We start from the raw sequence: 56,836 nt of genomic DNA on the forward strand, positions 1-56,836 counted from the left end.
TTTGAATCTTATGCCATCATACCTTCAGTGAGTGACGTTAACGTGGCCAATGAGTACCCATAACGAAGGGTATGGCCAATAAATATTGTTATTCTTCAATGAAGGCTTAATAAACTGATCTAGTATCTGTTTTAGGTGTGATGTCTTTGGTATTAGCACAACGCCACTAATAACATCCACCAAATACAGTACACTTCCAATGAAAAAACCCCTTTCATTTCATTTAATGCCTTGTATGCTTGATGACACTTGGGCCGTAAGTAAATTGCAACCTTACGTGATGCAGTATGTCTCTTTGAGGAAACATGATGTGGAGATAAGCAGCGAATGTATACCTTGAATGCTGTCAGAATTTTTACCTACAACTTCAGCCGAGCTCTGGACTTTTACAAGCATCAGCTAGGCCTGCCAGTTGAAAATGTAAATATGGAGGCACAATTCGCTGTTTTTAATACTGGCGAAACCAAACTGGTTCTTGAAACCATCTCGACGGATGGCCTGGATAAAAGCCAGTTTATTGGTCGCTTCACAGGTATTTCATTAATTGTCAAAGATATGCGTAAAACATTACGCCGTTTAAAGCGAAAGCACGTCAAGTTGTACAGCTCACCCGAAAAATTAGAAGATGGAATGAAACTAATCCACGTGTATGACCCTGACCAAAATATTTTGACTTTAGTTTCACCGCACTGATGTGGTTTATTTCACTGCATTCAAGCTAGCCAAAAAGATCCTTCACTCCAATGCTAAATAGCGAGTGAAACACACTAACGAAGTAGCCCTAAGTCACTTTCCACTTTAAGCTGCTTCGTCCTCTCACCCCTATATCCCTTATAGCAACCATTAACTTAATCTCTCAAGGTCATGGATAACTGCTGACAAAATAAACGTTCAGGGATTAATGCCAAATAGCCCATGCTTATTGACTGGTCAATAAGGTCAGCTTTACTTTGAGCATTAAATTTAGTTTTCAATTGATTGATATAAATTTCTATTGTCCGCATAGACAAACCCAATATTTGCGCAATTTCTTTTGCCGTTTTGCCTCTTATTAAGTAAAACAAACACTCAGACTGTCGTTCAGTTAACTTAACAGCCCCATAGGTTTTATCCAAAATATAACTTGATTGATTGACTAAACTGTCTCCCTGGGCTGCGCCCATTTGGATTCGTCCCAACAACGTACCAAGTTCTACAGTCGAAGCAGATGTAATATCGGCGCCGTGAAAAATAGTACCAATTATGCCGTCATTATCATCAAGTAAAGGTGTTTTAGTAAAAATATAGGCTTTCCACTCGCCACCAGCAAACGGATGAATATCTAGTATTCTTAGCTTTTTATTAGCCACTATTACTTGCTGATCCTGACGACGAAACTGTTCTGCACAATTAACTGTTTCACAAGGCATATCAAAGTCCGTTCGGCCAATGATATCAAGATGATGATTAAGACCAATCAGTCTCGCATAATCCTCATTGGCATACATAAAGTTAGACTCATCGTCCTTGCATCCCCAGGCACCGGGCAATTGATCAAAAAAACGCGCTAACTTAGAATCAACCTTTTGCATAACTTTACTCCTTTAATGTTTGCACATCGTGTTCCATTGATGGGTAATACCAGTCTATACCTAGCTCATTTGCCCACAAGCAGTCACCTAAGTCAAAATGCCACCACTCACAAGAAAAATTAACAAACCCGTATGATTTCATTAAACCAAACAATAGACGACGATTGTCGCGTATAGTTAGCCATTCTGACTCATTAAATAAAGTTTGGCTACGATCATAAGGCTGCTCAAAATAATCCGTAACGGCAAGTGGTGTCTGCTCATCAAACCCAGACCCAAAATTCAACTGATGCCCCGTACTTACGTCAAAGAGCGCTAAGTCAATAGCACCACCTGAGTTATGAGGAGGGATTGCGAAACGCGACGGCTCATCAGGATGAGCGACAAATTTCCTGACCTCGGCATTTAGCTCACTTTCAGTGAATGCAGGATAACGACATCGTATATCCTTTGAAATAGATTCAAAAAGTGAATGCTGCGTTGCAATAGAGCGAAACGCATCAAAAACGATTATACCCAGAGTATCTGGCAGAACAGTTAATAATGCCTGCAAACGTATTGCAACCACCTCTCGGCAATACATACGCTCAGCACAACCATAATGGCCTTCATGAAAGTAGCAGTTTGCTAACTTTAACCGTAATAATGGCTTCAGTTCAATTGCCTGATTGTGGTGTTGTAACTCACACAACTGATCACTAGATACCCTAGAATAATGATGCTCGATTGGCGTTCTTATCACTGTAGACAGCTTATCTTCCATAAAAGCTACTCTATTAATATCCTTAAAAAAAACAATCCTATATTATCGCCATTTAACCCTCATGAAAAACAAATGAAAGGCTCTATAGCGCTAATGTGAATGGTTTTTAAGCCAGGCCGTCAAGCAACGAAGTGCCATGAACTTATAGAAATAGGCGAAGAGGGTGGGGGGTAATGGCAATACTACCTATAATTGATTCACAAAGGGTATAACTAACCATTGAGTAGTACGTTTACTTGGCCGTGACACTACTGTCACGGCCACACATGTTTTTATCTAAAAAACATTAATAATTTCCTTGTAACCAAAAGTTATACAGAGAAGTTTACTCAAGATTAAATGTGGCTTTTGATGGAAAAGGATAACGTGCTTTTATCTCTTTTACTTTAGCAATCCACTGATGCTTCTTAGCATCAGCATTACCAGGGTTAACGATAAGGTCATAATCATATTCATTTTTTAAAGGGTCAGCTTCTTTTATATAGTCACTTCTTCGTTTAGCGCTCACACTATTTATCGTTTCATTATATTTATCATTATTATTTTTAATACGCCAAATTCCATTTTCTAAGATCAATTCATCATCGAAATCACATACTAATGGCTGCCATGTTGAGTTATGTTGGATGATATGTTTTATACCCGTTTCATCAATGAAGAATTTTTTATATTGAGATATACTTACTATGTCTTCGCCATTAAAGCGTAGAGTATATAGTTTATGATTTTGCAAATAAACGGGTATTTCAAGGCCATCACATTGGCCTTTAGCTATACCAACGATTAAATCTTTATCAGTAATTGCTTTCATTTTTTATGCTTCCCAACGGACTCTTGCAGATAAATAACCACTAGTACCCTTTGTCTGATTCCAGGAAACCATTTTCAAATATGCATTATATCGCGTATTTTCTATACCAATTTCTCCAAATGCATCTGGAACAATTCCATAGTCTGTTTTTACATTATTATCAGGATCATGCATTCCCACCACATAGCCTCGAGGAGTTCTAGACCAATTAATTCTCGTTTCTAAGCTCTTGCCATCCACAATATTTATAAATATACCATCAGTCATTAGATTAGCAGAATTTATTAAGCTTATAATTCCTTCTCTACCAATCTTACATACCAACATATCATCATACTGAGTATCAAATAACTTATCTATTTCATCCAACTTTTCAGGATTATACTTATTACCTTCCAAGTCATTTAATGAAAATCCGGTATCAGGGCTCCACCTTAAATGATAGGTTTTATTATTATCGATATTAAAAGTCCGTTGCGCTTCTGTATAATTTTCTGTAGGGAAGTCCTTATGTCCACGCCATCTAATCACTTGGCCTTTATCAATTGTTATTGTGCCATTCCCATTCTTGGTAACCGTTAAACGGTGATCTTTATTTAATACCTCTGGATAAATCGGTAATCTCGATAGCTCGGCTGATATTTGTTTTTGACTTGAACTATACTCTTCTTTCTTTAAATACTGCTTGTGAGGATTACTATCGTGTAAATGCTCATTAAACCTATCAGAAACAAAACCTTGTGATGCTAAAACTACAGATGGGTCAACCTTTAACTGAACATTTTCAGCGTTAGATACTTCAAAAAGTACTTTCAAATAAAGGCTGCTACCTGATCCCTGGGTAAGTTTTGGTTTATACGTTTTAGGATATCCACCAATAACGACTAAATCGCCTTCATCATCAACAATACCAAATTCTGTGATATACCAGCCACCAATATCTTCAGGAATAACGGCTTCAACAGCTAAATAATTTTCATTTTTACTGTCTGCGTAAATACGGTTGATATTCCCTTCCCAGCGTAGATTAACAAGCTGCGTATCATCTTCTGTAGGAAAAACCTCTTTGCCTTTTTTATCACCACCATCACCTACTTGTATTTTGGATAAATTTAGCGTTTTCCCAAGTACATGATAATTGACCACTTTAGCCTTACCTACCTGAGTCAGTAGGCTATAAAACTGTTGTTCCATATATGTTACCCAATCATCGTCTCAAATAGACATCACTCTGCCTTGCGTCTTGATGGGTCTTATTATCCCTGCTAATGACGCTGATGATCAGGTGAAATATTTCACAACTTTCACAGCAACCAATACTATTTAATGACAACAAACAGCTTATGCATTATTCAGTAAAATCTAAGCTTCCAAGCTTTATACTTTGTGGGTAAACTGTCGTGCGTTGTAATGGAATTCTGCACAAAGGAACTTGTCATGAGAGTATGCAAACAGCATCAGTCTATTATACATTTTATTTTCGTATCCGTATTTCTGATATTCACATTAATGAGTCAAGCTCACGCCCAAGGCAAAGTGATTGGTATTATCAGTGTTGATTGGGAGGGTAGAATATTAGATGAAAAAAATTTAGAAGCCATGGAAGCCTTTCGGGAAGATTATCCACATATTGGGCTACTCCACTTTCTAAATGCAGCATATTACACTAAGCCTAATGCTAATCCTTATGAAGTTACCAGGAAAATTAAGCGGGTACTGCGCAATAATGATGAGCATGGTCTACATATTCATGCCTGGCGCTCTCTTGTTGAATATGCAAATGTTACGTTCAGACGCTCTCCTAACTGGTCCTATTCAGGTCCAATATCACTTAATAGCTGTTATACCAGTGGTGACTGTGGTGCTAATGTACCCATCAGCGCTTATACAACTGACGAATTAAAAGATATTATCAGTGTCAGTAAACAAATCTTGATCAATAATGGTTTTAACCAACCTGTCAGTTTCCGTGCTGGTGGATGGATGGCAGAACCTAATGTAATCACTGCATTATCAGCCGAAGGCTTCTTATTTGACTCGTCCGCAACAGCGCCAGCATTACTAAAAGGAAGACGTTGGTCGGATCGATTATACAACTGGCTTAATGGCTTATGGACTACAATTACACCTGTATCACAACCCTATCTTATAGGCCCTGCATATTCCCCCCTATGGGAAATCCCCGATAATGGCATACTGGCTGACTATATTACAGGGCCAGAAATGTTAACTGTACTAAAACAAAATATTAAAAAGTGGCAACAAAATCCTCAACAAACTATTTATGTTTCCATCGGCTTTCATCAGGAAACTGCAGATAAGTATTTACACCGTATCCGTGATGCTGTTGATTTGTTCGAAGCATATACTGAAGAACAGCAAGTGCCTTTTGAGTGGATGCAGCTCCCACTCAATTCAGCCACTTTTTAAGTACCTCACTAACGTTGACTATTTAAATTAGAATTCGCTAGCGGTTCTTTTCAGAACAGGTTAGCGAATTTAATGATATTTTACTCAGTAAACATCAATTCAAAGCGTGCAATCACTTCGGAATCTTTTGTATGATGCTCACCTTTAATTTCACTGGACAGCTTCGCCATAAAGTCAATTAAATACTTTGCATTATGTATTGCTATTTTCCGACCTGTTGCGGTTTGCATTGTGTTAGGCAACTTCAATAGTTTCTGCTGAAAGTGATCAAGTGCATATTGACGATCATTGAGTTCACGAGTGTCTGCAAACAAATCACTCCCATCAAATAATGCCTGCCCCATTAACCCACCAACATAAAATACTCTTGCCAAACCAATAGCCCCTAAGGCTTCTATTCGATCAGCATCCTGAACAATCTTTGCTTCCAGCGTTGTTGGTTGTATTCCCGCGCTAAAACTATGGGCACAAATGGCATGTTCAACATCATCATAATAAGCCTTAGGAAAGTCACTAAAGTGTTCGGCTAAAATGGACAGCGTTTTTTGTGCAGCTAATGTCGATGATAAATGTCTATCAGGACTATTCTTAGGCAAATTAACAATATCATGGAAATAGCAAGCAGTAACAACTATCAGCTCGTTTCCCCCCTCTTCTTGCATAATTCCTTTCGCAGTATTCCATACCCGTTTTACATGGCTCAAATCATGTGATTTATCTTCAGCCTCATTTAATCGAGCTTGTAAATATTCAGTGAATCTATTTTCCCAATCTGTAATATTCAAGTGAGCTACCTGTTACTGATCTATCTTGAATTTGATCTCGTTACATTCAAAACATCAAAATGATGCTCAAATATTGTTCTGCATTTTTACATTAGCTATACTGTATATAATTACAGTATAGCTGACCTACCTATGACTATTGCACTCTGTGACGCTAATAACTTTTATGCCAGCTGTGAACGGGTATTCAGACCCGATTTAGCCAGTAAACCCATCGTTATCCTCAGTAATAATGATGGTTGTATTGTTGCTCGCTCAGCAGAAGCTAAAGCCTTAGGTATTGGTATGGGTATTCCTGTATTCAAAGCCCGCGATATCATTCAACAGCATCATGTTGCCGTATTCTCATCTAACTACAGTCTCTATGGGGCAATGTCTCAACGGCTGATGAGTATACTGGAAAGCTTCACACCTTATGTAGAGGTCTATTCTATCGATGAAGCCTTTCTGGACTTGACTAACCTCCATGAAAACTCCTCAAGTTCAATAGCTTATGGTCAGCAAATTCGCGCCACTTTAGCACAGTACTGTGGCCTCCCAATGAGTATTGGCATCGGCCCCACTAAAACCCTGGCAAAACTAGCCAACCATTATGCCAAACAACATCCTGAGTATAAGGGTGTGTATGAAGTCCAACCTGGCCAGGAAACCGTGCTACTCAAAGCAATGCCTTTGGGAGATGTATGGGGAGTTGGCCGTAAGTTAACCCATAAACTACAAACAATGGGCCTATCTACGGCTTATGACTTAGCATGCATTCCACCTAAAATGATTCGCAAACATTTCAATGTGCTGTTAGAACGCACTGTGAGAGAACTCAATGGTGAACCTTGTATTGGACTCATACATCAAGTCGCCAACAAGCAACAAATCATCTGTAGCCGATCATTCTCTAAGCGTGTTTTTAGTCTAGAAACCCTTCAGGAGGCTATCAGCAGCTATACGTCAAGAGCCGCCGAAAAGCTCCGTAGTCAAAGGTCTACAGCAAAAACTATTATGATTTTCATCAGAACCAGTCCTTTTGATCATCAAGGACAATATCGACACAGTGTATTTATACCATTACCTTATCCAACAATGGATTCTCGTTTACTAGTCCAAAGTGCATTAAAAGGTTTAAAAACAATTTATCGACCAGGGTTTGCTTATGCTAAAGCAGGTGTCATGCTTTGTGATTTAAGTGATACTTGCTTGGTTCAACATGATTTATTTTCAAAGCAATCCGATAGTACACGCGCATTACAACTCATGAACACCATTGATGCCATTAATAACCAATTTACCAATGGTCTTTTTTTAGCAAGCAATGGTATTCAACAAGCATGGCGTATGTCACGCTCACAGTTATCACCCAACTATTTAAATAACTGGAACCATATAAAACATGTATTGGTTAAATAAAAATACAGACCTAGAAAATATCAATTATTTCTCGGGTATGCTCATATAATTTAATAAATGTACCATCTACATTAATAGTAATCGCACCATCTCTTCCTAAAGGGACAACAACTCTTCCTCGAATATAGATTGAATCATCTAAAATATCACCTCTTGCAAGTTTTTTTTGCCATCCAGGTGGTAACGGCTTCCCACGGTTTACATTTTTTTGTAGCCCTGGAGGCAAACTATTATAGTTATCATGATGTTTGTCATTTTTAGCTAAGGCCAAACTAGTCATTAAATTTAAACAAACTGTTAGCAGTCCTATTAATAAATATTTCATCATGTATCACCTATAAACTATAGTCTTATAATGCTTTGTGATATTTCTTAACATTAAAGTGCTTTACAACTTTTTATTACCAAGTAATTACCTGTTAACGCCTTCATTAGAGCTAGCATCCGTCTAATAGTGAATCGTAAAAAAGTACAAAACCTGTTTGTACTAAGAATAGAATAAACTGCATGAGTCGTTCTGCCGATTACTTTCAATTAGCGGCCAACCAAGAAACATCTCTCATCATTTTTGCTACAAAGCTCAAGCTTTAGAGAGGCGAGTACAAGAAAAACATAACGCCATAGACTATCATTAACTATTCTGAAATATACAAATATATACAAAGACCATACTTTATAAGTAAATCCTTCATGATAGAATAAACGAATAACGTAATTTGCTTTTTACAGAGGTATAAGTATGTCAGGACAGGGTTCTGGCGGTAATGTCATAGCCGCATTGTGTAGCTTTTTCATCCCCGGCTTGGGTCAGCTAGTTCAGGGTCGTTTGTTAGCTGCCATTTTATTCTTCATTTTTACGGGTGGCGCTTATGGCTTATCATTTCTACTTATTCCTTTAGTTATTGCCATCCCATTACACATCTGGTGCATTATTGATGCAGCCACCTTCAAACCCTTAAGCTAATCAGAGTAGCAGATGCCAGGACGGCATCTACTTAACACGTTAGATAAGTTAAAGTAAGCTCTTACTCACGCCAATACTCAGGTCTATCAAGTGCATCAGCACATACAACCTTTGCTTCAAGTGAGTTTATAATTCCAGGTACTAATGACTGAACCATCCATGCATCAGCATGCTGTTCAGGTATTGGGTAAGGCGCTTGAAAGCCCTGACAACCTGCAGAGGAAAACCCATAACGTGGATAATAGTTTGGATGCCCTAACACAAATACGAGTTCAGTTTTTCTGTCCTTGAGTGTATCAAGTCCTTGTCTAATTAAATGTCCTCCAATACCTTGCTTTTGGTGGGAAGTAATTACCGCTAGAGGAGCAAGTAATACAGAAGACACTGCTTGATTTATGCCTGATAGATAGCATCTCGTAAATAAGATATGGCCTACGGCTAAATCATCAACAAAGGCTAAAAGTGACAAGCTTGGTTGAGCGCTTTGATCATTAAGCAAATTAACAACAAGCTCTGCTTCTTTATCATTACCAAAAGCAACCGTATGAATATGTATAATGTCTTCTATGTCTTCATTTTTTGACTCTCTAATATACATCTTATTAAAGTCCTTTGAACATTAACATAGAGCGATTATATTCTTAAATGATTAACGCTACTATCTGATACAATCATCAGCTAAGAACTAGCTCAAATGATAGATCAACTTAGTGAACATATTAACAATCAGGGTAAAAACAAATGACACTAACAAGGTCAAAAATCAGACAATACATTTTAGCAAAACCAGAAACTATAGAAGATTACCCTTTTGGGCCTGACGTAGCCGTTTTTAAAGTATTAGGAAAAATGTTCGCACTGCTTTCATCACAGGATGACATTATTAACCTTAATTTGAAATGCGACCCCATTGAAGCGATTCAACTACGAGATCTCTTTGAAGCCGTTAAACCTGGTTATCATATGAATAAGAAGCATTGGAATACAGTAATCATTGACGGATCACTGCCAAAAGGTGAAATAGAAAGAATGATTGATAACTCATACAGCTTAGTTGTCAAAGGGCTCAATAAAGCGACACGTACAAGCCTGGAACTCAGACATGGCAAAGCAGTCATTTATAAGACTTGATAATATCATATATCGTATACTGCGTTTAATAATGAGTGCCAATAGACAACAGCAACAGACAATACATTGTATTATCTACACCAAGTCCATAAAGTAATGTTAATACGCAGTAAAATATAATCTATCAGCACCATGAAAAAATACAGACGCTCAATCATTACCATTTGTATATTTGGCATATTTATTGGGTATCTGATCTTTGCCCATAAAGTTTCCTATTACATTAGCATATTATACGCTATTTTAAGTTTAGTTGCCTTTTTTATGTATAAGGTAGATAAATCTGCAGCAGAAAAAGGCAGCTGGCGAATCAGTGAAAATACTTTACAGCTACTTTCCATTCTTGGAGGTTGGCCAGGTGCAATGTTAGGTCAACAGGTATTTAATCATAAAACGAAAAAGAAGCCCTTTCAGGTTGTCTTTTGGTTTTCCATACTTCTTAATATAACTGTGCTAATTTTATTTTCAATTTATTCCCATCAAATTTTTCCTCTTTTTTAAGCTGTAGCAAAGCAAAATATATATCTGCCATAATAGCCGACTATTAATATGCTGTGATATACTGACCTAAGGCTAAAACATTAGGAAAATGAGTACACATATGCAGTTAAAGATTGCTGAGCTTGAAGACATTGATAGTACTTTAGCTCTTCATTATAAATACCAGATTGACTCTATTGAAGAACAGGACAAAGAAAGTGGATTTGTAACCACTGCATTCACAAAGGAACAGCTAACAAGTTTAGTAAAAGATGAACAAGGGTTATTTATTGCAAAAGATGGTGAAAATGTTATTGCTTATGTAATGGCGGCTTCTTGGAAGTTTTGGTCAAGCTGGCCTATGTTTGCTCATATGATTAAAGATTTACCCAATATAACATACCTTGGGCAAACACTTAGTACGGAAAATTCATATCAATACGGCCCTGTATGTGTCGATAAACACCTTCGAGGTAATGGCACTTTAGAAAAAATATTTCATTTCGCTAAAAAAGAAATGTCAAAGCGCTATCCAATACTTGTCACTTTTATTAATAAAATCAACACTCGATCTTTCGAAGCACACACTAGAAAACTGGGACTTGATGTTATTCAAGAGTTTAGCTATAACAACAACCACTATTACGAACTTGCCTGCCACACTCAGGAAAAGTGCTAAATGCACTTTCCCTAGCTTACCATAACAATCACTATATTTATTTTTTAGTTAATGTAGCAAACCATAGTTTAGATGCTATTGTTCCCTTCGACTCACTACTTTCTTTATTACAGAGCGCACCAATTAACTGGGGAGTATCATATTTTAAATTGACTTCGGTTTTAATCAGTATTCCATCTGAGTCTTTGTTTATTGTATGTAATGTAATACCTAATAATTTTTTATTATGATCTTCAGACTCAGTAAACAATTTCCCTGTAATAACCAACTTATTCCCATTTTTTGTTGTTGAATCAACATTAAAACTCTTGTCGGGATCAACATTAACAATAGTAATTAAGTGATTTTTCAATTTTTGATTAATTGCATTACTATCATCTAACAAAGCCTCTTCGCAAAGCTTTTCGCTACTCTCATTTATTTGATAAAACCTCAACACATCTGCCGATACAATCTGCGACAGCAAGGTAGCACTTATTAAAAATAATTTATATATTTTCATACTCTATCCATTTAACTTATATAAGTAAAGTTATATGCAATTGCCCTATTGCTATACTCAAGCAAGGAGTAATTATCCAATATATTTACTCTAAATTATGAAACCTGAATCAGGTAGTAAATACGCAAGATATGTAATTCATCATAACTGACTGCTTCACTACAAGCTTGATAAACAGGCTTTAATCGCTCAAACCCAAATTCTTTAAATAGTGAGAGCACTTGTTCTTTTTGCACTTTAGACAGCTCAGACAGTGTAAATAGCTCGTTATCCTGACGCAATTTACCTCCATCCATAATAAAGTGATATAGATGACTTAAAATGGTATTTCGAGTCACATTCAAGTCACTCTTTAACTGGTCAACTGTCTCTCCGTTATTATATCGTTCACTCACTAAAACATACTTACGAGTATCTATTTTACGTTTTTTTATTTTACTGAATTTTGATACATTTTTATGTTTTTCTTCAATATTATTTTTTGCACAGTAATGACTAATAATTTCTAAAAATGCTTCACCATACTTTTCAAACTTAGCATCACCAACCCCATGAATGGCTAACATACTTGTTTTATTTTGTGGATAATATATACACATTTCCTGAAGTGATTTATCAGAAAATATTGTGTATGGCGGCACATCCATTTTATCCGCTAATTCTTTTCGATATTGTCTTAATTGGCTAAACAGCAGTTGATCATAATTAAGCTCATCTAATAGCTTATTACTGCGATTAGCAGAAGACGTAAACCGTGCCCGTACAACTTTCTGTCCTCGCATAACCAGCCATGAGTTTGCGTTAAGCTTAAGGCCACCTAGTCGTAAGTCTTGAACAAGAACACCCTGCTGAATAAATTGTCTCGCAAGTAACATCCAGGTATCTTTGCTGTACTCTAACCCGATGTTGTAAGTCGATAACTGATGGTGGTTATTACTGATAACCTTAGCTGAATTCGAACCTCTAAGCACATCGACAATATAAGATGCACCAAAAATTTCACCTGTTCGCTTGACGCAAGATAAAAATTTTTGTGCAGCCACCGTGACATCAGTTTTAGGTGTTTTTTCAGAAAGACAGTTATCACATAGCTTACAATTATCAGTAGAGTAATCCTCACCAAAATAATTAATCAGTATTTCGCGTCTACAATTTTCCGTCTCAGCATACCCTATAATTGCTTGGAGGTGTGTAATAGCATGAGTTTGTTCATGCTCTGTCATCCGTTCAATAAAGTACCTGAGTTTTTGAATATCACTATAGCCAAATAACAACAAACATTGGGCTGGTAAACCATCTCGCCCAGCTCGCCCAATCTGCTGATAATACCCTTCTATGTTCTTGGGTAAATCATAATGCAAAATAAAGCGAATATTAGGCTTATTGATACCCATGCCAAATGCCACAGTAGCAACAATAATACTGACATCATCGCGAATAAACCTGTCCTGGTTTTTTGCCCGCTCTTCATCGCTAAGACCTGCGTGATAAGGCAAAACAGAGTGACCTTGATAGTGAAGATGGGCTGTTAGTTCATCAACTTGCCGTCGGGTTAAGCAGTAGATAATACCTGATTGTTGCTTAAAATTTTGCAGAAACTGTGATGTTTGTTGCAAAGGATTTTTTTTAGGTAACACTTGAAGAAATAGGTTCGTTCGATTGAAACTCGCAATGAACGTATTTTGATTATCTAAGTTCAGGTTATTGCATATATCTTTCTGAACCTGAGGCGTTGCTGTAGCAGTAAGTGCTACATAGACCGCATGAGGAAATATACTTCTTAACTGAAGGAGCTGACGATATTCAGGCCTAAACTCATGCCCCCACTCGGAAATACAGTGCGCTTCATCGATCGTAATACAGTCAATCTTAATCGTAGATAACAATGAGAGAATTTTTCTTTGTAAAAGCGTTTCTGGTGCTAAATAAATTAGCTTCACATCCTTACGCAGGATCATATCAATATTGTGCTGATACTCTTGAGCGCTCAAACTACTATTCAAAAAAACAGCACTCACACCCAGTTGTTTTAACTGCTCAACCTGGTCCTTCATCAAAGAAATCAAAGGAGATACAACAATCGTAATGCCAGAAAACAACAACGCAGGGATTTGATAACAAAGCGACTTACCTCCCCCTGTAGGCATGATAACAAGTGTGTCCTTACCAGATACGATATTGGTAATCACTTCCTGCTGTAATGGACGAAAGTTATCGTAACCAAATACATGCTTCAAAACATGTTGGGCTTGCTCAATCATAAGACTGTCAACAGAGATCCTTCATTACACACATTGCTACACAGGCTACGTAGAAGTTCTTCTCACAACATAGCATTTTCATTTGGCTATTATGCCACTCCTTACTAACCAAGCCAAAGTGATTATTTTTTATACACTTTCTGTTTTAGAACTAATGCTCGGGATATACCACTCTAGCCTTAGACTGAGAGTAATCAGTAATCCAACTAACGCTTCTGACTTATTTTAAAGTTTGACTTGACAAATTCTCTTCTTATCTATCTTCTATATTTGCAAATAAAGGATTTAACCAAAAAACGGAATAGCGACATGATTAAAAAACTAATCCCATTAGCATACTTAATCACTCAAGCGACATTCTCGATGGCATCAGATATTACCCGTATTGATAGCCAATTCTGTCCAAAAAACTATACCCATATCTCTTTGCAAGATGTAACCATTGAAAGAGAAAAGTATTGCCTTCTTCTTGATGATTGGGACATAGCTCGTTTGAATGAACATGCTTCATTATCAGGTCCTGGTTATGGCTGTAAAGTCATGAAAAATGACTCTCGACATTTAGGAACATCGTTATGTAAACAAATTGATCATGATGGGCCACAATCACCTATAGACAACATGTTGAAAGTCGCCTATGTAGAGGTAAATGATTATCCTGTTCGTGATGCAGGATGCTTCATCAAAGCTGACGATAAACCTTTGTTTGATATAGCAGTGATTTTTGCTGCCAATATTAACTACGATGGAAACAAAGCCTCACTGCATCTAAATCCACAGGTGACGGATCTGTTAGAAAACAATATTAACCAGGTCCGAGAACTTCAAGCGAAAGGAATCAAAGTTGTATTAGATGTACTTGGTAATCACCAAAATGCTGGTTGGTCTTGTTTCGCTAATATCCAGCAAGCTAGTGCATTTGCTGAGGTTCTCAAAAATGCTGTTGATAAGTATAAACTAGATGGGATTGATATTGATGATGAATACTCAAAGTGTAATCGTGAGTATGATGATTCCCTTATCAAAGTGACCAGCGCACTGCGTGAAGTTATGCCAAACAAAATTATTTCTAAAGCGCTTTTTCATGATCAACGCTATTTTAATGCGCAATGGCAAAATAAAAAACTTCATGAACAGCTGTCTTATGGTTGGGAAATGAGTTACTGGGCTTCTGGCTGTAATCGGATCGACGGCTATCTCAACTCAGGTATGTCAAAAGAAAAGCTTGGTATCGGAGTTTCTACTGTAATAACACCTACATCAACAGCTAAACAAATCTCAGCATGCTTAAAGTCTCGGCAACTTGGCGGAGGAATGATGGTTTTTAATGTTAATAGAAATTCTGAAACATTCTTACAAGCTATTTGGCCCGATGTAAAAACAGATCCACAATGCTTTAGTCAATAGTCTTCATACACCATTAATACCATTAGCTAATACATAACCCTGTTTAACAAATACCCTGAAGTAAAGGTTTAAAAAACGTATGAGTGATTGGAACACAGAAACAGCTGAGTGGTATGCCCACAAATATGGTGAATACCCTACAAATAAACTAGGTATTGAAGCTCTAAAACTACCAGATAATTCAATTGTGATTGATATCGGATGTGGCACCGGCTGTGCCTTAAGGCATGCCGCGAAACAAGTTACTCAAGGCATACTAATAGGCGTTGATCCAGTCCCTCGCATGATTGAGATTGCCCGCGAAAAAACGACGAGTGACTCAACGGCTAGTAACATTATATTTAAAGTAGGTAGCGCTGAAGACATACCGATTGAGAATAATTCAGCAGACTTTATATTGGCATTTGATTCTTTTGATCACTGGGAGAACCAACAGCAAGGCTTAAAAGAAATCCATCGAGTTCTTAAGCCTGATGGCCACTTTATTATTGTCAAAGATGGAGGTTTACCTAATAACACTGAAGCACGACAATCTTTCTTGGATATTTTAGAACACTCTACATTTAAAATAATTGAAGAGCAAACCATTGAGGATGATGAAGTATTGTTCACCCTGTGGATTTGTAAAAATGAATAATTAACCTCAAATAGTTAAACCATACTAAACATAAAAAGCCGATATATAGCTATCGGCTTTTTATGTTGGAAAAATCAGCATACTAACAGTTAAGAAAACGCTTACTCACACCAGTAGATCTTTGACTATAAAGTATACCCAAAAGCATTGTAAATAATAATAGTAAGAATGGAGACGGAGCACTTACAGCCACAATGAAGTGCATGGCATCAAATGTTATAATCTGTTCAGCTGCAGAAAGATCTGTAAAAGGAACATCAAAAAATACTTCATCTGGACCATTATACTCAAAAATGGATTCTGTTGCAGTTGACATATCTGTAAAATCACCTAATGAAATAGGTGAAATAACACCTGAGCCGAAATTCTGTACATCTAATGCACCTGTTGCCCCATCAAGCATTCTTGGTTTCAACAGCTACAATTAGGTAAAAACTTAAAACTATTCAATTGTTAAAAATATATATTGAGTGAGGAACAGTTAAATTACACAGCAACAGTTCTTAATTTCCTCACTTGACTTCAGTGTTTTTTTCAGATTTATATTCCGCTAAAAAATCAATATTTTGTTTATGCGCTGCCAAATGATAAACATCCATATTGATCTTTTTGTCTAAAGAAAGAAGTGCTTTTTCAGCTTCAACTGATTTATTCAAAGCAGCTAAGAGCAATACTGATGATAATTGCTGCGCCCTATCAACGCTTTTATCTACTTCTTTGATCATATTAATTGCTGCTTTTAGTGACTCCTTAGGAATTGTGGGCATTTGAAATATGTAACTTTTTTTAAATTTATTATTCTCAAGTGTGTATCGATAATGAGGGTATTGTTTCATACCCCATTTTTCACCAGCGGGCAATGGGAAGAATGTTTCAACACTAAGTCGTTCACCTTTCAAGGTAATATGTGTCGTTTGCTGTTTTGAAAACGAAAGTACCTTTTTTTTTGACTGAATGTCTACAACGTCATAATTAGAAGCTCGATACTCTTTAGAAGATACTTCATTACCTTTTCCACAAAATATATAAGCATTTACTTGTAAAAAAGGCTCCATTCCGGCTTTGTGTAAGTCTGATCCAGGACATGCTCCTGCTTCTGCACTCAATGCATAACAGTGCAATATAAAACCTATTACTATACCAAAAGATCTTAACATTGTGCTATTTCTGTACAATGTACAGCTCCCCAACATAATGATACTGCTCTTTAAACACTTAACTTGTTGTTAGAGTACAAACATAGTGAGAAGGTGCATTCTAAGGCCATTTTTTTAGATTTGCGCGACATGACTTCCATGTCTTTATTAGACCTAATCACTTAACCACATAACTTTATGAAACAATCAGCGTATCAATAGAAGTTTCATCACACTTGCCAGACCTCTCATCAACTACCTTAGTAGATATATACTAGGATGAAAATTGAGACGGCTTTACCCTAAGATGAGTCAATGTAATGGATACCAATACCCAAGAGATTCCAGAAACGTTATACCTATTAACTGAGGACACAACCCCTGACGATGTGGTCAAGCTTGTTGCTTCACACGCTCCTCAATCAACAATTCAAATTCTTCACGCACAAGACATAAACCAAGAATGGCTTGGACAGTGTCCTGCTCACACGCTATTAATCTTATATTTACCGGATAGTCTTTTAAAGCAAATCATTACTCAGGTAAACGGCAGCAACTGTACTATTAGCATCCTGCCTCATCCAGACTCACCAAATGCAGTGGTTGGCTACGGCTTATCAAGTAAAATGGCAGATGCTGTACATGATATCTTTAACCAAGATCCACATCTCATTGACTTATTAATATGTAATAGTGAGGTTGTACTCAACTCCGTTGAAATTGGCGACTTCTTAGGCCTCAAGCCTGTTAATATTGGAAGTGGTTCACTCTTTGATCGTCTAAAAGTTTTTTTTCAACAGTGGAGAAAGCTTTTAATTAAACAACCTTTCAAAGTGACACTGGTAACTCAAAAAGAAAAAACCATCTCCACTGCTGTATTAGCAATATCTATCGTTGAACATGCTCGTAATACGCGTTACATCCAAGAATTGATTGGTGAAACAAATATCAATGATGGTTTATTTCACACATTTCTTTTTTCACCGCGTAGTATACGAGAACTGATATTTGGCATGTTCTGTATAGCGATCAAACCCTCCAGTAAATTACCTGAATTTATTGGTCACATTAAAGCAGGTGCGCTCAATATTACTTGTGATTGTAACATTAATTACAGAATCGATAATCAAACAGCTCAAGCTGAGGCTCTACAACTGGGTATTATTCCTCGAGCCATCAACCTGATTCCTGGTAAGTACTTAACCATTGATAAATCAGCTGCAACCCAAAAAGAAAGTTATCGAGTTCAGCATTTGCCTACTGGCGATACTGTGAATGAATTAATAGCCAAACACCTCCCCTGGCATTTGCACGCAGGAACAGATGAGTTCCGAGATATTTATAGCGCCCTCAAAGACAATGCTACATTATCAGCCAATTATTTAACCCTAATGGTTTTATCCACTTTACTTGCTACAGTGGGTTTATTTGCAAACGCCGCTGCAGTGCTTATTGGTGCCATGTTGCTTGCCCCCTTAATGGGTCCTATTATTTCAGCTGCAATGGGTGTTGTCCGTCAAGACTTCAGTTTAATTTCACTAAGTTGCAAGGCTTTGCTAGCAGGTTTATCGTTAGCCCTTTTTTTCAGTGTGTTACTAACGCTCATAATCCCATTACAATTTATTACCACAGAAATGGCGGCTAGAACTTCACCAACGCTTTTAGATTTAGGTGTCGCAATTATTTCAGGCATTGCAGGTGCTTATGCCCATGCCAGAGCAGAAGTCGCTAAAAGTCTTGCGGGTGTCGCCATCGCCGTCGCACTTATTCCACCTATTGCCACAACAGGCATTGGTATTGGTTGGCTTGATTGGACTGTTGTTTCTGGTTCGTTCCTACTTTTTCTTACTAACTTGGCAGGTATTGTACTCGCAGCAGCAGCTACTTTTTTCTGGCTAGGATTTTCACCCTTTACCCGGGCGAAAAAAGGACTACTGTTTTCGATTTTATTAACATGCTTTGTTGCTATTCCATTAGCTACAAGCTTTTATAAAATTGTTCAAAAAAATCGATGGGAAATGGAATTATCAACCATTCCTCTAAATAATGCTGACTTACGAAACATCGTCATAAGGCGGAGTGAGCCTTTATCGGTACACTTTGAACTAGTTACCAATCAACCGCCTAAAAAAGAGATGCTTGCATCAATCAAAAAAATGATGGAGGAAAAAATACAGCAACCATTACAAATTGAAATGATGGTTGTTATTAAATTTTAGTTTATTGGTACTTAAAACAAATAATTTAAATAAAACTGCACTCAAGCAAAAGTTGAGTGCAGATATTCACTAATAATTAGTGGGGCATTGGCGGCTCAACAATAAGGATACCAGCCATTATGTCATCTAAGATTTGTATATGTTCGAGCGCTTTTTCTTCGCTGAGGGCAGTTGTTGGTCCACAAGGAAATACTGACGCCGTATATTTGTCAAATGCTTCTGTTTGCTCAACTTTAGCATGTACAATATACGTTTTACCTTTTTCAAATGGGTACTGACTTTTAAATAAGTCTCCTCCAAATTCAGACTTTAACGTAAGTGTTAAATCTCCCGTCTTTTTACCCATTTGTGTTTCAAATGAGGTATTATTATAGAGCGTGTTTTCTACTAAAAATTGAACCTTTTGCTCCCTCCGAAAAACACCAGTATCATCATACCCTTCTTTAATCAATTCAGTAGATTTTACGGTACCAATGAATGCAATATTAGCATGCTCAAGCGCCATCATTACTGAGAGAGGATTCGCTTGCCACGCTGACATAGTACTGGGTGCGTCAGCTATACAGTATTGTGAATACGGGTTATCATTAGCAATAACTACAGAAGAAAAACCTAAAACAGTTGAAAGTGTTAGTGTGGCTAATTTTTTGAACATTAAATTATTCCTTTTTATATCGTTCACTATAAGTAGAAGCGTTATAAATCACATTCATCCTGAATGACCAAAACGTCACTATTAGAATTGTATTTATCTTAAAAATCAATAGGCAACTTTCAGCTCATTGCCTTATTAGCATGCTTTATACTTTCTTCGACTAGTATTCATTACTTGGTGCTGTTAATTTAATACACTGTCAGCATATGGGCACCTTATAAACTCATGTAGACGTGTTATAGTCAGTTAAAATAGCGAATAAGCCCGCCTACAAGTGCTGTTCTCTCCCAAGGTATATAGTGCAGTTCTAATATTTATAGATTATGGTTGTACAATGGATATTACTTACAAGATAAATGCAACAGTGGCTGTAGAGCAATTTATAAACCTATTGAATAATACAACATTAGGAGAGAGAAGGCCTGTAGATGACCATGAATGCATACAAGGTATGCTAAAAAACAGTAACTTAATTATCTCTGCCTGGATTCATGATCAGTTAGTTGGTATTGCTCGCTCAGTGACAGATTTTAACTATGCTTGTTATTTGTCAGATTTAGCCATAGATGAAAAATATCAACGATTTGGAATGGGTAAACAACTTATTACATTAACACAAGCGCAATTAGGACCACGCTGTAAAGTCATTCTATTAGCAGCGCCGGCCGCTCGGGAATATTACAAACATATTGGTTTTACACATAATGAATATTGTTGGACACTTGAGCGCCATCAGACAGTTACCAGCTTAGCTAACAAGTAAATTCATTGACATCTTTTTATCGATTACTTGCCATTTTATCTACTAAAAAACCATAGAAATACTTTAAATACAGATATAAAAAAGCCCCATCATTGGATGGGGCAAATTACCATAATAGTTTATGGCAGTAAGGGTTAACGACTAAAACTATACTTTTACTGGCTTCTTCATTAGCCAGATTCCATAGGTACATGCAGTAATTAATGAACCAATACCAATTATTGCAGAGTACATTAAAACACTATTAACCGCATTTGGAATAAAGAACACAAAGATACCGCCATGTGGTGCCATAAGGGTTGCCCCTATCCACATTGAAAGGGCACCAGTCACGACGCCGCCCGCTATACAGCTAGGAATAACCCGCAGTGGATCTTTTGCAGCAAATGGAATCGCACCTTCAGATATAAAGCAGAGTCCTAAAACAAATGAAGCTTTACCCGCTTCATGTTCTGTATCAGAAAAACGTTTACGGAAAATAAAGGTGGCCAATCCCATACCAATAGCAGGTACCATTCCAGCAGCCATTATGGCAGCCATAGGTAAATAGGTTTTACTGGCCAATAAACCCACACCAAAAGTATAAGCAGCTTTATTCACTGGACCACCTAAATCAAAACACATCATGGCACCTAAAAGCGCACCTAATAACACAGCATTACCCGCTTCCATATTTGCCAGAAAATCTGTCATAAATGCCATAATGCTGGCAACAGGCGTACCCACCACATAGATCATAATTAATCCTGTGGCTAGTGTTGCTAAAAATGGAATAATCAAGATAGGTTTTAAGGCAGATAAGGTATCGGGCAATTTAACTTTTTCATTAATCCAGCGTGCAATATAACCCGCTATAAAACCGGCGACGATCCCCCCTAAAAATCCAGAATTTAACGAGCTTGCCAACATACCGCCCACCAAACCAGGTGCAAGCCCAGGTCGATCGGCTATGGAAAAGGCAATATAAGCTGCAAGAACAGGAATCATCAACGCAAAAGCTGAACCACCACCAATTTGCATCAGCGCTGCGGCTAACGTGCCTTCTTCTTTAAATGCTTCGATACCAAATACAAATGACAACGCAATAATTAAACCACCCGCTACAACGACGGGTAACATAAAAGAAACACCTGTCATCAGGTGTTTATATAAACCTTTAGCTGACTTTTTATCTTCTTTTTGAGGTGTGGCTGCTGCACTGCCAACAGCTACTTCACCTCCTAAGATGCTTGCTTCTTTTTCTGCTTTTTCAAAAACTTGCTTGCTCTGTTTTAATGCTAAACCGGTTGAAGTATGGTAAACACGTTTTCCGACAAAACGTTGGGTATCAACTTCAATGTCAGTTGCTAATATTACTAAATCAGCAGCCGCAATTTCTTCATCCGTTAACGTATTTTTTGCCCCAACGGAACCTCTTGTTTCAATTTTTACTTCATATCCAAGAGATTTACCGGTACTGGTAAGTGCTTCTGCAGCCATAAATGTATGGGCAACACCTGTAGGACACGCTGTTATACCTACAATTTTAAGCGGTGCGGATGCAGAATTATTTTGGTGCGTTTTTTCTCGAGTAGCGACGGTATTGCTATCACGATGCTGTTCATTAACACTAGGCGATTCCTGTTGTGTGGTAGCCTGTTTTACTGCATTCTTCAACCAAGCTTCTGGAGCAGCCAACACCCCCTCAATCGAACCTTGATAAACAGGTAAACCCTCTAAGTGCGACAAGTCTGTTCCACCATCCCCAGCCACAATGACACAGTCTACTTGTTTTAATTGCTCTAGAGGTAATGGCTCAAATGGACGTAAATGACTTCGACTTTCCAGTAATACTTCCCAACCTAACTTATTAGCGGTCTGCTGAATAGCATCTGCCGCTAGAAAGGTATTAATAACGCCACCCGGGCAATACGTTATTACTGCTATTTTCATCGTTATACTCCTCAGCCAGCTAGATGTGCTGTTTTATTTGTATGAGATGGCTTATTCGTTCTACTTGTTGATAGTCCTTTACGCCAACACCTACTTGAGTAACTGCACATGCAGATAATGCAGTTGCTCTTCTTAAAATTTGTTCAGGTGTTTCCTGCTTCATCAAACCGTAGGCAATACCTGCTACCAGTGTATCTCCCGCCCCCACGGTACTAATAACTTCAACTTTAGGAGGTTGTGCCTGCCAACATTCTGTTGCTGTAACCCACAACACCCCTTGTGCACCATTAGAGATAACCACATGTGTTATGCCATCTTGAATTAACTCTCTGGCAACCTTTATTTGTGACTCAGGTGACTCTAATGTCAAACCAGCCCAATCAGAAAGCTCTGAAGCATTAGGTTTTATTAACCATGGTTTAGCTTTAATACCTTCCGCAAATGGTACACTACTACTGTCGAATAACACTTTTTTTCCATGCGCATTCAAATGAGAAATCAACTTAAAATAATAGTCTCGTGGCAAACACGCAGGTAAACTACCCGCTACGACCCATAAAGAAAAATCAGGTAATAAACGCTCTATTGTGTTTTCAAACTGGCTAATCACAGACTGATTAAATTCCAGTCCAGGGAAATTAAACTCTGTTACCTGATCAGCTGATATTTTTACATTAATACGTGTACTTCCTGGCGCTACCAAAAACTCATCCTGAATAATGCGATTGGCACAAAGCGTATTAAATGCTTGTGCATTTTCATCACCTAAAATACCTGTTGCAGCTACAGGTACCTTCATATCCGCTAGTACACAGCTAACATTGACGCCTTTACCTGCTGGGCGTAAGGAAGCTTCACGAATACAGTTAACCTCACCTAGTTGAACACTCGACAACTGTCCTGTTAAATCCAATGCAGGATTCATTGTAATCGTTGCAATACCCTGCTTCATCATTTCTGCTCTCCACTCAATACTGCCATGACAGATTCAACATAGTCACTTGTAACCTTTCTAACTTGCTTCGCATCTGACTGGTTAAGTGCTCTTTCAGCCAGTTGCTGACAATCTTTAAGAGACATATGTCGTAGATATAATTTAGTACGAGGAATTGCTTTAGGTGACACACTGACTTCATCCACCCCCAACCCCAGTAAAAGTGCTAAACCAGCAGTATCAGCCGCCATTTCACCACAAACGCCTACCCACGCCTTACTGTGTCGTGCTCCCTCAACTGTATGTTTAATAAGTTGTAAAACGGCAGGATGGAGTGGATCAACACGTGCTGATAATTTAGGGTGTCCACGATCCATCGCTAATGTGTATTGTGAAAGGTCATTGGTGCCAATAGAAAAGAAGTCCACTTCCGATGCAAAGTGCTTTGCAAGTAATGCTGCAGCAGGAACCTCAATCATAATGCCTAATTGCAGATCAGCGCAGTTATATTTGGCCTGAATACGCTGAGCGATTACTTTGATTTCATACCACTCTGCAATATCTGTGACCATAGGAAACATTATACGTAATGGCTGATCACCGGCTGCAGCCATTAATGCACTTAGCTGCTTTTCTAAAACATGTGGGTGTTGCAGCGTTAAACGAATACCACGCACCCCTAAGAATGGATTTTCTTCTTTTGGCTGGGGTAAAAATGGCAAAGGCTTATCGCCTCCTACATCAAGGCAACGCGCAACCAATGGTCGCCCTGCTAATGCTTGTATAATCTGTTGGTAATACTGCTGCTGTTGTGCTTCAGTCGGCTCCGTTGCATAGTGCATAAAAACAAATTCAGTACGCAGCAGTCCAACCGCTTCCCCACCCATTTCAACTGTTTTTTCTGCTTCAGCTAAATTTGCTATATTCCCCGCCACCTCAATTTTATGTTGGTCTGGTGTAATAGCCTGTTGTTGACATGAAGCTAACGCTTTAGCTTCTAATTTCTTTTGTAAGTCAGCAGATTGCTTAGCTTGTTGAATACGTGATTCTTCTGGAGCAATATCTAGAAGTCCTTTATCACCATCTAATATTGCCATCCATGGAGTTTCTAATGTCAGTAAGGCTTCCCCTAAACCAACCACCAAAGGGATACCTAAACTACGAGCCAATATTGCAGCATGAGAGTTTGTCCCACCATAGGCTGTTGCGATACCTTTCACTAAAGCAGGATCCATTTCCGCTAATGTAGAAGGCAATAGCTCATCTGTAACCCAAATATAAGGCTCTTGTTGGGAAGAGGATGTTTTATCACGCTTGATCAAAAGCTGTAAAACACGTTCGCCCACATCACGGATATCAGCAGCACGTTGTGCCAAGAGCGGATTTGCTAATGCAGCCTGAGCATCTGCAAGCGTGGAAAAGCTTTGTTGCCAGCTCCACTCAGCCTGATGCCCTATTTTCATTAATTGTTCAGCTCGATCTGACAGCTCAGGATCTTCAAGCATATCTCGATGCATTGACAGTATGCCCACCAGATCTTCTTGCGTTAAACGTTCTATTTGCTTACCAAGCTGCTGTTTAGCCGCATCAATGGCATACTGCAAACGCGGTATTTCTTCAGAGGGAGAAAAGTGCTGAGCATCATCAGTGACAGATGACTCAAGTTGATGAATATGTAATTGCATAGGGGCAATTGCAATACCCTGCGCTGCGCCCACACCTTGTAAAACACCTGTAGTTAATATTGTTTTTGCTTCATGCTGTGTTTTTGGTTGTTCGGCTATTTTATCCACAACAGGTACAGTAGGCTCTCCAAGACCTTCTTTAAAGCCTTGCTCAATGGTCTTTAAAGCTTCATCAGCTTGAGGTCCCTGTGCCGTAAATACCAATTTTTGACCATGTACGACACCTAAACTTAATAACTGAGTTAAGCTTCTGGCATTAATAGGTAATACTGAATGATTAGCGGGCTCAACCGATATCTGGCAATCAAAATTTTCAAGTGATTTAACAAGCTGAGCAGCAGGGCGAGCATGTAATCCATCAGCATTTAATACTGTGATTGTTGTATGTTGACCATCAACCACATCACTGCTCAGTAAACGAACTACTTCCTGAGTATCAACAGCATTAGTCAGCTGTGACAACGCACCTTTCTGCTGTAACTTTAATAACCGTTGAATGACTTGCTCATGTTGACGGTCAATAGCGGCAAACAAGACTAAAAATTTAAAGGGTTGTTGCTTTAGTGTGTTGGACTCTGCAAGCTGGACGGCAGCAACCGCTGAGCGGTTCACACCTGACGATCCCCCCATGAGCCAAACCCCTTCAGCCAAATAGCGTGGTTGCAACTCAGGCAAGTGCTTCGCAAACTCCCAGGAGATAACATCAGCATCCAGTAGCTTAGTCATTGCCAAACTGGCAGCACTTGTTATTGATGATAGTGGTTGCTGTAATTGCACAAATGCACGATCAAACTGCAGCTTTTTGCTTGGCTGTTGTCCATTTAGAATCGCTGCTATTAAACCAGCGTCAGTGGTATCTTTTAACTCAGCTGCAGCTTGTTCATCGCCAATCACATGGGTTAACCGCTGCAGAATGGTCAGATGTTCTTCTGATTTAGCGGCAATCCCCACCACAATGTAAGCTACTTGCCCGTCTCCCCAGTCGACTCCCTGTGGAAACTGCACAACACAAATTCCTGTGCTTAACACTTCAGATTTTCTATCAGCAGTACCATGAGGTATGGCTATACCTTGACCTAAATACGTTGATATTTGCTTTTCTCTGGCCATAAGCGCAGTTAAATAGCCCGCTTTAACCAATCCGCCGTCAACCATTTTTTCTGCTACAAGCTGTAAAGCTTGTTCCTTACTACTGGCGGAGGCACGTAACGTGATATCCTGCGAAGTTAAGGTCAACATAGAAGCCATCCTATTTATAGCGTATTATCTTCACGCTTAATGAGTTTGCGACTAAGGCTCTATTTATACTGATGCTTTGTTTATGTTAATAAGCATGTATAAGTGTCATAGAATCTGTTCACAATCTCTAAGTTTTAGTCATCGGTTATCGTAAACTTGTTTTTGCTTTATCGTTTCAGCTGCTATGCTTAAACGATTCAGTCAAAAAATCAAGTCTCTTAGTAAATTGATTTGATTATGGTATGATCAAGCGCAATTTTTAGTGAGGATAACCGGTTCATGCGACTGGAAGAAATAGCCAAACTCGCGGGTGTATCCAAATCCACCGTCAGCTACGTCATCAATGGCAAAGCAGATAAATACCGGATAAGCCAACGCACCCAGGAAAAAGTACTCTCAATCGTTAACCAGTACGGTTTTCGACCGAATGATACTGCAGCGGCATTAAGACGCGGTAAGAGTAATACCTTTGGTTTTATCACGCCTGATTTTGAAAACCGAAGTTATTTACGTATAGCCAAGCGCCTTGAACAGTTAGCAAGAACAGCCGGCTACCAGTTGATTATTGCAAGTTCAGACGATGACCCCGCCACTGAACTAGAAGTCGCTAAAATGCTTTCATCTCGTAATATCGACTTATTGATGGTTTCATCATGCCTGGGAGATGACGTTGATTATTACCAAAAGCTGAATAAGCAAGGGCTATTAATTATCGGCTTAGACCGTCCCCTTCCCTCCTCAGACTTTATTAGTGTGATCAGTGATGACCAACATGGCGCAGAAACCTTGGTAAGCTCACTCAACTTAAGCCAGGCAAAAAATGTGGTTATGCTAAGCGCAATGCCAGAACTAACGATTAGCAAGCAGCGTGAAGCTGGTTTTCGCAAAGCCTTAATGGCTTATCCAAATATTACTCCTCACTGCTTTTATGGCGATCACTACAGCCGTTCTGTTGGTAAATCCCTTTTTCATCAAGCAGTGGATAACTTAGGCTGTATCCCCGATGCCATCATCACCACCTCTTACACCTTAATGGAAGGTATTTTGGCTGTACTGGCTGATAGCACTTGGTTTGAAAAATGTCAGCACTGTCAGTTAGCCACCTTTGGCAACAGCAGAGCTTTAGACTTATTGCCCATTAAAATAAACTCTCTACCTCAGCAATACGATTTAATTGCCGAACAGTCATGGCAACTTGCCATGCAAGCAATCAACGGAGAGTATGCCCCACAACGTGAAGTAATTCCTCGCTCACTTATTGTACGACGTTAGTGGTTATTATAAGATTTTGAGGTAATAAAACTGCAGATATCTACGTTTTATTGCCTTAAAAACATCTCAGATACCGCACATTTAAAGCATATACAGCGTCTTTCAACTATTCTTAACTATATCATTCACTTATACGGCAAGAGTCACCAGCACTTCAGACTAACAAATCCTTACTCTTGTCTTCCAATATAGCTATCTACCACATATTACGTATTACTAAATCTGGTATTATATTACTTTTTGATATAAAAATAGCCGATAACTGAGGTTACCGGAAGTTTTTTCGAGGGGGTTTAGTATTCTGGGGTGGGGTAGGAGCACTAAGTGTCTTTAGTAGTGAAATATGTAACCTACTGGTGTTTCTATCTATAAACACATAATATGCCACCAACTAACAAATAAATTATTGTTTTGTTTAATTTAAGTAATTTATGAAATTTATAAGTTGTTTTTTTATATTACTTTTAAGTGGGTGTTCTACTTTAATTGAAAGCACAGGGGGTATTGAGCACCGTAAGCTATGCACTAGTATTCATGAGCTAAATAAACTACTAGGAAAACCCAAATCAGTCTATGGACGTAACGATCACAATCTACCTAATCATATCCTTTTACGAACAAATAATCTTTCATATGAAAAAATATTAGTGCATGAAATTAAGGGGAAACTAAAAAAGGCATCAGATGGTGTCCCTCAAATGTATTTAGCAATACTAACGCTTGGTATCTCTGAAGTTATAATGATACCAGTCTCCACCATCAAAAGGATAAGCAGTAATTTTGAAAAACATGATTATGTGTCAGTATACGACGAACATGGAAGATGTATATTAAGTGAAGTTTATGATACTAGTGGTAATCAAATAATGACAGGTTGGTACTAAGTTAATGGATAAGAGCTGGGCAACAAAATATGAAGCTTACAAAGTGATATTTGCCAAATGACAGAAGCAGTTTTTCACCTATTTAGTGCTGTGTTTATGATAACAATGATTTGGCAGTTTGTTTTAATGCCTATGTTAATATCAATTTTTTTAAGGAAACTAAAAAATATTGAGCCTAGCGAATGGAATAAAATGACTACTCTCTCTACCAACCCTTTCATGATAGGTGGGAAAGAAAAACAGAATTTACAAGAGTATCTAAAAAATAGAGAGTTTACTAAGCATAATTCAGAAGTTATTAATAAAATTGGTGTGATTACACGAGCTTCATTTTTAATATCCAACCGCCTTTTTTATAGCATACTTTTAATTCTGTTCGCAGCTGCTCTCATCATAGAAGGAATTCGTTTCTTTATTGATGAATCATTTTTAATGTAGCATCTTTTTTTCATCGCTGGATGGCAAAAACCATGAAGCCTACAATGAGGTTGAGTGGCGTTTATTATTAGTTAGGCAGTAAAGATATGAGAAAAATTAATCTCCCGAGAACAAGTGAAAGAATTAGGGGAATAACTCTCCCCGAAAATGGCTTTCTTTACGTCTGCGATTATGATGAAGTATTCAAGGTTGTAATTGGTGATGAGTCTGAAGCAGAGATATTAGATGATGATCCTTATGAGTTCTTGGATTCGTTACCACATTCTCTAGGCATCTCGGGTGGAAAGCCGCTCTTAGAAATAAATGGTAATAAAATATCGTATGACTTCAAATCAAGTAATGATTCCGTTTCAGTTAATTGCAATATAGCCGGCGTAGAAAGCATTATTGAATTTTCCACTTTCTCAGGTGATTGGTTTGCTGCATCATTTTCGCCTTGTGGTAAATATATAGTTTTAGCTGAGCCGTATGATGTTGAACTATACGAAGTATAAATCGGTCAAGAGCTGGTATTTAACCTCCACGCTGGATACCGCTAAACATAGGGCCTACAGTTTCGTCAGGGTGATGTTTATTAGTAGTTAGGCTAAATAGAGTATGAGTGTTCACAATTTTTATCAGTTGTTTAGCTACTGTTACAAGAATCAATGGTGTTTATAACAATATGCTTAGAGTGCTCTTTATTGTAATTTTATTGATTGGCGAAGGTTGTGCTAGTGGCAGTTTAAAAGAGAAAAACGACCAAGCGACATTGGAAAGTGTTTCATATAGCCTTGAGCGTGGTTTTCCCTACGAAAACTTGCCCGTTAAATGCCAATCGATCAGAAGACTGAGCATGGCAATTCCTTTGATGCGGGACCAAGGGATAACACGCAAGGTGGTATTAAAATCAATGCCTGTTGATATTCCTCAAGAGGAGATCGACATGATAGCTAGTGTAATTGCTGATGCATATGATTTTCGTAATCTAAATTCATTTACCCTGTCGTTAATTCATGAGGAGAGTTGCATGAGAGCGGAGATCGGCCTTTCTTATAAAATGCAGCTTACTAACTATATCTATGGTCAGTTAGTATCCTGTCAGGGGTTAAATAACGATAAGGGGCTTTGTATAAGGAAGGCCATAAATGGTAGTTATAAAAAATAGTTAATCAGCTAAGACCTGCTCCCCAACCACCTCCCTGGATACCATTAACCATAGGACCTACAATGAGGTTAGGGTTGCATCAGGGTAGGGGACTATCCAATAATGTCAAGCGTACACAAGCCCTTGTTGTGGATTAGTTTCTGTTTCGAGCCGACTAACCACAAACGGAAACTTAGGTTTATACCTTTATCATCAGTCAATGAATGAGCTTAATTGAGCCGAAGTGAGGAGTCCTTGATAGAAATAGAGATGTTGGTGAAGTTTGCGAAAGAGCAGGTACTGCTCTTCAGTAACGATGGAGAAGTTTACGTGGATCACGAAGGAGAGTTCAAATTGTATACTACAAGCTGCTCGCACCCTTTAGACCAAAAGATGGTTTTTAGCCTTATAAGCTTCAATGAGTACTTAGATGAGCGAGACTGTGATGATGAGTTCGAGCTTGAAGAGCAAATTAGAAATTACATAGGAACTCAAAAGCTTTAAACCTAATAGGGTAAGAGCTGGGTATCTGGGATGCCGCTAACCATAAGGCCTACAATGAGGTTAAGTTTTGCACCAGAGTAATGTCCATTAATAGTTAAGTGTCAAACCGCGATAGATTACTTGATTTCAATATGGAATATTTAATTAAATTAAAACTAGATGTTTTAGCTCCGGATGAAATGTTGAAAGAGCACGAATTAACGTATATTTCCGTTGGTAGAGTAATATCCCTTAAGTTTATTCCTTTCCCAGGTATGTGGGTCCATATAAACCCCATAATCGATGATAAAAACAGAGAAAGATACAGCTCGTTATTTCAAAAAGTAAGTCATAAACCAGGGCTATTTGAGGTCGATAGGTGCATAGCACATGTTGACCATAATGGTGATTACGATTTAAGTGTAATATTAAAACCGAAGATGGAAACAACCTACGAGAGTTTTCAAGCAATGAAAGAGTATATTGAATATTTTGGTTTTAAAAACAACCTGAGCACATAATCGGGTAAGAGCTGCTATCTACCCAGCACCCTGCATGCAAGATTAATTAAAAGGTGATCTTCCTACAGGGGACTTTCACCCCATAAATTCAATGCCCACGCCGGGCGTACACAGACGCTTGTACTGGGTTGCGCAACTACAAATCGTCCAGTGAAGCGATCGTTAGCTCTCAGTTGTATAGCCATGGAAACATACAAAGAAATTAAAGATTATTTAAATAATAATTCTTTTCTGAACGATCGATTAACCATAGATATCTCTCCAGTTTCTAACTTCGGTAACGAGGATTTGATAAAAGCACTGGATGCATATGTAGTCTCGCTTGGGTTAAAACCGATAAGGTATGATTGGAACGAGTTGAAGGAAAATACTGCTGAGCAATACCTGACAGAGATCCTACATAAAGGGTTGGCCTACGGTAATGAAATAATGAATAAGCATACGGCCAAACACATATCAGAAAAGTTTATATCTCTGTTCGGTCAATACAACTGTAAATTCTTTTCAAACGGTGAAATCGAGCCTGATAGTAAAGGTTGGTCGGAGCTAACAGATTCAACATCCGATTTCGGTGTTGTGGTCGTTGGCAAAGAATGGATCGGTTTAATATGTGTGGAAGACGAAGATTGAGGGTTAATCGGGCAAGAGCTAGTATTTAGCCACTACGCTGGATGTTAAGAGGCATAAGGCCTACAATGAAGCTAGGATTACGCCAGAGTGACGTTCATTAATAGTTATCTGAACTATGCTTAGTGAAGCTGAACAGCAAAAAATTGAGCAAATTCAATCTGAAGATGATTTGCAAAAGTATATTGATATTGTCACTCAAGCGAGCAACACCGAATTTCTTTATGAGTACGCCAAAGCCTATAACTGGGACGATGGCTACGAATTACCCAATGCTATTGCTGACAACTCAAGCTGCGATTTAGGTACTGCGCTTAGCTTATTTTGGCTTGCTGAGGCTATGTGCTATTTGACAAAGGAAGTTATGAGAGATGAGTATAATGGTTCGTGGGCAGATTTTTGTGAAAAGTTGATCTATCGCCTTTCAAACAACCAATATCCTACTGGACCAGTTAGTTTTGATCCAAATATAGGGAAAGTTGAAGTATATAAATTAGAGCAAGCTGGTGTTTCGCCCGTGTTTTATACAAAAGTAGTCGGCAGCACGTAATCTGGTAAGAACCGTTACCTACCCACCTAGCTGGATACCAGTCATCATAAGGCCTACAATGAAGTTAGGCTTGCGTCAGAGTGGCGTTTATTAATAGTTAGATGCCCTGTACTGGTCAACCCGAATTGGACACATTTATTTGAGAATTTTCAAAATCGACAGGCGACTTATTTTTATTAGCCGCATGTAGTCGTTCGATGTTGTAATACTTCATGTAAGCAATAATATCTTGCTTTAAATGCTCATAATTCGGTTGGGCAACTTTCAGCAACCAATCGTACTTTAAACTACCAAAGAAGCGCTCAACCACAGCGTTATCCTAGCAAGCACCTACATCGCCCATTGAGGCTCGTATACCGTTGTTTTCTAGTAATTGTCTATACTGCCTACTGGTATACTGAGAGCCACGGTCACTATGAAAAACAAGACCACGCTCGGGCTGCCTTAGATAAATGGCTTTTTTCATAGCATGACACACTAAATCGGTCGTTAATCGATGACTTAAATGCCATCCTATAATACGCCTGGAAAATAAATCTAATACTACCGCAAGATACACCCAACCTTTAGCTGTTTTATATAGGTAATATCTCCCGCCCATACTTCATTAGGCCCCAAAGGATTAAAGTTTTGGTTTAATAAGTTATCTGCCACAGCATCTATTACCTGAGTGGAAGTGGTAGCTATCCCTAACCTCTCTTGGTCATATGCTTAATTCTAAACTGCACTAAGCAAATAAGCCGCTTACTTTATTGGCCATTAACCTCTAATAAATTACATCTTCATATTGTTTAATGATTGCAATAGCGTGCTGTTGACCATTAACACATAAGTTTAAGATAGCTATTCTAACAAGGAATTCATATCCATCTTTCTTCTTAGCATAAACCACTGATTCTCTTTTATCTATTGGTCGAGGAGGTTCATTATTCTCTATATATTGTTTTGCACGCTGGTTGTGACTTTCGTGAAACTTAAGCGGGATTAGTATATTAAGATGTTTCCCTATTACCTCTTCATGTTGGTATTGAAAGCAGATTTCAGCTGATTTATTGAAACAAACTATATTTAAATTTTTGTCAACAACGACTACTGACTCATCTAGTTGATCTATTAAAAAACTTAATTGTTTAGCATTCATTTTTTGCTCTTTCTTTAAGGCTTAAAGAGCAGTATAGCTATAAAAAACTCGCTTCCCCTGACTATTGGCGATTTCCCATACCTTTTGGTCAGATACCTGAGTTCACATAGCAATAACAGTAAAAACAGTTTGCTTTATTGCTCATTAACCTCTATAAAACACGCTTAATTCAACATAAATGCGAGATTAGAATGAGCACAGGTACAGTTAAATTCTTCAATACAACTAAAGGTTTTGGCTTTATCACTCCTAGTGAAGGAAAAGACCTGTTTTTTCATAAAAATGATATACAAGGCCCAACTCCTCGTGATGGTGACAAAGTAGAGTTTGAGATTGGCCAGAGCCAGAAAGGACCTTGTGCCATCAACGTTCAGGTTATCGACTAAAAGAGCGATTAGGTACCTATTGGATGGCTGGAGCATCTTCAAAGCCTTCCATTAGGTACTTCAACTCCTCCACTGTTAGCATATCGCCCGCGTACCCTGGCCTAGCCTTCAGCGCTTCAAACCTCCCCAGTTGTTGCTTATATAACGGCATCATTGGGCCTACGGGTGGAAACTCAAGCAGATCCTCAGTGACAACTCTTACCTGGCCTATCTTCAAATACCTCACTGTTATTTAGTGCAGTCAGAAAATCCCTTATTTCCGTATAGTATTTATCTTCTCTACCAAAGCCATTAAATATGACTTTATCGCCGTCTATTTCCTGTTGTTCATCAAGCGATAAGCGACAGTAGCTAACCTCATAAGGGCATACAAGTCAGTAATAGCAAGGACATCACGCTGTATGTCGTGTGGTAGCTCATAGTTGCCTTCAAATATCTCAGGGAAAAGCTCAACCATATTACTGTCTAAAATCTCGATGTAATTCTTGTATTTATTCGCTTCGTAAATGCCACTATCTTTATTAAATACAGGGTCGAGTAATTGAAGGATTTTATATTGATTGCTAAGGACGGCTTTATCGAAGTAGTCCAAGTGATATTTGTTTGTCATTGGTTTACTTTAGGTTATTCATGTAGATAGTTCATATCTTTGCAGTTGTGATGTAAAAAATGAAGTAATGAATTTTTGAAAAACCCTTCATTGGTAAACCCAATAAAAATAGTTTACTTTTTTAGTATACAATTTATTTGGAGTTACTAATTAGAAAGGTACATATAATGAAACAGCTATCTCTTCCAAAGGAATTTAAAGGGATGTTTACAAGTAAGCTGTATTGGGGAATTCATTTTGCATGTGGTTATTTTATTCTTCTAAGTTACGAATTATCGAAAGTTTTTTTATAAGGATGCTTTAATTATATTTACTTAATATTAAAGACTCCCACCTCTCCCCTACATCAAAACCGGGGCAAGTCTTATGCGGGTCTAAGTCTCGATGCCCACATATTTCCGCAAGCGGGTACTTCTCTTTCCAGCGAGTTAATACACGGTCTAGGTTGTCTAGTTGATCAGGTGTAAACTCATCCCTACCGATTAAGCACACACCCAAACTATTACTGTTGTAGTCCTTTACGTGTGCACCTTCCCAGTACTCGGGCCGACCGTTATCAACTATCCCATCACGTCGTATAACTTTGTGATATGTATGTGCCACTGATAGATATCTTCAGCAGTTACGTCCCTATCGTTAGGTGTGTCCGCGCAATGGACGACTAATCTAGTGCTTCAACAAAAAAGTCTTGTGCTAACCAATTTTGCGCAACCATCTCTGGCTTGCCACCATAATATGGACGTGGATCCTTAGCACTACGCTGCGCTTTTAGACCTTCTGCCTTCATCAGTCGATAAACACGATCGCGGCCACATTTCACTTTCAAGTCTATGAGATCCTGATGAATGTTGCGGTAACCATGCATGCCTCCACTTTCAAGCCAAGCCCTTTTAATCTTGGTCACCAACGTTCTATCCTCTTGAGTACGTTTGCTCTCGGGCTGCTTGAGCCACGCGTAGAACCCACTGGGATGAACATTGAGCAGCTTACATAGTCTACGAACAGGGTATTTATTAGCACGAGATTTTATGAACGTGTAGTGTTCTTTGACTCGCCTGCGAAGAACACTGCAGCTTCCTTTAAGATGTCTAGCTCTTGCTCAGTGCGTTTGAGTTCGCGTTTAAGACGAGCAATCTCAGCCTTTAAATCAACATCCTCTTGCTGCTGCACGGTTGGCTTTGACAGTTTTTTTACTCATCCATATAGGGTTTTCGAACTAATGCCCAATCGATCAGCAACGTCACCAACAGAATAGCCATGTACGACTACTTGATTGACTGCTTCTTGTTTAAATTCGCCTGAGTAACGGATACCTTTACCCATGATTTACCTCTTATGGTTTAAGTTACATTTTTACCATAAAAAGTGTCTAACGTTTTCAAGCCCTACCAGACAAATATTGATAACTTAATCATACGATTTGAACCAAATGTTAGCGAGCAAGGGATAACATGGATATGTATTGGAGAACCAAGGAAATATGTCCCTAATGACTATTGTAAATTGGCTAAAAGCTAACAGCCAGGTAGAATGGGGGTGATTGCATCCGTGATTAGAGAATGAAACCAGCTGTTTACAAATTTATCTGAATATACCACTTTCTTCCAGTCAATAAAGTGACACTACTGGAAAAATAACTATACACCATAAATATTTTTTTATTTACAACTGTAACTCATTTACTTGCTCAAACTGTATCATTTCAGCTAGATCCAGATGACTTAACGGCTGTAACTTGGATAGAATGGTGGACCAGTAATAAATCTATTAATAGTTCTGAGTAAGATTTAAATAGGAGCCGGATTTAATGACAGAAAAAGAAAAAATGATTTCAGGACATTTTTATGACCCTAGCGATGTTGAACTAATGGAACTACGTTTAAAAGCTCGTTTAACAACTGAAAAATTAAATCAAACCAGTGTCGCGAATAAAGAGGAAAGATCTAAAATAATCAAAACACTATTTGGCTCAACAGGAGAAAACATATACATTGAGTCACCATTTAATTGCGATTATGGTGAAAATATATATGTTGGCGAAAATTTCTACGCTAACTTTGGATGCGTGATTTTAGATGTCGCCGAAGTGCATATAGGGGATAACTGTTTTATTGCTCCTCAAGTTGGCATCTACACTGCGACACATCCAATAGACCCTGAACAACGAATAAGTGGTTTAGAGTATGGCAAAACCATAAAAATTGGCAACAATTGCTGGATTGGTGGTCACGCAATAATAAACCCAGGTGTTGAGCTAGGTGATAATGTGGTAGTCGCGTCAGGATCAGTGGTCACGAAGCGCTTTGGTGATAATGTAGTAATTGGTGGTAACCCTGCAAAAGTAATAAAAGAAGTGATTAAGTAATACCTCAAATGTCTAATATTACAAAGCATTGAAGACATGGTGTGTGTAAAATATATTTAGCTACTAAGTATCATAGGTATACTCATTAATAGTAAATTATTATGCAAAACCATCTCTCCATTCGTTCTTACAGTAGCCAACGCAGAGGTCACTCTCATGCTTACCATCAGTTAGTCTTGCCACTTCGTGGTGCTATTAATATTGAAATAGAAGGTTACTCAGGTAAAGCCATTCCAGGTGAATGTGTAATAATCAAAGCAGGGGAGATACATCACTTTACCGCTAATGAAGAAGCCAGATTTGTTGTGGCTGATATGTCCCAACTCCCTAAAAATCTATCCCAATCAGAAACTCTGTTGTTTTCTATCAACTCACCACTCATCAGTTATCTTAGCTTTATTGAAAAACAGCTGGAGTATCAGCTAAACACTGAACTTGAGCAGATTATGTTTAGTACATTTGAAATACTTTTAGCAGAGCAGATCCTATTAAAGCAAGTCGATCGTCGTATACGTTCCGTATTAGAGTATGTGCTTGAGAACCTTGCAGAAAAATTGATGATTAAGGAGTTAGCGAAAATAGCTTGCTTAAGCCCCACTCAGTTTAAAAAGCTTTTCAAAGACCAAATGGGATTGAGTGTATTACAGTACATCACTCAAGCCCGGATGGAAAAGGCTAAAGCTTTGTTGATCCATACTGATTACCCAGTCCAGATAGTTGCAGAACAAGTGGGCTATAGGGATCTTTCTTCCTTTAGCCGACGCTTTTCAAGCATTTACGGATTGTCACCTAGAGAGTTTTCTGGTTAACAGAAACGACTGATACATCAATAAAACCGTCCTTTCTGCACAATATCAAATTTCTATCTGCGTAAACTAGCTACACAGTTTTCAATACCTGTTAGGGATGCTATATGCCGTCTTATCAACACTCTTTTATAGGTACAGTTGCCATTATTTTCGCTTGTTTTTTATGGGGAACAACAGGTACTGCAGCAAGCTTCACTCTTAACGTTAGTCCATTGGCCACAGGGGCCTTTGCTATGGGAGGAGGAGGCTTATTGCTTGTGCTGACTGCCTTAAGAAATCTGCTCTTAGATAAAAAAAGACTATTATCTAACTACCCATTAATACTTATTGGTGGACTTTCCGTTGCAGTCTATCCATTGGCATTTTATAGCGCTATGCGTCTTTCTGGTGTAGCGTTGGGAACAGTAATTTCGATTGCAAGTGCACCATTTTCTACTGTGTTATTGGAATGGCTTATTAACAAAAAGCCCATTTCAAAAAAATGGTTGATGAACTTTATTGTAGGTGCTATTGGAATGATGTTGCTTGCGATTGGCAAGGACTACGAACCAGAACAGAGTGCCCATGTATTTAATCACTATTTGGGTATCTTGCTTGGTCTACTGGCAGGTTTAACTTATGCTCTCTACTCTTGGGCAGCAAGAGAAATGATTGAACAAAATATTCATTCAAAATCGGCTATGGCCAGTATGTTTGGATTAGCAGCCTTAATATTACTGCCTTCACTAATCATTACCGGTGATAATTTATTTTCTTCTTCCAATAATACAGTTGTAGCCCTCTACATGGCTCTTGTTCCAATGTTTTTGGGGTATATGTGCTTTGGCTATGGTTTGAGGTTTACTGCAGCCAGTAAAGCTACCCTTTTAACGTTACTTGAACCTGCTGTAGCCACTATGATGGCAGTAGTCATTGTTGGTGAGAAAATCATCACGATTGGCTGGATAGGTATTTCTTTGATAATTATTTGTATGTTGATGCAAATACCAAAAGAGCCAGCCAAAGTGTAACGTTATAAACGAATATAATCGCCAACAACAATCTTGGTGTTATGAGTAAGGAAAGAAACTATATTCAGTTACATAATGATTAGTCCAAATAACATTATACACATCAAGTATTTCAACAGTTTAAAATAAAGATCCCCGCCCCAAGGAGTAGGGTATTTGGTATAGGTTTTACGCCACAAGCGGTGGGGAATATAATCCTGCGAGATTCAGTCTCCTACCTAATCCACTTGATTAGGTAGGATATAAGCTTAGTTCTCGATCTCTTCTATCTGGTTTTCCAAACCTAGATTGCTATGTTTTGTTAAAGTAAAACAACCTGCAGACCCATTCCAGTTACGCATAACACCTTTATAACGCGTAAACGACTCTTTATTTCCTGCATAAGTTGTTGGATATGCTCCTGGCGAAGAATGAAAAATAAGAATAATCATATCTCGATAGTCCAGATAAGTACCATAAACATTATCCTCATCAATACTCCTCCAGGATCCATCTGAATTAAACTCATATCTTTCAATTTTACTACTGCCATTACATCCATAATCAAACTCAAGTGTCCATCTTCCCGCAAGGTCAGCAAATGCACAATTTACTATAACTAAAAGCGATAATCCTAAGAGATATCTTTTCATAAAAACTATTCCTTGTTTTTAATTATTTTCTCTAGTTACAACTTTTATATAATTTCGCATGTAAAAATTTACTCTTAGCGTATGTCAATTATATGATTATTATCTAAGGATATTTTTATCAACTACTGTGGCCGATATGGCTCTTCTTTGATTAGATGACTAACCAGTAACTTCAAGTAAAAAAACGGCAAGAACCATTCTAACCCAAGTGGAGCTTCTAGCACATAAAGAGAAATTATAAGCGCGATACTATATAAAAATAATGCGACCGTTCTTTGTAAGTATTGTGGAATCAAGAGAATACATATGGCAGCAAACAACAGATATCCCCCAGAATAAAAAATCCAAAAGAAATCGAGTGATAGATAAATCCATGATACTAACACTAGGTGAAACAAGTGAAGTGTAATAAAAATCATGTGATTAGTCGTGGTTTGGCCTTGTCGATGATACCAACGTTTTGCACTTGAAGTTGAATTAGTAATTACACCACCAGCAATATCAAAAGCCAACAATGCACATATGATATATTGAGCCAAAGACCACTCAATAGAAAGTGTTGCTGCGTAAAGAGGCGCAATAATCAATGCAGCAAGCGGTATACCAAGCTGAAGTACTATTTCTGCCTGTGTTGCACCTGGGCCGATAAGTTTGTCAAAAGAGCCTACGAAACCTTTCCGTGGTTCAGGGTATTGCCAGTCAATCTTCATATTTAGTCCATTTTATTTTTAATCAGTTGACGCCTTTACAATTTATCGAAGCAAGATCATTTTATTAGCCTAATGTGGCCATCCCTTTCTACAGGGGCTTTCTGTTCTTAAGTCTCAGCATTAGGCAAGCAATATACTGCTTGCCTTTTATAGCTGAATATTAATCAGAATATCAAAAGTGAGGATAAATCATAGTCCACTTGGGCTGGCAAGTGCTGGGAGTGGTTAGATTTATAGATACCGAACTTAAAGTAGGGTTTCCACTCGTCGTTGTTACCTATAGGTCCATAATAGTTTGCAAGTTGCTCGCTGGTATCACCATTAAATAGCAACACTCGCCCTTTTCTAAGCGTAGTATTCTCAGTTTGATTCCACTCAGGCCAGTCAATATAAACCGTTAGCATTTTCCATTGGTCAAAATAGTTATCTGTTAAAGGCATCTTCCAAACTATACTGACACCTGATGCCCAAGGAGCTTTACTCCGGTTGGTATATTTTTTTTTCATGAACTCATATTTTTGAAGTTCTTTGTTCTCATAATTACAAACATAAAATTGATTGACTTCAGCAGCTTGGTTACCTGATAAAGCGATCTTAGGACATCGAGTTAAACGTCGATCGTGGACAGGGTATCTAAAGTAATTTGCAATCAAGGCGAGCTGCCCATCTTTGATCTTAAGTGCTAACGGAGGAAAACCACCCTGATCAAAGAGATACCCTTGTTGCTTCAATTCATTGTAGCGTGAGAGCGTTGCATTTAACGCAGTATCTGATTCTGGATCAATACTAAGTGCTTGATGCTTTTGAGGTAAATCACTTTTGTGTCGATAGGTTAAGCGATCAGGGGTACCATGCCATTGCGCAATGATAACAGACATTTCATCAGATAGAAGGCTAGCTTTGTTCGTTTTGGACAAATTGAGTGACTGAAATTCAGTTCTGAATTGAGAAGGTAATCGAAAACGAATTTGATAAATCTGTGGATTTAAGTTAGTTGGCCATTGACCCGTCATCATAGATTTTGTAGATCGCCTGAGCTTTAAAAAATCCTCAGAGATGGGATGTGAATAATACTGGCTGAGCGTATAGAAACCTGTGGTTAATTCAACTCTTTGTCTACCATCTGCAAGTGAACCAAATTCTGGAAGTATACTCCGTGGAATGGCTGTCAAAGACAGTTGATCAAGCCCGTTCCTATAATCTGGTAATCGACCCAAAGGATGTTTTGAGCCAACAGGTGCCAACGCTAAGCCATGATGATTAAGAACACACTGGTCGTCAATAAGATAGGTTTGGGGATTAATCTTACCTTCTATTTTCAGGTGACTGATATGACAGCCTGCTTGTACATATTCATAGGAAAGGGTGTCTAACTGCTGTGCTTGAAGAAGTGTCGAGCAAAGGGAAATCCCTATTACAAAAGTCCTAATTACCTTATACATTAATTTATCCTTATGATTTTATCAGATAAAGGACTATAAAAAGCAATCTAAACTGGGTCAATGAGTTTTCTGAGTACAGGGTAAATAGAAGGTACTTTTTAAAGATAGATGGAGTATATACATAGTGAAATGATTCAATATAACACACATTACAGGCTGTGTATTATATTAACTTGAAGATGTTGAAACTAGATATTTTTCTTATCATATAGTGTTTCAATATTTAAATAAATATCTGAATTTATTGTCTGGTTAAATCCTTTAACAAACTGTTCAACTACCTCCTTATTCGTGCTATTACTAAACACAAAGTAGGTATTCGTCTCCATTTCTTTGAGTTCAAATGCAGTTGCTAGCAAACTATAATCTTGGTTAAGTTGACTCATATAATATCTAACCGATAACATATTAAAAGGAATAATATCTACACGTTTTGCAAGCAACATCTTTAATGATTGGATGTCATTCCTAACCGTATAAAATTTGGTAAACCCCTTTTCCATTAAAAACTGGTGTTTGATATCTTGTATCCACACAGATGTACGATAATTTTTCGCATCGTCTAAACTTGCTATTTTTACTGCATTATTTTCCTTTAATTTAAACAAATAGTATTTCATTTTAAATACTTTACAACACCAATTAAACAGCTTCTCTCTGGCTTTAGTTTTTGAAACAGAAAAAAACAATATATTTTTTTCATTAAGTGCTGTGTTATAAGCTCTGGCCCATGGTAAAAATTCAATTCTTATTTTATCAAGTCCTGAGTTTTTTAGTGCATCTTTCATAATAACCATACTATAGCCCCTTTCTTCACCACTATTCAGGTACTGGAAAGGGGGTTCATCAGCCGTCACAATACGTAATTTTGGCTCTTCTGCACTTACAAGGCTACACCAAACTGAAATTATCAAAACAAGCAGGTTTATTAGACTCTTCATTATAAATTCTCAACGCCATCATGCTTTGTTAAAATCAGTATAGAATATACTGTCACAAAAAATTCACTCTAATAAAATAGCACTCACTCAAGAATCATTAACTTATTTTACAGCCTATTATTCTTAACATAGCTACTCAGCTAAGCTATACCATGTTTAATGTTTTTTTGTTGTTCGCTTTCAGTTGACTAGGATATAACTAAATACATTTAGACGCGTTTTTTTAATGTACTGAGTTATTAACACAAAGTAAGGAGACTTTATTATGCTTAGTTTCTTTGAACATACTATCAATGTTGGACCTGTTTCAGGTGGTCCAACAACTATCCCTGTAAATGTCAATATTACGCGACCTAATCCTGATTCTAACGCACGTGTAGTTATTGTACTTAAATCATTTGACGTTCGATTTACTAACGCTGACCATCACCTGCTTCGTGTCTTTATACGACCAGAGCTTGATGGTTTTGGTCCATTCACAAGTTCTGTACCTATTCGTCTATCGGTGGGTATGCGTGATTCTAGCGGATCATGGGACGACCAGTATGCTGGAACAGTACAATTAGGTATCATAGTCCTTGATGATAATCGTGTTGATGTATTCGAACGTACACAACGGTTCTCGTACGAACATGGTGGTGGGCCGAATTCTGAAACTGCTTTTCTTCAGTTAAATGACCCTTCAGCGACAGGTGTCACCTTTCTTCAGGGATTCGATATTGGCTTTGAACGTAATGACCATCACGTACTTCAAATTATGGCCGATGTCGATGACCAAACGGTTGATGCTTTAGGCACTCGATTTGATGCAGTTCAATGTCGTCTTGGCCTTCGTGACAGTTCAGGGTTTTGGGATGACCCCTATGGTGGTTCCGTCCTCTTTTCGTCACTACGCTTTCCAATTGGAACTTATGCTGTTGAAGACGGTTTTATAACTGTGCAAGATGTTAATAAAGGGCCTGCAACAAGTACAGCCAATCACTTTATTCAACAGAACGTGCCTAAAGAGCGGTTATTCGTAGGATTAACTGGATTCCAATGTTCCTATATCGGCAGTGACCATCATATTCATCGCTTGACTTCCCAAGTTAATATAGACCAAGTACAGAGTGATAATCAGCGCACCCAAGTACGTATTGCTTATAAAGGCGGAATTAGGGATAAAAGTGGGGAATGGGATGACCAGTATGCAAGCACAGGCCGATATGCCGTGTTAGCCGTAACAGATCAAGCATTAAACTCAAGCGTCACTCTTCCCGTCAATATTTTTAGGCGAGTTTCGTTACCTCGTCGTTTTTCTCATGTTTTTCCTAGATAATTAACAGCCTCAAAAAGTTACACAGTGTTTAATAGATAACTTATGAAGCATACTTTTACTTTTCATACTTCTTCTGATACCTGTTGAACACTGTGTATTAAATGACAACCCATAATAATTTGAGCGAAAAAAGAGGAATATCCTCCTCTTAAAGCGGCTTTCGAATAGATTATATAAAATAAGAAAAACACTAAAAAATACTGTTTTTTTTACTTAGTAGATTCAACTTCAGATATTTTTTGACAAATTATAGTCTAAAAAACACAATATTTTCTTAAAAAGAACCTTTTACTCTTGCTTTACTGATCATTCACTTTGAAGTTAAACGATCATATTTTTATGAATGCTGGTTACAACTTGATATTATCCATCTTTCAAGATGATTAACTAAACTATAATACCTAGTTATAGCGGCTATTCATAACGTCAGCTATCTTTAGCTTTAATTTGAAACAAAAACTTACCTTCTCTTCTTTTTATTAAAAATTCATAAACCTCGAATAAAATTTACAACTCGCAACAACTGTCTCTAGCAGGGCGGGTTCTATCAAATTAACAGAGCTTGTTGCAGAACGGAAGCACCCACTCAATCGTGAATATCCACATAGTACTGCAAAATAAGATAACTGGAGATCTGTCATGGGAATGACTTCAACAAAGAAATTTATTTCACGCGAAATTCTGCACCAAGTAAAGTCTCATTTAAAGCAAGGGCTTGTCAGCGCTCCTCTACTTGATGATAAAGCTATTGCTGGCTGGTTTATGGGCACGAAAGGTGAAAACCGTGAGGTTGTAAAAAAAATTCTCAGCAACGTTATAGAGTTAACTCTGGAAGGACGCAGTTCTCTATTTCCTGAAGATCCTGGTTATATCACTGACAGCGTCAAAGCTTCAGAACCCTATATGCAAGCTTTGCAAAATGTTGAGCAAAAAAGTGAAGCGCTGCTTAACCTCCTCACACAGTATTCTGTTCCTTTTTCCAGCCTCCGTTACCAAGGTCATATGACCTGGGATATTACTCTGCCATCCATTATTGGCTATATCTCTGGTATGCTGCAAAATCAAAATAATGTCACTCCACAAGCAGCACCAGCTACCACTTTACTAGAAATCATCGCCGCTAATGACATTTCTCAAATGGCCGGCTTTAACGTACGGCCTCTAGATGATGATAGTGATTCAGTTGAACCTCGTGCCTGGTCTCATATTACATGTGATGGGACAGTTGCGAATATTGAGAGTGTATGGGCTGCACGAGAGTTGAAGTATATGCCACTAGGTATTAAATACTCAATGGAAGATGGTCAGCAGTACTCAACCATACGTGACTCACTCACACTACCTAATGGACAACTACTCTATCAGGCCAGTGCTTGGCAACTGTTAAACTTAAAACAAGATGTGGCATTAAACTTGCCAGCAAAAATGGCTGAATTGCTTAACACAGAAGAGTCCACTATTTGGCAAACACTAGGTGATGCTTACTCATTAAATGCGAAAGGCATGACCTTTTTTAATCAACAATACCTTGCAGCAGAAAATATAAAATCCCCCGCGATTATTGTGCCTTCAACCAAACACTATTCTTGGGTTAAATCTACATCATTACTAGGTATGGGAAGCGGTAAAAAAGGTTTAACCGAAACTCAACTGACGGATATTAATGTAATAGGGGATGACGCCGTACTAAACATTTACGTTGATGCTGAAGGCAAAGTTAAAACCAGCTTACTACAAAGTGTTTTAGATACGTGTAAACAACATAAAAAACCTATTGTAATAAATGTCGCTGTCGTTGGCTCAACTGAAGAGGGTGCCGTTGATCCAGTTGAAAAGTTAATTGCTATTCGTGAAAATTATCGGAAACAAGCCGATCCCTTTGAATACAGCATTCATACAGATGCTGCTTGGGGGGGTTATTTCCTTGCCTGTATACGTAATCCATTTGAAATGGGAGAACCTCCGCAACAAGGTAAGCGCGCTCAAGAACATTTATTTGATAACAGTGACTCATGGTTCAGAGGTTCAGTCTTTGAGAGCATGTCACATATCCATCAATGTGATAGTGCAACCATCGACCCTCATAAAATGGGCTATATCCCCTACCCAGCAGGCAGCCTAACCTATCGTAATGAGAAAATAATTAATTTGTTGAGTTTCAGTGCTCCGTATATCAGCTCTGAAGGTGGTAGCGAAGGGATTAATACTCGAAATATAGGTGAATCAGGTATAGAGGGATCAAAACCTGGGGCAGCAGCCACAGCCGTTTATTTAAGTCATCAAACCATTCGACCAGATAAGCGTGGTTACGGGAACATTATCAATCAAAGCATGTTGAATTCAAAACTGTTTTATCTTTATTTGGCCACTCTAGATTTAGCTTACCCTAAAGATCTTTTTGAGCTTGTTTTACTTAATCCCCTAACAGAAGAACAAGTCATTCAACGCCAAGCAATCACAGAAGCACTTTGGAAACGTAAACTCCCTAAACAGGATCTACTAAATCACAAAGAAATAAACACATTTCTACGCAGTATTTCTGGAGACCAGAACATTGTGGATTATGTTTTTGTAGACAAGAACAATCGCTCCCCTGAACGTACATTACAACTCAATAATGACTTGTTTGAACAACTCAGTGTTCCTCCTGGAGAGCCTGTTAACCCTGATCAAATATTCGTGTCCATGACAACATTTAATCGAGATGATTATGGAAACGAATTCATGAATGCTTTGGGGGAACGTCTTTTTGCAAACCCAGAGCAAGTAGATTCAATTCCATGTATACGTTCTGTAATCCTTGATCCATGGGCCATTTATACCCACGAACAAAATGATAAAGGACTTTTCAATTTCTTTACGGAAATATTTATACCTAAACTTAGAAATGAGGTTAATCAACTCTGTAAACAGTAAAAATTCAACGCGGCCAATTTAATTGGCCGCTTATTTATTAATTATACTTACTGCTAACTTGAACCTTTTTATACTGAAAAAGTGTTGATTTTAAAAAAATCAACTATGTATTAATGATGTACAAACTGGTTATAACCGTCTACAAAAAATTAAATAAGCGCTTTTGCATTAGTACTAATTAGGTTTTGATACCAGTAAAAACTTTTTTTACGATACCGTGCTAAATCCTTGAGATCAAACTCGTCACGATTTACGTAAATAAAACCATAACGCTTACTGCAACCTTGATGAGTACTGACTAAGTCTATTGCGGACCATGGGCAAAAACCAAATACTTCGACCCCTTCCTCAATTGCTAACAGCATCTGCTCAATATGCAAGCGTAAGAAGTCTATACGATAATTGTCCTCAACAGTTGGGTTACCCTGATCATCTGTAACCAACTTATCAAAAGCACCTAAACCGTTTTCAGTAATAACCAAGGGAAGTTGATAGCGGTCGTATATTTCCCTGAGAGTCGTCCTGAAGCCAATAGGATCAACTTCCCAACCGAATTCATTAACTTGTAAATGATTATTTCGACTGGCAGTATAAAAACCAGACTCGCCTACTGTTAAATGCTGGTCCCCAGTATGACCTTTTTCAGTTTCATTTCCTGAGCTACGTGCGACTGTTTGTGAGGTATAGTAGTTAAATGCGATAAAATCAGGCATTGCATTAGCCAGTATTTCCATATCACCTGTTTCAATTTTAGGTGTCCAACCTCTACATTTTAAAAAGTGCCAAGCAGTGGTGTTATATCGCCCAAAGACAGCCATATCCAGATATAACCAATTTCGTATTGCATAGTAATTATTTGCAGCAAGTATATCCTCAGGATGAGAGGATGCAGGATAGATGGATACAATATTTGGGGCTGGCCCTATTTTAGCGTTAGGTAAAACTTGTCGACAGAGTTTAATAACACGCGCTTGTGCTAATAACATATGATGATTTTCTTGATAAAGCGCTTTCATGGGGTCGGCTAACGAGGTATCTTGTGTTCCCAGAGCATTGCCATGAAGAATCATCATATTTTGCTCATTGATGGTCAGCCAGTATTTTACTCTATCACCAAAATGGCTAAAGACTGTCTGCGCATACTCAACGAAGGCTTCTATTGTTTCTCGATTTCCCCAGCCACCTTGCTCTGCTAGCGCTTGAGGTAAGTCGAAGTGATAAAGTGTTACAAAAGGCTCTATTCCATAACTCAATAATTCATTAATTAAGCTATCGTAAAATGCTATTCCTTCCTTGTTAATTTCACCCCGTCCATTAGGAAATATCCTTGTCCATGCAATAGAAAAACGATATGTTTTCAGGCCTAACTCTGCAAATAATTTAACATCTTCTTTATAATGATGATAATGATCACTGCAAACCTTAAAGTCAGTGACACCTTCGGTATGATTTGCCAAGTCGATAACTGAAGGTCCTTTCCCACCTTCATTCCAAGCGCCTTCAACTTGATAAGCTGAGGTGGATGCTCCCCATAAAAAGTGAGGGGTTAATTGCCGTGACTTTGGATTTAACATGCAGTACTCCTGACAAAGATAACACCACTTATGTAGTACCAGTGTATCAGCATACTGTCAGCTATCCCATCGCACATAACAAATTTATAAAAGATCTTATACCACTGTACTTATATATGGTGAGAGATCTTCTCTAGAGTTCTTTATGGGAATAGTTTCTTTATTGCTCACTTATATCCAGTCACTTTTGACATCTGTAATAACAACATCCATACACGTTAGCCCATTTTCGACCTGAGACTCTATTCGATGTATAGTCTGCTTATCTTTTGCGATAATAACAATACTCCATTCAGCCAGATCATGGGAGTCATGATAATTTGACTCAGTCACTGCGACATTCGCTAGCTTTCCAAATTTGTCTTTAAAACCAATCATACGTTGACGTTTCTCTTTGAGAGATCGACAACCTGGTAATTGAAGACTGAATACTATTAACCTTATATGCATAATTTATACCTTCAAAATATTAATATTCATCCATAATGAGAAAAAGGTATAGTTATAAAATGCTCACAATATATTATTAAATAATGACTAATCATCTTCTAATACTAAGGAAAGGAAAAGAGTAAAAACTCGCTTTTTAAAGCGATTCTCTAAATTATGATGGAAGGATGTGAGCTATATAATCAGAGTACTTTCCTTGTACTATTGATTCCTTAAATAAAGCAAACTCACCTAAATACTTCAGTAGATAATTAATTTGATACTTGTGTTTGTTTCTTTGCTTTATACTTATACACTTCTATATGGCTAACAGTTGGGTTTACTTGTTGCATTTCAGGGTGACTCGACATAAAAATTTCTTCACCAATGATTTCATTATACTTATCATCTGCCCCAGGAAGTAAACGAACGGCTAAGCCACGCATAACATTTTCAAGATTACCATTTTCCCACGAACTGACAGTCCCCTGAAAATCCCAATCAAAACCGGTAAGCTTGAAAGGCTTCCCATTCATTTTTTCAATATCATGTAGCGTCATGCCTATCACAATACCTTCTTTGTTATGGTAACAAGGCACTTCATCTTCAGTCACTCGATCAATAATAATCGCCTCAACCCTTTCATTTTCATCCAGTTGAAGCACTAATTGCTTTTCTTCATCTTCAGGATAAACAGTAACATGCTTTAGGTGTTTATCTTCATCCAGTGGTATTTCTTCCACCAGCATATTATTTTTTCCAACATGATCACGCACACTCGTGAGTGACTCACCAAGCTTAATATTGCCAACTTGTTTGCCTGGGATAATCAAACAATCGTCATCCGCATAGCTCGGAAAGGCCTGCCCTAAAAATAAAACAACTCCCAGGTACCACGTTACATATTTACTCATGTTGTCACTCGTCTAACATTCCTTTTAATTATGAAGACTCATAAACTATTTATTCATACGCATACTGTTGTATGAATATGTTTCGTTCATAATGGACCTGCGTAAACGCTTCTTTAAGCATGCCTTACCTTGTACTCTTGATTTACAGTGTTACAGGCTACACACATCCATATTACATTGATTGCGTCACACAGAGCAAAAGCTCAAGTACTTTACTCAGTCCACTTTATCTGTTGGTAACACTATCACAATTAGTCGAACAGAAAGATTGTGAGTTGCCGCAATCTTTTAAATTTATACAAGCTTCCCAAATTTCTTTTGATTTATTAGCCATATTGTTGTGACTAGCGTATCAATATTGACTACTCTAATCTTAATAAGATATTACACTTATGTTATTAAAATTATACACTTGCAGATTAAATCACTTTAGTCAGCTTATTACATTGTTTTAATGAACACTGATTAAATAACTAAATACTTGGCTTTCATACTCTATGATTGATCATATCTCTCTGAACGTGGGTAACATAGAAAAAAGCAAACTGTTTTATCTTACAGCACTTGCTCCCCTTGGTTTCTCAACGGTACAGTATCTACAGAATTGGACAGCCATAGGTAAACATAATCAACCTATGCTTTGGATCCAACAAAGTACAATTACACGACCCCATTTAGCACTTGCTTTCAAAGCTGAGTCCCAACAGCAGGTTGATGAATTTTATGTTGCTGCAATCAATGCAGGTGGGGTCAGTCATGGCGAACCGGAAAGCCGCCAACAGGAGAGTAGTTCAAACCGACTTAGTTATAGTGCTTTCGTGCTTGATCCTGATGGTCACATCATCGAAGTGTTTAAGCTGCTGGAATAAAAACGGAATTGCTTAACGAGAAAGGTCAGTAATCGTTATAAATAATACCCTTAGAAAAAGGTGCTGTTACTAGACTTAAATAATCTAAAAGATGTAGCAAAATCTTATGATGTCAGGAATTTTGCTACATCCTTCTGACAAGTAGCAAATTACTTCATCAGAACTAATCGTGTATCAGTACGAGATAGTGCTTTAACTGATTTACCTTCATTACCAATCCCTCTTAATATCCGTACACCATCGTCGATGACTTCCATTAAGCGGTCTAAATCCTCAGCCTCTACATAAAATAACGTATCATGACTGCCTAATAAGGCATGAGCACTTTTTATTTCAGGGTGTTTACTAAGTAAACGCTCACTGATGTTGATTGCACCACTAATATTAATATCAGCAAGAATCCAAGCTGCAGTATTGGTTGGATGGCCATGCTTTTCTGCTGTTAATTGCTCACCAAAATATTCAAGTGAAAGTGAGGTTTGAGTATGCGAAATAGGGTTGAATTTATCTTCAATTAAATGTGCTAATTTAAACGTTACAATCTCTTTCAAAGCCGCTAAAGAGTCTGCCTCTCCATAACAAATCAAATCATCAGGACCAATCAAACAGTGGACAAGAACAACTTCATCTATTTGTAATAATTCTTCACGAATTTTGTGGACATCATTATCGCCCGCATCGACTAATATAAAAAAACCCAGTTTTGTGCTCACGATGAACTCCTGCCACCTGTTAATTGTTTAAAGGAAAGCGTGTTTTATTAAATTCAACATACATAACGTTATGTTAACAATATTCGATTGCATTACCTTGTTAAGCATCAAGTGCCTTGCATCTCACAGAGCAGTTGGCGAATGACAGATTGAGTATCAGGCCTGATCCCCCGCCAGCAATAAAAAGACTCCGCAGCCTGCTCAACCAACATACCTAACCCATCAAGCTGCATGTTACCACCAACATCTTTTGCCCACTGGTTAAACACTGTCAACGTCGGCCCATACATCATGTCATATGTCAACGTATTAGGACCGATCAGTGATTTAGGTAAAGGGGGAAGTTCTCCCGCCAAACTGGCTGCTGTACCATTAATGACCAAATCAAAAGGGCCATCGCTTTCTACAAGGGATGCCAAAGAAGAAAGCTTTTGCGCAGTCACTCGACCAAACGCTTGGAATAAACAGGCAAGCTGTTCTGCTTTCTCATGTGTACGATTAGCGATAGTGATGCTTTGAGGATCCGTTTCAAGCAATGGCGCCATTACCCCTCGCACAGCACCACCAGCCCCAATCACTAAAATACGTTTATCTTGCAAAGCATAGTGATGATTTTGCTGTATATCTCTGACCAGACCTACGCCATCGGTGTTATCTCCCCATAGACGTCCTTGCTGGTCTTGCCATAACGTATTAACTGCACCTGCTTGTGATGCCCGATCCGTTAAGTTATCTGCTAGCTTAAATGCAGCCTCTTTGAAAGGAACCGTTACATTCAGCCCGCCACCATTATTGGTAAAAAACTCACCTACTGCTGAATTAAACTGATCTATTTCAATACAGAAGGCATCATACTGCAGTTGCTGCTGCGTTTGTTTAGCAAACAATGTATGAATAGTGGGTGATTTACTATGGTTGATAGGATTTCCAAATACACCATATTGTTTTTTTTGTTCAACCGTTGTCATATCTATCACCTAAATCCATTCCTGCTTTTTCAAGTATCGCTCATATAAAGCTGCTTCTGGTGTATCAGGTTCAGGCTGCCAATTGTAATCCCATTTTACTAATGGCGGTAATGACATAAGGATTGACTCTGTTCGACCACCAGATTGCAAACCAAATAATGTGCCTCGATCATAGATCAGATTGAACTCAACATAACGGCCACGGCGGTAAAGCTGAAAGTTTCGCTGCTGTTCAGTAAATGGCATTAACTTCCGTTTAGCTACAATTGGAAGGTATGCTTCTAAATACCCGTCACCAACTGCTTTCATAAACGCAAAGCAACGTTCAAAACCCCAGGCATTGAGGTCATCAAAAAACAATCCACCGATACCCCTTGGCTCATTCCGATGCTTTAAGAAAAAATAATCATCACACCACTGCTTATAGTCTGCATAAACATTATCACCAAAAGGCTGGCATAAATCATACGCCACTTGATGCCAGTGTTTACAATCTTCATCAAACCCATAGTAAGGCGTTAAATCAAAGCCACCCCCAAACCACCAGACCGGATCTGCACCAGGTTTTTCTGCAATAAAAAATCGAACATTAGCATGAGAGGTGGGAACCAAAGGATTATTAGGATGAATCACTAAAGACACCCCTAGCGCTTGAAATGATCTTCCCGCTAATTCTGGGCGGTGAGCTGTTGCTGAAGGCGGCAGTCCTTCTCCATAGACATGAGAAAAATTAACGCCCCCTTTTTCAAAAACGGCTCCATCAGTAATAACGCGTGTCCGACCTCCACCTCCTGCTTCCCGCTCCCAGCTTTCTTCAATAAATTCAGCACGTCCATCAATTTCAGCTAGCTGTTCACAAATTTTATCTTGAAGTGCTAGCAAATAATCTTTTACTGCAGCGATATCGGGTTGGTTCACAACGTATTACCTGTATTATTTGCTCAATCAATGTTGTGGCTATTGAACAGTTAACTTTTGAACAATCAGCCTTTTGATGTAAAGGATAAGAGAAAGTTTGAAATACGTTAAAACATGACGAGTAAGCAGATCTAGCAGAATTGTTACACACGAATATATTTAGCATTGATCACATAACTTATGTTGTGTGTATTACTGGCGAACAACATTTCCTGATGCCAAATCTTTTATCACTGAAGGTTTTAGCTGATCCCCTAAGGAACCACTCACTATTCCCCCCAAACTTGCACCTAAACGCTGCATGCCTTGCGCATCCAAGGGTAGTTCACCCGCTTTATTTGCAGAGGTTGAAACAATTGGTTTGCCAAACTCTAAGCATAACTGGTTAACAATAGGGTGAGCACTTACACGTACAGCAACTGTGGTAAAATCACCTTTGATCCAACTTGGAAGCCAGTTGTTTGGATCAGGAATTAACCAGGTAATATGACCTGGCCATGAAGATTGAAGGGTTTCTTGTTGCTGGGTCGATAAAGGGTCTATCAGTGGTGCAACCTGCTTCAGGTTAGCCGCAACAATAATTAAACCTTTATGAATAGGTCGTTCTTTTATCTTCAATACTTGGTGAACAGCTTCTTCTTGCCATGGGTCACAACCAAGCCCCCATACTGCTTCTGTGGGGTAGGCTATCACCTCCCCCATCATTAACGCAGATGCAGCCTGTTTAATACTCAGGCTTTTCATCATCTTGCCTTTAACTTCTCTTGTAGAGCCTGGTTTTTTTCTAGCACTTCAGCAGCATTGTTTTGACGTTCTTCAAGTAACGCTTTTTGTAACTCAGCGTCTTGCAATGCAATAATTTGCAAAGCCAGATAGCCCGCATTTTTGGCGCCCGCTTTACCAATGGCAACTGTTGCAACGGGAATACCACCCGGCATTTGAGCTGTAGAAAGAAGCGCATCCATTCCATCCAATGGACCCGCATCAATTGGTACACCAATGACTGGTTTAATGGTGAGAGAAGCAACTACACCAGCTAGATGAGCAGCCATACCAGCACATGCGATGAAAACTGCACAGCCACGCTGATCAGCATCTTTGACATAGTGATGTGTTGCATCTGGGGTTCTATGTGCAGAGTGAACTCTTACTTCAACAGGAATATCAAACTTTTCCAGAACATTCAGAGCAGCCTCAACTTTTGGAAAGTCTGAGTCCGAACCCATAAGAATCGCCACAAATGGCTTTGCCATAATTACACTCCCTCAATGCGTTAGTCTCGACGGTGCGTAAGTTATCCTGTCACATTTTATCTGGCAAGCTATCCCTGTCTAAAACGTATTTAGCCTCAATATATCCTAAGTCAACCTCATCCTTAATCAGTTAGTGAGCACGCTAAGACTTCATGCGTTTACGATAACCGCCAGGCACACTTTCAATAAATCCAGATAACTCTAAATGCAATAATGCATCAGCAACTTGCTGAACATTAAGTGTTGTTCTTAACACAATCTGGTCAATATGGCAGGTGGTATCTTCCAAAGCCTCCATAACACTTTGTTGTTCAGCATTGAGTTCTGGCTCAAATGTTTTTGCTGACGCTTCATTATTTTCAAAGTCAATGTGCTGGACATTAGGTGGTGTTTGGCGTCTCACCTCTTCCACAATATGATCGACTTGATCAACCAGTTTGGCGCCTTGCCGAATAAGCTCATGGCAGCCTTTACTTAATGGGTTGTGAATAGATCCTGGTATAGCAAAAACATCTCGCCCTTGTTCTGCTGCTAGCCGAGCAGTAATCAATGAGCCACTATTCAATGTTGCTTCGACAACCAATACACCCGTGCTTAAACCACTAATGAGCCGATTCCGACGAGGAAAGTTACTGGATTGAGGCTTTGTTGACAGTGGGAAATCACTAATCAAAGCGCCACGTTCACTGATACGCTCAGCTAACGCTTTATGACGAGCGGGGTAAACAACATCCAGTCCTGTGCCTAGAACAGCAATTGTCGCTCCACCGCTGGCTAATGCACCTTGGTGTGCTGCTGCATCCACTCCATAAGCCAGGCCACTGGTTACTACATATCCTCGGCTGGATAACTCTGCCGCAAATGAATAGGCATTTTCCTGTCCCTGATTACTTGGGTTTCGACTGCCAACAACAGCTATTTGCTTAAGTGATAAAAATTCTAACTGCCCATTAACAAAAAGAAGTGGTGGAGCATCGACCAACTCTTGAAGTAACTTAGGATATAAACTCGTCTGGAAGGGAATAATATAGTGATGAGGTTTCTCAAACCAAAGATAAGTGTCTTCAAGTTGCTGCTGAATCGCTGAATAGATTTCACCAGAATGCTTTTGTAATTGTCTTAATCCTTCAACTGATTCTTTTGGCAAACCTGTCAGGGAGCTAGGGTTCGCGGCTAATACATTTTCAGGTGTACCCATTTTTTCCAACAGCTGGTAAAAACGACGTGGTCCAATGCCAGGCACTAAGAATAATGTCAACCATGGTGCAATGGCAGTCCATTCATATTGCTGATATGGCATATATCTATTAACCCTCGTCATTATCCTTTACATACCAATATACCCATCACTATGAGGTATATAATAAGCCTGATAATTAAACTTCAACAAACAAATTAGACAACATCTGTTTAATTAAAACGTCTTCCAAAGTAACTCACACAAAAAAGGAGGACTTACGTCCCCCTTTACACATAAACTGCTTTATTTAAACACTTCTAGGGATTAGCAACCATATCACCTGTATTAATAGGTTGTAATGCTTTTAGCACAATGCCGTAACTCATTTTATCAAAGGCTTTATACACCATCAGTGTACCAACATGCTCTGGTGGTAACTGCACTTTTTGCTTAGCCAGCGTATCTTTAACGACGGTCACTCTATTTATTGATAAAACTGTTCCAGAAACCATACCATTTCGGCCGCCAAGGTTAATCAGTACATTATCAAACTGGCCAATTTGAGTAACACCACCGATAACACTTAGTATTTCTCCTTCAACAGTTTGCTTAGGAGCAGAGGGATAAAATGTAGGTTGTACCGCTGTTTCTTCGGTCTCTAGCAAACGATCACCCACTCTGATTTCCTGGTTACTTTCCATAATAGAAACAGTGCCTACATCACCAGAAACAGACTTTATTTTTGCTACACCAATATCATGAACAACCGTGCCTAAGTATTCTTTTGTTTTGGGATCGATATAATCTTTTCCTTTACGGAAAACCCCCATGGCTTGTGCTTCTTCAGGAAACTGACCTCTCGCATAAATAACATCACCAGCCCCTGTAACAATTCTTTCTTGGCGACTGGCAATCACATAAGGTGCTTTTGAAACACCATCGGTATTATCAATTATTCGACTCCGCTTTAAAAAGCTGCTAATTGCATTCAGAGGAATAGAAGGTATTGCCGTATCAATCGGCGTAGAGCGAACTTTAGGTGACAGACGAATGGTACGTCCTCCAGCGCCGCGTTTACCCAGCATCAGTTGTGGTTTACCATCAACATAAACTAAGCTAATCACATCGCCAGGGTAGATTTTATGTGGATTTTTAATTTCAGGATTAACATGCCATATTTCAGGCCACATCCATGGCTTACTTAAAAACATGCTTGCAATATCCCAAAGGGTATCACCGCGTTTCACTGTATAGGACTGCGGATGCCCTGACTTCACTACATCATCTGTCGCCCCAAAGGCTGAAAAGCTGAACAAACAGGATAATACTATCCCAAGCAGCACTTTCCTCATGGTGAAGGCCCCTAACTTATTGGTTATAGTGTTTACAATTAAGGCTGATAAAACGATGGAGTGGACTCCCCCGAAAACAAATTCGATCTCCTTGTTGTGC

At 38.4% G+C, this 56,836-nt stretch carries 62 protein-coding genes and 1 pseudogene; 27 read left to right on the top strand and 36 right to left on the bottom strand.

What is annotated here, in order from left to right; translation table 11 throughout:
• The first annotated feature begins 327 nt into the window (after positions 1–327).
• Positions 328–693, top strand: coding sequence for a VOC family protein (locus tag ACQ96U_RS16890; RefSeq protein WP_431722435.1), 366 nt, complete (start codon positions 328–330; stop codon positions 691–693).
• A 155-nt stretch (positions 694–848) separates the two neighbouring features.
• On the opposite strand, the gene ACQ96U_RS16895 is transcribed toward ACQ96U_RS16890, so the two are convergent.
• The 4 genes from ACQ96U_RS16895 to ACQ96U_RS16910 all read right to left on the bottom strand — a co-directional run bounded on the left by ACQ96U_RS16895 (position 849) and on the right by ACQ96U_RS16910 (position 4,339).
• Entirely contained in the window at positions 849–1,571 is a 723-nt protein-coding gene (locus ACQ96U_RS16895; RefSeq protein WP_431722436.1) for a helix-turn-helix transcriptional regulator, read from the bottom strand.
• Between the two features lie 4 nt (positions 1,572–1,575).
• Entirely contained in the window at positions 1,576–2,334 is a 759-nt protein-coding gene (locus ACQ96U_RS16900; RefSeq protein WP_431722437.1) for a M15 family metallopeptidase, read from the bottom strand.
• 325 nt (positions 2,335–2,659) lie between these two features.
• Positions 2,660–3,145, bottom strand: coding sequence for a hypothetical protein (locus ACQ96U_RS16905; RefSeq protein WP_431722438.1), 486 nt, complete (start codon positions 3,143–3,145; stop codon positions 2,660–2,662).
• 3 nt (positions 3,146–3,148) lie between these two features.
• On the bottom strand, positions 3,149–4,339 hold the full coding sequence (locus tag ACQ96U_RS16910) for a phage tail protein (RefSeq protein WP_431722439.1): 1,191 nt from the start codon (positions 4,337–4,339) through the stop codon (positions 3,149–3,151).
• A gap of 243 nt (positions 4,340–4,582) precedes the next feature.
• Here ACQ96U_RS16910 and ACQ96U_RS16915 point away from each other — a divergent pair, with 243 nt between their 5' ends.
• Positions 4,583–5,575: a hypothetical protein gene (locus ACQ96U_RS16915; protein ID WP_431722440.1), complete on the top strand. Its 993-nt coding sequence runs from the start codon at positions 4,583–4,585 to the stop codon at positions 5,573–5,575.
• An 80-nt stretch (positions 5,576–5,655) separates the two neighbouring features.
• Here ACQ96U_RS16915 and ACQ96U_RS16920 read toward each other — a convergent pair whose 3' ends face one another.
• The gene (locus ACQ96U_RS16920) at positions 5,656–6,360 is read right to left on the bottom strand and encodes a phosphohydrolase (protein WP_431722441.1); all 705 of its coding nucleotides are present in this window, start codon (positions 6,358–6,360) and stop codon (positions 5,656–5,658) included.
• Between the two features lie 132 nt (positions 6,361–6,492).
• Between ACQ96U_RS16920 and ACQ96U_RS16925 the strand changes: the two genes are divergently transcribed.
• Entirely contained in the window at positions 6,493–7,761 is a 1,269-nt protein-coding gene (locus ACQ96U_RS16925; protein WP_431722442.1) for a Y-family DNA polymerase, read from the top strand.
• A 10-nt stretch (positions 7,762–7,771) separates the two neighbouring features.
• Here ACQ96U_RS16925 and ACQ96U_RS16930 read toward each other — a convergent pair whose 3' ends face one another.
• Positions 7,772–8,089: a hypothetical protein gene (locus tag ACQ96U_RS16930; protein ID WP_431722443.1), complete on the bottom strand. Its 318-nt coding sequence runs from the start codon at positions 8,087–8,089 to the stop codon at positions 7,772–7,774.
• 411 nt (positions 8,090–8,500) lie between these two features.
• Between ACQ96U_RS16930 and ACQ96U_RS16935 the strand changes: the two genes are divergently transcribed.
• Positions 8,501–8,725, top strand: coding sequence for a hypothetical protein (locus ACQ96U_RS16935; protein ID WP_431722444.1), 225 nt, complete (start codon positions 8,501–8,503; stop codon positions 8,723–8,725).
• Positions 8,726–8,786: 61 nt separating this feature from the next.
• On the opposite strand, the gene ACQ96U_RS16940 is transcribed toward ACQ96U_RS16935, so the two are convergent.
• Entirely contained in the window at positions 8,787–9,323 is a 537-nt protein-coding gene (locus ACQ96U_RS16940; RefSeq protein ID WP_431722445.1) for a GNAT family N-acetyltransferase, read from the bottom strand.
• 143 nt (positions 9,324–9,466) lie between these two features.
• Between ACQ96U_RS16940 and ACQ96U_RS16945 the strand changes: the two genes are divergently transcribed.
• From ACQ96U_RS16945 to ACQ96U_RS16955, 3 genes are all read left to right on the top strand, one after another.
• Positions 9,467–9,856, top strand: coding sequence for an MmcQ/YjbR family DNA-binding protein (locus ACQ96U_RS16945; RefSeq protein WP_431722446.1), 390 nt, complete (start codon positions 9,467–9,469; stop codon positions 9,854–9,856).
• 132 nt (positions 9,857–9,988) lie between these two features.
• Positions 9,989–10,357, top strand: a complete 369-nt coding sequence (locus ACQ96U_RS16950; RefSeq protein ID WP_431722447.1) for a DUF1294 domain-containing protein — start codon at positions 9,989–9,991, stop codon at positions 10,355–10,357.
• A 100-nt stretch (positions 10,358–10,457) separates the two neighbouring features.
• A complete protein-coding gene (locus ACQ96U_RS16955) occupies positions 10,458–11,015 on the top strand; it encodes a hypothetical protein (protein ID WP_431722448.1) in 558 nt (185 codons plus the stop codon).
• A 37-nt stretch (positions 11,016–11,052) separates the two neighbouring features.
• Here ACQ96U_RS16955 and ACQ96U_RS16960 read toward each other — a convergent pair whose 3' ends face one another.
• Entirely contained in the window at positions 11,053–11,517 is a 465-nt protein-coding gene (locus tag ACQ96U_RS16960) for a hypothetical protein (RefSeq protein WP_431722449.1), read from the bottom strand.
• 95 nt (positions 11,518–11,612) lie between these two features.
• The gene (gene recQ / locus ACQ96U_RS16965) at positions 11,613–13,778 is read right to left on the bottom strand and encodes a DNA helicase RecQ (RefSeq protein ID WP_431722450.1); all 2,166 of its coding nucleotides are present in this window, start codon (positions 13,776–13,778) and stop codon (positions 11,613–11,615) included.
• 309 nt (positions 13,779–14,087) lie between these two features.
• On the opposite strand from recQ, the gene ACQ96U_RS16970 reads away from it, so the two are divergent.
• Positions 14,088–15,185: a glycosyl hydrolase family 18 protein gene (locus ACQ96U_RS16970; protein ID WP_431722451.1), complete on the top strand. Its 1,098-nt coding sequence runs from the start codon at positions 14,088–14,090 to the stop codon at positions 15,183–15,185.
• Between the two features lie 79 nt (positions 15,186–15,264).
• On the top strand, positions 15,265–15,822 hold the full coding sequence (locus ACQ96U_RS16975) for a class I SAM-dependent methyltransferase (protein ID WP_431722452.1): 558 nt from the start codon (positions 15,265–15,267) through the stop codon (positions 15,820–15,822).
• Between the two features lie 82 nt (positions 15,823–15,904).
• On the opposite strand, the gene ACQ96U_RS16980 is transcribed toward ACQ96U_RS16975, so the two are convergent.
• Both ACQ96U_RS16980 and ACQ96U_RS16985 read right to left on the bottom strand, forming a co-directional pair.
• A complete protein-coding gene (locus ACQ96U_RS16980; RefSeq protein WP_431722453.1) occupies positions 15,905–16,225 on the bottom strand; it encodes a hypothetical protein in 321 nt (106 codons plus the stop codon).
• Between the two features lie 109 nt (positions 16,226–16,334).
• Positions 16,335–16,979 (bottom strand): hypothetical protein, encoded by a 645-nt coding sequence (locus ACQ96U_RS16985; protein WP_431722454.1) that lies wholly within the window; start codon positions 16,977–16,979, stop codon positions 16,335–16,337.
• Positions 16,980–17,278: 299 nt separating this feature from the next.
• On the opposite strand from ACQ96U_RS16985, the gene ACQ96U_RS16990 reads away from it, so the two are divergent.
• A complete protein-coding gene (locus ACQ96U_RS16990) occupies positions 17,279–19,177 on the top strand; it encodes a TIGR00341 family protein (RefSeq protein ID WP_431722455.1) in 1,899 nt (632 codons plus the stop codon).
• 76 nt (positions 19,178–19,253) lie between these two features.
• Here the strand turns inward: ACQ96U_RS16990 and ACQ96U_RS16995 are convergent, their stop codons facing one another.
• Positions 19,254–19,832 (bottom strand): hypothetical protein, encoded by a 579-nt coding sequence (locus ACQ96U_RS16995; protein ID WP_431722456.1) that lies wholly within the window; start codon positions 19,830–19,832, stop codon positions 19,254–19,256.
• A 334-nt stretch (positions 19,833–20,166) separates the two neighbouring features.
• Between ACQ96U_RS16995 and ACQ96U_RS17000 the strand changes: the two genes are divergently transcribed.
• Positions 20,167–20,595, top strand: a complete 429-nt coding sequence (locus ACQ96U_RS17000) for a GNAT family N-acetyltransferase (RefSeq protein WP_431722457.1) — start codon at positions 20,167–20,169, stop codon at positions 20,593–20,595.
• Between the two features lie 147 nt (positions 20,596–20,742).
• Here the strand turns inward: ACQ96U_RS17000 and ACQ96U_RS17005 are convergent, their stop codons facing one another.
• From ACQ96U_RS17005 to ptsP, 3 genes are read right to left on the bottom strand one after another with little or no spacing between them, the layout of a single operon-like run.
• Entirely contained in the window at positions 20,743–22,527 is a 1,785-nt protein-coding gene (locus ACQ96U_RS17005) for a PTS fructose-like transporter subunit IIB (RefSeq protein WP_431722458.1), read from the bottom strand.
• 19 nt (positions 22,528–22,546) lie between these two features.
• On the bottom strand, positions 22,547–23,482 hold the full coding sequence (gene pfkB / locus ACQ96U_RS17010) for a 1-phosphofructokinase (protein ID WP_431722459.1): 936 nt from the start codon (positions 23,480–23,482) through the stop codon (positions 22,547–22,549).
• Positions 23,479–26,385, bottom strand: a complete 2,907-nt coding sequence (gene ptsP / locus ACQ96U_RS17015; protein ID WP_431722460.1) for a phosphoenolpyruvate--protein phosphotransferase — start codon at positions 26,383–26,385, stop codon at positions 23,479–23,481. Before ptsP ends, pfkB begins: the two co-directional genes overlap by 4 nt.
• A 279-nt stretch (positions 26,386–26,664) precedes the next feature.
• Between ptsP and cra the strand changes: the two genes are divergently transcribed.
• The 9 genes from cra to ACQ96U_RS17060 all read left to right on the top strand — a co-directional run bounded on the left by cra (position 26,665) and on the right by ACQ96U_RS17060 (position 32,286).
• On the top strand, positions 26,665–27,657 hold the full coding sequence (cra, locus tag ACQ96U_RS17020; RefSeq protein WP_431722461.1) for a catabolite repressor/activator: 993 nt from the start codon (positions 26,665–26,667) through the stop codon (positions 27,655–27,657).
• 431 nt (positions 27,658–28,088) lie between these two features.
• Positions 28,089–28,541: a hypothetical protein gene (locus ACQ96U_RS17025; protein WP_431722462.1), complete on the top strand. Its 453-nt coding sequence runs from the start codon at positions 28,089–28,091 to the stop codon at positions 28,539–28,541.
• Positions 28,542–28,598: 57 nt separating this feature from the next.
• Complete coding sequence (locus ACQ96U_RS17030) at positions 28,599–28,979, top strand: hypothetical protein (protein ID WP_431722463.1); 381 nt, start codon at positions 28,599–28,601, stop codon at positions 28,977–28,979.
• 86 nt (positions 28,980–29,065) lie between these two features.
• On the top strand, positions 29,066–29,473 hold the full coding sequence (locus ACQ96U_RS17035) for a hypothetical protein (protein WP_431722464.1): 408 nt from the start codon (positions 29,066–29,068) through the stop codon (positions 29,471–29,473).
• A 170-nt stretch (positions 29,474–29,643) separates the two neighbouring features.
• The gene (locus tag ACQ96U_RS17040; protein WP_431722465.1) at positions 29,644–30,126 is read left to right on the top strand and encodes a hypothetical protein; all 483 of its coding nucleotides are present in this window, start codon (positions 29,644–29,646) and stop codon (positions 30,124–30,126) included.
• Positions 30,127–30,339: 213 nt separating this feature from the next.
• Positions 30,340–30,609: a hypothetical protein gene (locus ACQ96U_RS17045; protein WP_431722466.1), complete on the top strand. Its 270-nt coding sequence runs from the start codon at positions 30,340–30,342 to the stop codon at positions 30,607–30,609.
• A 131-nt stretch (positions 30,610–30,740) separates the two neighbouring features.
• Complete coding sequence (locus tag ACQ96U_RS17050; RefSeq protein WP_431722467.1) at positions 30,741–31,109, top strand: hypothetical protein; 369 nt, start codon at positions 30,741–30,743, stop codon at positions 31,107–31,109.
• A 183-nt stretch (positions 31,110–31,292) separates the two neighbouring features.
• Complete coding sequence (locus ACQ96U_RS17055; RefSeq protein ID WP_431722468.1) at positions 31,293–31,739, top strand: hypothetical protein; 447 nt, start codon at positions 31,293–31,295, stop codon at positions 31,737–31,739.
• 115 nt (positions 31,740–31,854) lie between these two features.
• Positions 31,855–32,286, top strand: coding sequence for a DUF4274 domain-containing protein (locus ACQ96U_RS17060; RefSeq protein WP_431722469.1), 432 nt, complete (start codon positions 31,855–31,857; stop codon positions 32,284–32,286).
• A 115-nt stretch (positions 32,287–32,401) separates the two neighbouring features.
• Here ACQ96U_RS17060 and ACQ96U_RS17065 read toward each other — a convergent pair.
• Together ACQ96U_RS17065 and ACQ96U_RS17070 are read right to left on the bottom strand one after the other, a co-directional pair.
• A pseudogene (locus ACQ96U_RS17065) lies at positions 32,402–32,949 on the bottom strand (IS3 family transposase); the annotation flags it as partial.
• Between the two features lie 103 nt (positions 32,950–33,052).
• The gene (locus ACQ96U_RS17070; protein ID WP_431722470.1) at positions 33,053–33,427 is read right to left on the bottom strand and encodes a PAS domain-containing protein; all 375 of its coding nucleotides are present in this window, start codon (positions 33,425–33,427) and stop codon (positions 33,053–33,055) included.
• A 191-nt stretch (positions 33,428–33,618) separates the two neighbouring features.
• Between ACQ96U_RS17070 and ACQ96U_RS17075 the strand changes: the two genes are divergently transcribed.
• Positions 33,619–33,813 (top strand): cold-shock protein, encoded by a 195-nt coding sequence (locus ACQ96U_RS17075; protein WP_431722471.1) that lies wholly within the window; start codon positions 33,619–33,621, stop codon positions 33,811–33,813.
• A 313-nt stretch (positions 33,814–34,126) separates the two neighbouring features.
• On the opposite strand, the gene ACQ96U_RS17080 is transcribed toward ACQ96U_RS17075, so the two are convergent.
• From ACQ96U_RS17080 to ACQ96U_RS17100, 5 genes are all read right to left on the bottom strand, one after another.
• Positions 34,127–34,423 (bottom strand): YfbU family protein, encoded by a 297-nt coding sequence (locus tag ACQ96U_RS17080; RefSeq protein ID WP_431722472.1) that lies wholly within the window; start codon positions 34,421–34,423, stop codon positions 34,127–34,129.
• Positions 34,424–34,723: 300 nt separating this feature from the next.
• Entirely contained in the window at positions 34,724–35,026 is a 303-nt protein-coding gene (locus ACQ96U_RS17085) for an N-acetylmuramoyl-L-alanine amidase (RefSeq protein WP_431722473.1), read from the bottom strand.
• Between the two features lie 58 nt (positions 35,027–35,084).
• The gene (locus tag ACQ96U_RS17090; protein ID WP_431722474.1) at positions 35,085–35,327 is read right to left on the bottom strand and encodes an IS3 family transposase; all 243 of its coding nucleotides are present in this window, start codon (positions 35,325–35,327) and stop codon (positions 35,085–35,087) included.
• Between the two features lie 122 nt (positions 35,328–35,449).
• Positions 35,450–35,593, bottom strand: coding sequence for a hypothetical protein (locus ACQ96U_RS17095; protein ID WP_431722475.1), 144 nt, complete (start codon positions 35,591–35,593; stop codon positions 35,450–35,452).
• Positions 35,594–35,617: 24 nt separating this feature from the next.
• Positions 35,618–35,746, bottom strand: coding sequence for a transposase (locus ACQ96U_RS17100; protein WP_431722476.1), 129 nt, complete (start codon positions 35,744–35,746; stop codon positions 35,618–35,620).
• Positions 35,747–36,230: 484 nt separating this feature from the next.
• Between ACQ96U_RS17100 and ACQ96U_RS17105 the strand changes: the two genes are divergently transcribed.
• From ACQ96U_RS17105 to ACQ96U_RS17115, 3 genes are all read left to right on the top strand, one after another.
• Positions 36,231–36,788, top strand: a complete 558-nt coding sequence (locus ACQ96U_RS17105) for a sugar O-acetyltransferase (protein WP_431722477.1) — start codon at positions 36,231–36,233, stop codon at positions 36,786–36,788.
• Positions 36,789–36,889: 101 nt separating this feature from the next.
• Entirely contained in the window at positions 36,890–37,597 is a 708-nt protein-coding gene (locus ACQ96U_RS17110; protein WP_431722478.1) for a helix-turn-helix domain-containing protein, read from the top strand.
• Positions 37,598–37,701: 104 nt separating this feature from the next.
• A complete protein-coding gene (locus ACQ96U_RS17115; RefSeq protein ID WP_431722479.1) occupies positions 37,702–38,607 on the top strand; it encodes a DMT family transporter in 906 nt (301 codons plus the stop codon).
• A 248-nt stretch (positions 38,608–38,855) separates the two neighbouring features.
• On the opposite strand, the gene ACQ96U_RS17120 is transcribed toward ACQ96U_RS17115, so the two are convergent.
• The 4 genes from ACQ96U_RS17120 to ACQ96U_RS17135 form a co-directional block, all read right to left on the bottom strand.
• Positions 38,856–39,239 carry a hypothetical protein gene (locus tag ACQ96U_RS17120; protein WP_431722480.1) on the bottom strand — a complete coding sequence of 128 codons (384 nt, stop codon included), beginning with the start codon at positions 39,237–39,239 and terminating at the stop codon, positions 38,856–38,858.
• Positions 39,240–39,361: 122 nt separating this feature from the next.
• On the bottom strand, positions 39,362–39,949 hold the full coding sequence (locus ACQ96U_RS17125; protein ID WP_431722481.1) for a hypothetical protein: 588 nt from the start codon (positions 39,947–39,949) through the stop codon (positions 39,362–39,364).
• 164 nt (positions 39,950–40,113) lie between these two features.
• Entirely contained in the window at positions 40,114–41,391 is a 1,278-nt protein-coding gene (locus ACQ96U_RS17130) for a heparin lyase I family protein (protein ID WP_431722482.1), read from the bottom strand.
• A 188-nt stretch (positions 41,392–41,579) separates the two neighbouring features.
• Positions 41,580–42,332 (bottom strand): substrate-binding periplasmic protein, encoded by a 753-nt coding sequence (locus ACQ96U_RS17135; protein ID WP_431722483.1) that lies wholly within the window; start codon positions 42,330–42,332, stop codon positions 41,580–41,582.
• Positions 42,333–42,597: 265 nt separating this feature from the next.
• Here ACQ96U_RS17135 and ACQ96U_RS17140 point away from each other — a divergent pair, with 265 nt between their 5' ends.
• Positions 42,598–43,650 (top strand): hypothetical protein, encoded by a 1,053-nt coding sequence (locus tag ACQ96U_RS17140; RefSeq protein WP_431722484.1) that lies wholly within the window; start codon positions 42,598–42,600, stop codon positions 43,648–43,650.
• Between the two features lie 639 nt (positions 43,651–44,289).
• Positions 44,290–46,566, top strand: a complete 2,277-nt coding sequence (locus tag ACQ96U_RS17145; RefSeq protein ID WP_431722485.1) for a pyridoxal-dependent decarboxylase — start codon at positions 44,290–44,292, stop codon at positions 46,564–46,566.
• 149 nt (positions 46,567–46,715) lie between these two features.
• Here the strand turns inward: ACQ96U_RS17145 and ACQ96U_RS17150 are convergent, their stop codons facing one another.
• The 3 genes from ACQ96U_RS17150 to ACQ96U_RS17160 all read right to left on the bottom strand — a co-directional run bounded on the left by ACQ96U_RS17150 (position 46,716) and on the right by ACQ96U_RS17160 (position 49,483).
• Positions 46,716–48,140: a glycoside hydrolase family 1 protein gene (locus ACQ96U_RS17150; RefSeq protein WP_431722486.1), complete on the bottom strand. Its 1,425-nt coding sequence runs from the start codon at positions 48,138–48,140 to the stop codon at positions 46,716–46,718.
• A gap of 171 nt (positions 48,141–48,311) precedes the next feature.
• On the bottom strand, positions 48,312–48,590 hold the full coding sequence (locus ACQ96U_RS17155) for a DUF503 family protein (RefSeq protein WP_431722487.1): 279 nt from the start codon (positions 48,588–48,590) through the stop codon (positions 48,312–48,314).
• 251 nt (positions 48,591–48,841) lie between these two features.
• Positions 48,842–49,483 carry a hypothetical protein gene (locus ACQ96U_RS17160; RefSeq protein ID WP_431722488.1) on the bottom strand — a complete coding sequence of 214 codons (642 nt, stop codon included), beginning with the start codon at positions 49,481–49,483 and terminating at the stop codon, positions 48,842–48,844.
• Positions 49,484–49,980: 497 nt separating this feature from the next.
• On the opposite strand from ACQ96U_RS17160, the gene ACQ96U_RS17165 reads away from it, so the two are divergent.
• A complete protein-coding gene (locus tag ACQ96U_RS17165) occupies positions 49,981–50,352 on the top strand; it encodes a VOC family protein (RefSeq protein ID WP_431722489.1) in 372 nt (123 codons plus the stop codon).
• Positions 50,353–50,501: 149 nt separating this feature from the next.
• On the opposite strand, the gene ACQ96U_RS17170 is transcribed toward ACQ96U_RS17165, so the two are convergent.
• The 7 genes from ACQ96U_RS17170 to ACQ96U_RS17200 all read right to left on the bottom strand — a co-directional run bounded on the left by ACQ96U_RS17170 (position 50,502) and on the right by ACQ96U_RS17200 (position 56,736).
• Positions 50,502–51,065, bottom strand: coding sequence for an Lrp/AsnC ligand binding domain-containing protein (locus ACQ96U_RS17170; protein WP_431722490.1), 564 nt, complete (start codon positions 51,063–51,065; stop codon positions 50,502–50,504).
• Positions 51,066–51,172: 107 nt separating this feature from the next.
• Complete coding sequence (gene aroE / locus ACQ96U_RS17175; RefSeq protein ID WP_431722491.1) at positions 51,173–52,033, bottom strand: shikimate dehydrogenase; 861 nt, start codon at positions 52,031–52,033, stop codon at positions 51,173–51,175.
• Positions 52,034–52,042: 9 nt separating this feature from the next.
• Entirely contained in the window at positions 52,043–52,951 is a 909-nt protein-coding gene (gene hemF / locus ACQ96U_RS17180; RefSeq protein WP_431722492.1) for an oxygen-dependent coproporphyrinogen oxidase, read from the bottom strand.
• A gap of 192 nt (positions 52,952–53,143) precedes the next feature.
• On the bottom strand, positions 53,144–53,698 hold the full coding sequence (locus ACQ96U_RS17185; protein WP_431722493.1) for a Sua5/YciO/YrdC/YwlC family protein: 555 nt from the start codon (positions 53,696–53,698) through the stop codon (positions 53,144–53,146).
• Entirely contained in the window at positions 53,695–54,204 is a 510-nt protein-coding gene (purE, locus tag ACQ96U_RS17190; protein ID WP_431722494.1) for a 5-(carboxyamino)imidazole ribonucleotide mutase, read from the bottom strand. The genes ACQ96U_RS17185 and purE overlap by 4 nt, the downstream gene beginning before the upstream one ends.
• A 142-nt stretch (positions 54,205–54,346) precedes the next feature.
• Entirely contained in the window at positions 54,347–55,504 is a 1,158-nt protein-coding gene (dprA, locus tag ACQ96U_RS17195) for a DNA-processing protein DprA (RefSeq protein ID WP_431722495.1), read from the bottom strand.
• A 197-nt stretch (positions 55,505–55,701) separates the two neighbouring features.
• The gene (locus ACQ96U_RS17200) at positions 55,702–56,736 is read right to left on the bottom strand and encodes a LysM peptidoglycan-binding domain-containing protein (RefSeq protein WP_431722496.1); all 1,035 of its coding nucleotides are present in this window, start codon (positions 56,734–56,736) and stop codon (positions 55,702–55,704) included.
• Positions 56,737–56,836 lie beyond the last annotated feature (100 nt).

The organism is Zooshikella sp. RANM57, from assembly GCF_050749885.1.
Classification (GTDB): domain Bacteria; phylum Pseudomonadota; class Gammaproteobacteria; order Pseudomonadales; family Zooshikellaceae; genus Zooshikella.

What these genes read in the sequence shown, in the direction of transcription:
- ACQ96U_RS16890 (WP_431722435.1), top strand. Translation starts at nt 328, where the DNA reads ATGTATACCTTGAATGCTGTCAGAATTTTTACCTACAACTTCAGCCGA.
- ACQ96U_RS16895 (WP_431722436.1), bottom strand. Translation starts at nt 1,571, where the DNA reads ATGCAAAAGGTTGATTCTAAGTTAGCGCGTTTTTTTGATCAATTGCCC.
- ACQ96U_RS16900 (WP_431722437.1), bottom strand. Translation starts at nt 2,334, where the DNA reads ATGGAAGATAAGCTGTCTACAGTGATAAGAACGCCAATCGAGCATCAT.
- ACQ96U_RS16905 (WP_431722438.1), bottom strand. Translation starts at nt 3,145, where the DNA reads ATGAAAGCAATTACTGATAAAGATTTAATCGTTGGTATAGCTAAAGGC.
- ACQ96U_RS16910 (WP_431722439.1), bottom strand. Translation starts at nt 4,339, where the DNA reads ATGGAACAACAGTTTTATAGCCTACTGACTCAGGTAGGTAAGGCTAAA.
- ACQ96U_RS16915 (WP_431722440.1), top strand. Translation starts at nt 4,583, where the DNA reads ATGAGAGTATGCAAACAGCATCAGTCTATTATACATTTTATTTTCGTA.
- ACQ96U_RS16925 (WP_431722442.1), top strand. Translation starts at nt 6,493, where the DNA reads ATGACTATTGCACTCTGTGACGCTAATAACTTTTATGCCAGCTGTGAA.
- ACQ96U_RS16930 (WP_431722443.1), bottom strand. Translation starts at nt 8,089, where the DNA reads ATGATGAAATATTTATTAATAGGACTGCTAACAGTTTGTTTAAATTTA.
- ACQ96U_RS16935 (WP_431722444.1), top strand. Translation starts at nt 8,501, where the DNA reads ATGTCAGGACAGGGTTCTGGCGGTAATGTCATAGCCGCATTGTGTAGC.
- ACQ96U_RS16940 (WP_431722445.1), bottom strand. Translation starts at nt 9,323, where the DNA reads ATGTATATTAGAGAGTCAAAAAATGAAGACATAGAAGACATTATACAT.
- ACQ96U_RS16945 (WP_431722446.1), top strand. Translation starts at nt 9,467, where the DNA reads ATGACACTAACAAGGTCAAAAATCAGACAATACATTTTAGCAAAACCA.
- ACQ96U_RS16950 (WP_431722447.1), top strand. Translation starts at nt 9,989, where the DNA reads ATGAAAAAATACAGACGCTCAATCATTACCATTTGTATATTTGGCATA.
- ACQ96U_RS16955 (WP_431722448.1), top strand. Translation starts at nt 10,458, where the DNA reads ATGCAGTTAAAGATTGCTGAGCTTGAAGACATTGATAGTACTTTAGCT.
- ACQ96U_RS16960 (WP_431722449.1), bottom strand. Translation starts at nt 11,517, where the DNA reads ATGAAAATATATAAATTATTTTTAATAAGTGCTACCTTGCTGTCGCAG.
- recQ (WP_431722450.1), bottom strand. Translation starts at nt 13,778, where the DNA reads ATGATTGAGCAAGCCCAACATGTTTTGAAGCATGTATTTGGTTACGAT.
- ACQ96U_RS16970 (WP_431722451.1), top strand. Translation starts at nt 14,088, where the DNA reads ATGATTAAAAAACTAATCCCATTAGCATACTTAATCACTCAAGCGACA.
- ACQ96U_RS16975 (WP_431722452.1), top strand. Translation starts at nt 15,265, where the DNA reads ATGAGTGATTGGAACACAGAAACAGCTGAGTGGTATGCCCACAAATAT.
- ACQ96U_RS16980 (WP_431722453.1), bottom strand. Translation starts at nt 16,225, where the DNA reads ATGCTTGATGGGGCAACAGGTGCATTAGATGTACAGAATTTCGGCTCA.
- ACQ96U_RS16985 (WP_431722454.1), bottom strand. Translation starts at nt 16,979, where the DNA reads ATGTTAAGATCTTTTGGTATAGTAATAGGTTTTATATTGCACTGTTAT.
- ACQ96U_RS16990 (WP_431722455.1), top strand. Translation starts at nt 17,279, where the DNA reads ATGGATACCAATACCCAAGAGATTCCAGAAACGTTATACCTATTAACT.
- ACQ96U_RS16995 (WP_431722456.1), bottom strand. Translation starts at nt 19,832, where the DNA reads ATGTTCAAAAAATTAGCCACACTAACACTTTCAACTGTTTTAGGTTTT.
- ACQ96U_RS17000 (WP_431722457.1), top strand. Translation starts at nt 20,167, where the DNA reads ATGGATATTACTTACAAGATAAATGCAACAGTGGCTGTAGAGCAATTT.
- ACQ96U_RS17005 (WP_431722458.1), bottom strand. Translation starts at nt 22,527, where the DNA reads ATGAAAATAGCAGTAATAACGTATTGCCCGGGTGGCGTTATTAATACC.
- pfkB (WP_431722459.1), bottom strand. Translation starts at nt 23,482, where the DNA reads ATGATGAAGCAGGGTATTGCAACGATTACAATGAATCCTGCATTGGAT.
- ptsP (WP_431722460.1), bottom strand. Translation starts at nt 26,385, where the DNA reads ATGTTGACCTTAACTTCGCAGGATATCACGTTACGTGCCTCCGCCAGT.
- cra (WP_431722461.1), top strand. Translation starts at nt 26,665, where the DNA reads ATGCGACTGGAAGAAATAGCCAAACTCGCGGGTGTATCCAAATCCACC.
- ACQ96U_RS17025 (WP_431722462.1), top strand. Translation starts at nt 28,089, where the DNA reads ATGAAATTTATAAGTTGTTTTTTTATATTACTTTTAAGTGGGTGTTCT.
- ACQ96U_RS17030 (WP_431722463.1), top strand. Translation starts at nt 28,599, where the DNA reads ATGACAGAAGCAGTTTTTCACCTATTTAGTGCTGTGTTTATGATAACA.
- ACQ96U_RS17035 (WP_431722464.1), top strand. Translation starts at nt 29,066, where the DNA reads ATGAGAAAAATTAATCTCCCGAGAACAAGTGAAAGAATTAGGGGAATA.
- ACQ96U_RS17040 (WP_431722465.1), top strand. Translation starts at nt 29,644, where the DNA reads ATGCTTAGAGTGCTCTTTATTGTAATTTTATTGATTGGCGAAGGTTGT.
- ACQ96U_RS17050 (WP_431722467.1), top strand. Translation starts at nt 30,741, where the DNA reads ATGGAATATTTAATTAAATTAAAACTAGATGTTTTAGCTCCGGATGAA.
- ACQ96U_RS17055 (WP_431722468.1), top strand. Translation starts at nt 31,293, where the DNA reads ATGGAAACATACAAAGAAATTAAAGATTATTTAAATAATAATTCTTTT.
- ACQ96U_RS17060 (WP_431722469.1), top strand. Translation starts at nt 31,855, where the DNA reads ATGCTTAGTGAAGCTGAACAGCAAAAAATTGAGCAAATTCAATCTGAA.
- ACQ96U_RS17070 (WP_431722470.1), bottom strand. Translation starts at nt 33,427, where the DNA reads ATGAATGCTAAACAATTAAGTTTTTTAATAGATCAACTAGATGAGTCA.
- ACQ96U_RS17075 (WP_431722471.1), top strand. Translation starts at nt 33,619, where the DNA reads ATGAGCACAGGTACAGTTAAATTCTTCAATACAACTAAAGGTTTTGGC.
- ACQ96U_RS17080 (WP_431722472.1), bottom strand. Translation starts at nt 34,423, where the DNA reads ATGACAAACAAATATCACTTGGACTACTTCGATAAAGCCGTCCTTAGC.
- ACQ96U_RS17100 (WP_431722476.1), bottom strand. Translation starts at nt 35,746, where the DNA reads ATGGGTAAAGGTATCCGTTACTCAGGCGAATTTAAACAAGAAGCAGTC.
- ACQ96U_RS17105 (WP_431722477.1), top strand. Translation starts at nt 36,231, where the DNA reads ATGACAGAAAAAGAAAAAATGATTTCAGGACATTTTTATGACCCTAGC.
- ACQ96U_RS17110 (WP_431722478.1), top strand. Translation starts at nt 36,890, where the DNA reads ATGCAAAACCATCTCTCCATTCGTTCTTACAGTAGCCAACGCAGAGGT.
- ACQ96U_RS17115 (WP_431722479.1), top strand. Translation starts at nt 37,702, where the DNA reads ATGCCGTCTTATCAACACTCTTTTATAGGTACAGTTGCCATTATTTTC.
- ACQ96U_RS17120 (WP_431722480.1), bottom strand. Translation starts at nt 39,239, where the DNA reads ATGAAAAGATATCTCTTAGGATTATCGCTTTTAGTTATAGTAAATTGT.
- ACQ96U_RS17125 (WP_431722481.1), bottom strand. Translation starts at nt 39,949, where the DNA reads ATGAAGATTGACTGGCAATACCCTGAACCACGGAAAGGTTTCGTAGGC.
- ACQ96U_RS17130 (WP_431722482.1), bottom strand. Translation starts at nt 41,391, where the DNA reads ATGTATAAGGTAATTAGGACTTTTGTAATAGGGATTTCCCTTTGCTCG.
- ACQ96U_RS17135 (WP_431722483.1), bottom strand. Translation starts at nt 42,332, where the DNA reads ATGAAGAGTCTAATAAACCTGCTTGTTTTGATAATTTCAGTTTGGTGT.
- ACQ96U_RS17140 (WP_431722484.1), top strand. Translation starts at nt 42,598, where the DNA reads ATGCTTAGTTTCTTTGAACATACTATCAATGTTGGACCTGTTTCAGGT.
- ACQ96U_RS17145 (WP_431722485.1), top strand. Translation starts at nt 44,290, where the DNA reads ATGGGAATGACTTCAACAAAGAAATTTATTTCACGCGAAATTCTGCAC.
- ACQ96U_RS17150 (WP_431722486.1), bottom strand. Translation starts at nt 48,140, where the DNA reads ATGTTAAATCCAAAGTCACGGCAATTAACCCCTCACTTTTTATGGGGA.
- ACQ96U_RS17155 (WP_431722487.1), bottom strand. Translation starts at nt 48,590, where the DNA reads ATGCATATAAGGTTAATAGTATTCAGTCTTCAATTACCAGGTTGTCGA.
- ACQ96U_RS17160 (WP_431722488.1), bottom strand. Translation starts at nt 49,483, where the DNA reads ATGAGTAAATATGTAACGTGGTACCTGGGAGTTGTTTTATTTTTAGGG.
- ACQ96U_RS17165 (WP_431722489.1), top strand. Translation starts at nt 49,981, where the DNA reads ATGATTGATCATATCTCTCTGAACGTGGGTAACATAGAAAAAAGCAAA.
- aroE (WP_431722491.1), bottom strand. Translation starts at nt 52,033, where the DNA reads ATGACAACGGTTGAACAAAAAAAACAATATGGTGTATTTGGAAATCCT.
- ACQ96U_RS17185 (WP_431722493.1), bottom strand. Translation starts at nt 53,698, where the DNA reads ATGATGAAAAGCCTGAGTATTAAACAGGCTGCATCTGCGTTAATGATG.
- purE (WP_431722494.1), bottom strand. Translation starts at nt 54,204, where the DNA reads ATGGCAAAGCCATTTGTGGCGATTCTTATGGGTTCGGACTCAGACTTT.
- dprA (WP_431722495.1), bottom strand. Translation starts at nt 55,504, where the DNA reads ATGCCATATCAGCAATATGAATGGACTGCCATTGCACCATGGTTGACA.
- ACQ96U_RS17200 (WP_431722496.1), bottom strand. Translation starts at nt 56,736, where the DNA reads ATGAGGAAAGTGCTGCTTGGGATAGTATTATCCTGTTTGTTCAGCTTT.